Origin of the sequence: Microbispora sp. NPDC046933, assembly GCF_040644635.1 — a bacterium.
Lineage (GTDB): Bacteria > Actinomycetota > Actinomycetes > Streptosporangiales > Streptosporangiaceae > Microbispora.
Genome location: NZ_JBEYWW010000010.1, coordinates 115,344 through 171,761, shown reverse-complemented (window position 1 = coordinate 171,761; position 56,418 = coordinate 115,344). Strand labels below are relative to the sequence as shown.

The 56,418-nt window shown below is 72.0% G+C and carries 52 protein-coding genes and 1 tRNA gene (1 of these 53 cut by a window edge); 28 read left to right on the top strand and 25 right to left on the bottom strand.

Features of this window, described 5'->3' with window-relative positions; all coding sequences use genetic code 11:
- Positions 1–1,413, bottom strand: the 5' portion of a protein-coding gene (locus tag ABZ857_RS15980; RefSeq protein WP_357043447.1) for a phosphodiester glycosidase family protein. The gene continues 2,007 nt to the left of window position 1, outside the view; the window shows 1,413 of its 3,420 coding nt (coding positions 1–1,413); the start codon lies at positions 1,411–1,413; its stop codon lies beyond the left edge, outside the window.
- A 182-nt stretch (positions 1,414–1,595) separates the two neighbouring features.
- Here ABZ857_RS15980 and ABZ857_RS15975 point away from each other — a divergent pair, with 182 nt between their 5' ends.
- Genes ABZ857_RS15975 through ABZ857_RS15965 form a run of 3 tightly spaced genes read left to right on the top strand, consistent with a single transcriptional unit; the run spans position 1,596 to position 3,966 of the window.
- Positions 1,596–2,354, top strand: a complete 759-nt coding sequence (locus tag ABZ857_RS15975) for a dihydrofolate reductase family protein (RefSeq protein WP_357043445.1) — start codon at positions 1,596–1,598, stop codon at positions 2,352–2,354.
- Positions 2,355–2,404: 50 nt separating this feature from the next.
- On the top strand, positions 2,405–2,728 hold the full coding sequence (locus tag ABZ857_RS15970; RefSeq protein WP_182909714.1) for a YciI family protein: 324 nt from the start codon (positions 2,405–2,407) through the stop codon (positions 2,726–2,728).
- Entirely contained in the window at positions 2,725–3,966 is a 1,242-nt protein-coding gene (locus ABZ857_RS15965; RefSeq protein WP_357043443.1) for a DUF6596 domain-containing protein, read from the top strand. Before ABZ857_RS15970 ends, ABZ857_RS15965 begins: the two co-directional genes overlap by 4 nt.
- Before the next feature lie 56 nt (positions 3,967–4,022).
- Here the strand turns inward: ABZ857_RS15965 and ABZ857_RS15960 are convergent, their stop codons facing one another.
- Genes ABZ857_RS15960 through ABZ857_RS15950 form a run of 3 tightly spaced genes read right to left on the bottom strand, consistent with a single transcriptional unit; the run spans position 4,023 to position 6,531 of the window.
- Positions 4,023–4,868: a bifunctional 5,10-methylenetetrahydrofolate dehydrogenase/5,10-methenyltetrahydrofolate cyclohydrolase gene (locus ABZ857_RS15960; RefSeq protein ID WP_357043441.1), complete on the bottom strand. Its 846-nt coding sequence runs from the start codon at positions 4,866–4,868 to the stop codon at positions 4,023–4,025.
- On the bottom strand, positions 4,865–5,563 hold the full coding sequence (locus ABZ857_RS15955; protein WP_357043439.1) for a cyclodeaminase/cyclohydrolase family protein: 699 nt from the start codon (positions 5,561–5,563) through the stop codon (positions 4,865–4,867). The genes ABZ857_RS15960 and ABZ857_RS15955 overlap by 4 nt, the downstream gene beginning before the upstream one ends.
- Positions 5,564–5,586: 23 nt before the next feature.
- On the bottom strand, positions 5,587–6,531 hold the full coding sequence (locus tag ABZ857_RS15950) for an EamA family transporter (protein ID WP_357043437.1): 945 nt from the start codon (positions 6,529–6,531) through the stop codon (positions 5,587–5,589).
- A gap of 104 nt (positions 6,532–6,635) precedes the next feature.
- Between ABZ857_RS15950 and ABZ857_RS15945 the strand changes: the two genes are divergently transcribed.
- Positions 6,636–7,136, top strand: coding sequence for a MarR family transcriptional regulator (locus ABZ857_RS15945; RefSeq protein WP_357043435.1), 501 nt, complete (start codon positions 6,636–6,638; stop codon positions 7,134–7,136).
- A gap of 377 nt (positions 7,137–7,513) precedes the next feature.
- On the opposite strand, the gene ABZ857_RS15940 is transcribed toward ABZ857_RS15945, so the two are convergent.
- From ABZ857_RS15940 to ABZ857_RS15910, 7 genes are all read right to left on the bottom strand, one after another.
- Positions 7,514–8,767, bottom strand: a complete 1,254-nt coding sequence (locus tag ABZ857_RS15940; protein ID WP_357043433.1) for a cytochrome P450 — start codon at positions 8,765–8,767, stop codon at positions 7,514–7,516.
- A 201-nt stretch (positions 8,768–8,968) separates the two neighbouring features.
- Positions 8,969–9,958, bottom strand: a complete 990-nt coding sequence (locus tag ABZ857_RS15935; protein ID WP_357043431.1) for a sulfotransferase domain-containing protein — start codon at positions 9,956–9,958, stop codon at positions 8,969–8,971.
- A complete protein-coding gene (locus tag ABZ857_RS15930; RefSeq protein WP_357043429.1) occupies positions 9,955–11,172 on the bottom strand; it encodes a polysaccharide biosynthesis C-terminal domain-containing protein in 1,218 nt (405 codons plus the stop codon). The genes ABZ857_RS15935 and ABZ857_RS15930 overlap by 4 nt, the downstream gene beginning before the upstream one ends.
- 167 nt (positions 11,173–11,339) lie before the next feature.
- Positions 11,340–12,200: a sulfotransferase gene (locus ABZ857_RS15925; protein WP_357043427.1), complete on the bottom strand. Its 861-nt coding sequence runs from the start codon at positions 12,198–12,200 to the stop codon at positions 11,340–11,342.
- Positions 12,197–13,132: a hypothetical protein gene (locus ABZ857_RS15920; protein WP_357043425.1), complete on the bottom strand. Its 936-nt coding sequence runs from the start codon at positions 13,130–13,132 to the stop codon at positions 12,197–12,199. Before ABZ857_RS15920 ends, ABZ857_RS15925 begins: the two co-directional genes overlap by 4 nt.
- Positions 13,129–14,580 carry a hypothetical protein gene (locus ABZ857_RS15915; RefSeq protein ID WP_357043424.1) on the bottom strand — a complete coding sequence of 484 codons (1,452 nt, stop codon included), beginning with the start codon at positions 14,578–14,580 and terminating at the stop codon, positions 13,129–13,131. Before ABZ857_RS15915 ends, ABZ857_RS15920 begins: the two co-directional genes overlap by 4 nt.
- Entirely contained in the window at positions 14,577–15,827 is a 1,251-nt protein-coding gene (locus ABZ857_RS15910) for a hypothetical protein (protein ID WP_357043422.1), read from the bottom strand. Before ABZ857_RS15910 ends, ABZ857_RS15915 begins: the two co-directional genes overlap by 4 nt.
- Positions 15,828–16,137: 310 nt before the next feature.
- Here ABZ857_RS15910 and ABZ857_RS15905 point away from each other — a divergent pair, with 310 nt between their 5' ends.
- The gene (locus tag ABZ857_RS15905) at positions 16,138–17,169 is read left to right on the top strand and encodes a hypothetical protein (RefSeq protein WP_357043420.1); all 1,032 of its coding nucleotides are present in this window, start codon (positions 16,138–16,140) and stop codon (positions 17,167–17,169) included.
- A gap of 18 nt (positions 17,170–17,187) precedes the next feature.
- Here ABZ857_RS15905 and cysC read toward each other — a convergent pair whose 3' ends face one another.
- The gene (cysC, locus tag ABZ857_RS15900; protein ID WP_357043418.1) at positions 17,188–18,405 is read right to left on the bottom strand and encodes an adenylyl-sulfate kinase; all 1,218 of its coding nucleotides are present in this window, start codon (positions 18,403–18,405) and stop codon (positions 17,188–17,190) included.
- Between the two features lie 199 nt (positions 18,406–18,604).
- Between cysC and ABZ857_RS15895 the strand changes: the two genes are divergently transcribed.
- The gene (locus tag ABZ857_RS15895) at positions 18,605–19,123 is read left to right on the top strand and encodes a SigE family RNA polymerase sigma factor (protein WP_357043416.1); all 519 of its coding nucleotides are present in this window, start codon (positions 18,605–18,607) and stop codon (positions 19,121–19,123) included.
- On the top strand, positions 19,120–20,379 hold the full coding sequence (locus ABZ857_RS15890; RefSeq protein WP_357043414.1) for a hypothetical protein: 1,260 nt from the start codon (positions 19,120–19,122) through the stop codon (positions 20,377–20,379). Before ABZ857_RS15895 ends, ABZ857_RS15890 begins: the two co-directional genes overlap by 4 nt.
- Positions 20,380–20,431: 52 nt before the next feature.
- Here ABZ857_RS15890 and ABZ857_RS15885 read toward each other — a convergent pair whose 3' ends face one another.
- Complete coding sequence (locus ABZ857_RS15885; protein ID WP_357043412.1) at positions 20,432–21,163, bottom strand: methyltransferase domain-containing protein; 732 nt, start codon at positions 21,161–21,163, stop codon at positions 20,432–20,434.
- A 227-nt stretch (positions 21,164–21,390) separates the two neighbouring features.
- Here ABZ857_RS15885 and mfd point away from each other — a divergent pair, with 227 nt between their 5' ends.
- The 9 genes from mfd (at position 21,391) to ABZ857_RS15840 (ending at position 31,865) form a co-directional block, all read left to right on the top strand.
- The gene (gene mfd, locus ABZ857_RS15880; protein ID WP_357043410.1) at positions 21,391–24,888 is read left to right on the top strand and encodes a transcription-repair coupling factor; all 3,498 of its coding nucleotides are present in this window, start codon (positions 21,391–21,393) and stop codon (positions 24,886–24,888) included.
- Between the two features lie 52 nt (positions 24,889–24,940).
- Complete coding sequence (locus tag ABZ857_RS15875) at positions 24,941–25,570, top strand: SurA N-terminal domain-containing protein (protein ID WP_357043408.1); 630 nt, start codon at positions 24,941–24,943, stop codon at positions 25,568–25,570.
- A 156-nt stretch (positions 25,571–25,726) separates the two neighbouring features.
- Positions 25,727–26,725: a MazG family protein gene (locus tag ABZ857_RS15870; RefSeq protein WP_357043406.1), complete on the top strand. Its 999-nt coding sequence runs from the start codon at positions 25,727–25,729 to the stop codon at positions 26,723–26,725.
- A 162-nt stretch (positions 26,726–26,887) separates the two neighbouring features.
- Positions 26,888–28,168, top strand: coding sequence for a phosphopyruvate hydratase (gene eno / locus ABZ857_RS15865; RefSeq protein ID WP_357043404.1), 1,281 nt, complete (start codon positions 26,888–26,890; stop codon positions 28,166–28,168).
- Between the two features lie 146 nt (positions 28,169–28,314).
- Positions 28,315–28,800: a septum formation initiator family protein gene (locus ABZ857_RS15860; RefSeq protein ID WP_357043402.1), complete on the top strand. Its 486-nt coding sequence runs from the start codon at positions 28,315–28,317 to the stop codon at positions 28,798–28,800.
- A 25-nt stretch (positions 28,801–28,825) separates the two neighbouring features.
- Positions 28,826–29,431, top strand: a complete 606-nt coding sequence (locus tag ABZ857_RS15855) for a DUF501 domain-containing protein (protein WP_357043400.1) — start codon at positions 28,826–28,828, stop codon at positions 29,429–29,431.
- Between the two features lie 76 nt (positions 29,432–29,507).
- On the top strand, positions 29,508–30,449 hold the full coding sequence (locus ABZ857_RS15850) for a Ppx/GppA phosphatase family protein (RefSeq protein WP_357043398.1): 942 nt from the start codon (positions 29,508–29,510) through the stop codon (positions 30,447–30,449).
- A gap of 70 nt (positions 30,450–30,519) precedes the next feature.
- Complete coding sequence (locus ABZ857_RS15845) at positions 30,520–30,849, top strand: PadR family transcriptional regulator (protein WP_357043396.1); 330 nt, start codon at positions 30,520–30,522, stop codon at positions 30,847–30,849.
- Positions 30,846–31,865: a hypothetical protein gene (locus ABZ857_RS15840; RefSeq protein ID WP_357043393.1), complete on the top strand. Its 1,020-nt coding sequence runs from the start codon at positions 30,846–30,848 to the stop codon at positions 31,863–31,865. Before ABZ857_RS15845 ends, ABZ857_RS15840 begins: the two co-directional genes overlap by 4 nt.
- Positions 31,866–31,877: 12 nt before the next feature.
- On the opposite strand, the gene ABZ857_RS15835 is transcribed toward ABZ857_RS15840, so the two are convergent.
- The 3 genes from ABZ857_RS15835 to ABZ857_RS15825 form a co-directional block, all read right to left on the bottom strand.
- Positions 31,878–32,306, bottom strand: coding sequence for a MarR family transcriptional regulator (locus tag ABZ857_RS15835; RefSeq protein ID WP_357043391.1), 429 nt, complete (start codon positions 32,304–32,306; stop codon positions 31,878–31,880).
- 3 nt (positions 32,307–32,309) lie between these two features.
- Positions 32,310–32,726 (bottom strand): SRPBCC family protein, encoded by a 417-nt coding sequence (locus ABZ857_RS15830; RefSeq protein ID WP_357043389.1) that lies wholly within the window; start codon positions 32,724–32,726, stop codon positions 32,310–32,312.
- 100 nt (positions 32,727–32,826) lie between these two features.
- On the bottom strand, positions 32,827–34,032 hold the full coding sequence (locus ABZ857_RS15825; RefSeq protein WP_357043387.1) for a cytochrome P450: 1,206 nt from the start codon (positions 34,030–34,032) through the stop codon (positions 32,827–32,829).
- A gap of 172 nt (positions 34,033–34,204) precedes the next feature.
- Between ABZ857_RS15825 and ABZ857_RS15820 the strand changes: the two genes are divergently transcribed.
- The 4 genes from ABZ857_RS15820 (at position 34,205) to ABZ857_RS15805 (ending at position 37,129) form a co-directional block, all read left to right on the top strand.
- Entirely contained in the window at positions 34,205–35,005 is an 801-nt protein-coding gene (locus ABZ857_RS15820; protein ID WP_357043385.1) for a uracil-DNA glycosylase, read from the top strand.
- 179 nt (positions 35,006–35,184) lie between these two features.
- The gene (locus tag ABZ857_RS15815; RefSeq protein WP_357043383.1) at positions 35,185–36,516 is read left to right on the top strand and encodes an NAD(P)/FAD-dependent oxidoreductase; all 1,332 of its coding nucleotides are present in this window, start codon (positions 35,185–35,187) and stop codon (positions 36,514–36,516) included.
- A 253-nt stretch (positions 36,517–36,769) separates the two neighbouring features.
- Positions 36,770–36,842 (top strand) — tRNA-Leu (locus tag ABZ857_RS15810).
- Between the two features lie 155 nt (positions 36,843–36,997).
- Complete coding sequence (locus tag ABZ857_RS15805) at positions 36,998–37,129, top strand: hypothetical protein (RefSeq protein ID WP_357043381.1); 132 nt, start codon at positions 36,998–37,000, stop codon at positions 37,127–37,129.
- 176 nt (positions 37,130–37,305) lie between these two features.
- On the opposite strand, the gene ABZ857_RS15800 is transcribed toward ABZ857_RS15805, so the two are convergent.
- The gene (locus ABZ857_RS15800; RefSeq protein WP_357043379.1) at positions 37,306–37,503 is read right to left on the bottom strand and encodes a hypothetical protein; all 198 of its coding nucleotides are present in this window, start codon (positions 37,501–37,503) and stop codon (positions 37,306–37,308) included.
- A 357-nt stretch (positions 37,504–37,860) separates the two neighbouring features.
- On the opposite strand from ABZ857_RS15800, the gene ABZ857_RS15795 reads away from it, so the two are divergent.
- From ABZ857_RS15795 to ABZ857_RS15785, 3 genes are read left to right on the top strand one after another with little or no spacing between them, the layout of a single operon-like run.
- On the top strand, positions 37,861–38,598 hold the full coding sequence (locus ABZ857_RS15795) for a trypsin-like serine protease (protein WP_357043377.1): 738 nt from the start codon (positions 37,861–37,863) through the stop codon (positions 38,596–38,598).
- A gap of 52 nt (positions 38,599–38,650) precedes the next feature.
- Complete coding sequence (locus ABZ857_RS15790; RefSeq protein ID WP_357043375.1) at positions 38,651–39,541, top strand: Clp protease N-terminal domain-containing protein; 891 nt, start codon at positions 38,651–38,653, stop codon at positions 39,539–39,541.
- Positions 39,538–40,509, top strand: coding sequence for an asparaginase (locus ABZ857_RS15785; protein WP_357043373.1), 972 nt, complete (start codon positions 39,538–39,540; stop codon positions 40,507–40,509). The genes ABZ857_RS15790 and ABZ857_RS15785 overlap by 4 nt, the downstream gene beginning before the upstream one ends.
- Positions 40,510–40,515: 6 nt before the next feature.
- Here ABZ857_RS15785 and ABZ857_RS15780 read toward each other — a convergent pair whose 3' ends face one another.
- Positions 40,516–42,021, bottom strand: a complete 1,506-nt coding sequence (locus ABZ857_RS15780) for an ATP-binding protein (protein ID WP_357043371.1) — start codon at positions 42,019–42,021, stop codon at positions 40,516–40,518.
- Positions 42,022–42,433: 412 nt separating this feature from the next.
- Between ABZ857_RS15780 and ABZ857_RS15775 the strand changes: the two genes are divergently transcribed.
- The 3 genes from ABZ857_RS15775 (at position 42,434) to ABZ857_RS15765 (ending at position 44,212) form a co-directional block, all read left to right on the top strand.
- Positions 42,434–43,219 carry a Bax inhibitor-1/YccA family protein gene (locus ABZ857_RS15775; protein WP_357043369.1) on the top strand — a complete coding sequence of 262 codons (786 nt, stop codon included), beginning with the start codon at positions 42,434–42,436 and terminating at the stop codon, positions 43,217–43,219.
- 187 nt (positions 43,220–43,406) lie between these two features.
- A complete protein-coding gene (locus ABZ857_RS15770; protein WP_193204956.1) occupies positions 43,407–43,625 on the top strand; it encodes a DUF4287 domain-containing protein in 219 nt (72 codons plus the stop codon).
- 176 nt (positions 43,626–43,801) lie between these two features.
- Positions 43,802–44,212, top strand: coding sequence for a PPOX class F420-dependent oxidoreductase (locus tag ABZ857_RS15765; RefSeq protein WP_357043367.1), 411 nt, complete (start codon positions 43,802–43,804; stop codon positions 44,210–44,212).
- 48 nt (positions 44,213–44,260) lie between these two features.
- Here ABZ857_RS15765 and ABZ857_RS15760 read toward each other — a convergent pair whose 3' ends face one another.
- From ABZ857_RS15760 to ABZ857_RS15750, 3 genes are all read right to left on the bottom strand, one after another.
- Positions 44,261–45,478, bottom strand: coding sequence for an acetyl-CoA C-acetyltransferase (locus ABZ857_RS15760; RefSeq protein WP_357043365.1), 1,218 nt, complete (start codon positions 45,476–45,478; stop codon positions 44,261–44,263).
- A gap of 139 nt (positions 45,479–45,617) precedes the next feature.
- The gene (locus ABZ857_RS15755; protein ID WP_357043363.1) at positions 45,618–46,985 is read right to left on the bottom strand and encodes a PQQ-binding-like beta-propeller repeat protein; all 1,368 of its coding nucleotides are present in this window, start codon (positions 46,983–46,985) and stop codon (positions 45,618–45,620) included.
- A 47-nt stretch (positions 46,986–47,032) separates the two neighbouring features.
- On the bottom strand, positions 47,033–48,007 hold the full coding sequence (locus tag ABZ857_RS15750; protein ID WP_357043361.1) for an SGNH/GDSL hydrolase family protein: 975 nt from the start codon (positions 48,005–48,007) through the stop codon (positions 47,033–47,035).
- Positions 48,008–48,128: 121 nt separating this feature from the next.
- Here ABZ857_RS15750 and ABZ857_RS15745 point away from each other — a divergent pair, with 121 nt between their 5' ends.
- Positions 48,129–49,499: a cystathionine beta-synthase gene (locus tag ABZ857_RS15745; RefSeq protein WP_357043359.1), complete on the top strand. Its 1,371-nt coding sequence runs from the start codon at positions 48,129–48,131 to the stop codon at positions 49,497–49,499.
- Positions 49,500–49,556: 57 nt separating this feature from the next.
- Positions 49,557–50,696 (top strand): cystathionine gamma-synthase, encoded by a 1,140-nt coding sequence (locus ABZ857_RS15740; protein ID WP_357043357.1) that lies wholly within the window; start codon positions 49,557–49,559, stop codon positions 50,694–50,696.
- A 79-nt stretch (positions 50,697–50,775) separates the two neighbouring features.
- Here the strand turns inward: ABZ857_RS15740 and ABZ857_RS15735 are convergent, their stop codons facing one another.
- The 4 genes from ABZ857_RS15735 to ABZ857_RS15720 form a co-directional block, all read right to left on the bottom strand.
- Positions 50,776–51,993 (bottom strand): MFS transporter, encoded by a 1,218-nt coding sequence (locus ABZ857_RS15735; RefSeq protein WP_357043355.1) that lies wholly within the window; start codon positions 51,991–51,993, stop codon positions 50,776–50,778.
- A gap of 71 nt (positions 51,994–52,064) precedes the next feature.
- Positions 52,065–52,496, bottom strand: a complete 432-nt coding sequence (locus tag ABZ857_RS15730; RefSeq protein WP_357043353.1) for a hypothetical protein — start codon at positions 52,494–52,496, stop codon at positions 52,065–52,067.
- Positions 52,497–52,977: 481 nt separating this feature from the next.
- Entirely contained in the window at positions 52,978–54,957 is a 1,980-nt protein-coding gene (locus tag ABZ857_RS15725; protein ID WP_357043351.1) for a hypothetical protein, read from the bottom strand.
- 7 nt (positions 54,958–54,964) lie between these two features.
- Positions 54,965–56,374, bottom strand: coding sequence for a sigma 54-interacting transcriptional regulator (locus ABZ857_RS15720; protein WP_357043349.1), 1,410 nt, complete (start codon positions 56,372–56,374; stop codon positions 54,965–54,967).
- Positions 56,375–56,418 lie beyond the last annotated feature (44 nt).

Below are 56,418 nucleotides of genomic sequence, written 5' to 3'. Positions count from 1 at the left end.
CTCGCCCGCCCCGGAACGCTCCGCATGCAGCACGCCGTCGCGCACCGTGCCCAGCTTCCCGGCGTTCCAGCGGACAGGGGTGCCCTTGCTGCCCTTGCCGCCGTCGAGGGCGACCGGGGCGTACGACTCGTCGTAGCCGGCGGCGGAGACGCCGAGGGTGAGCCCGGGGAAGACGCGCGGCGCGCTCGTCCGCACCGCGATGCCCTTGAGGGTTCCCGAGCCCTTCGCGGCGAACAGCCCGACGCCGCTGGGGATGGGCCGTTCGCCGCCGTCGGACGGGGTGTTGACCACGCTCACCGCGGCGTCCCCGGGCGTGCGGGCGACGAGATCGGACGAGCCGCCGCCGTCGAGCATGAACGCCTCGTCGGCGCCGAGCCGTACGAGGAGCTTGGCCGTCTCGTCGAAGCTCAGACCGGCCGAGAAGTTGGCCGAGCCGTCGACGGTCACGAGCAGGAGCCGCCTGCCGCCGTCGCGCCAGCCGATCGCCGTGCGAGGCTTCGGCGCGTCGTTGCCCGTCGAGGGCGGGAAGTCGATCGCCTGGCCGTCCCGTACGAGGACCGATCCGCTGCCCAGAGCGGTGCGCAGCTTGGCGGGGGAGTCGGTGCGCAGGCCGGTGGCGAGCGTCACCGGGTCGCCGGCCTTGGCGGTGGCGAGCCCGGCTGCCGCGCTTCCCACGCCCACGACCACCAGGCCCCCGGCGGGCACCGGTGTCGTCGTGACCGTGTCGTTCACCTCCGTGACGACGCCGCCGGAGACGACCAGCTCGGTGACGGGTGTGGCGTGGCCGATCAGCGTGCGCAGGCCGGGCCCCCACTGGTCGGTGAAGACGGAGACGGCGTTCGCGGGCAGGGACGCCGAGTTGAGCGAGGCGACCGGACGGCCCGTGCCGCCCACCGTCACCGTGCTCTCCAGCAGCGCGCTCGCGAGCCGGGCGATCCTGTCCTCGCCCACCGAGGCGACCGTGGCGGGCTGGCTGGTCGCCTTGCGCACCTGACCATCCCTGACCTCGGGACCGATGACCGCGTTGGTCTGGTTGATGTCGTAGTAGTCGCCGTTGACCGCCGCCACGGCTCCCGCGTCGTCCGCCGACTTCGACAGCGCCCGCGTCTCGGTCAGCGTGCCGCCGACCATGCCCACGTCCACCCGGTCGTCCGCCAGGTCGGCGTTGAGCACGTGCGCGCGGGTCCAGCCCGTACGGCCGAAGGTGTCGAACGACGTCAGCACGATGCCGGGGGCGATCACGCGGTCGGTGCGGGCCGCCTCGACCGACTCGCCGGGGACGGTGGTCTGGTAGCCGGGCGAATCGGCCGGCCTGTCACCGGTCGGCGCCTCGGCCCACGCCGTCCCGCCGACGGCCGCCGGCCCCGCGGCGACGGCGACCGCCACCACGACAATGTGCGCAAATCTGCGCATCTTTGTACCTCCAAGCAATAACGGGCCTGAAGGTAGACAATCTCTGAACCGATCTTCCGTCCACGGCATGACGCCGTCATGACCACCCGATGAACGGCGGATCTTCCCGGAGCGGAGAGCGGGTTTCAGTCAAGGAACCCATGAACAGCCGTTGGCGCTGAGGATGATCTTGCTGTCCGGGGGTGAGCCAGGCGACCGGCGTCCCGAAGAAGTTTTTTGAAGAAATCCGGGAGACGGTGTCGGATCGGGGCGGTGGTGTTCGTAGCAGGGGTGAGGCCGCCCACGAGGGGCGGCGCCAGGGTGAAGGAACCGCGATCATGAAGCTCACGACCGTGACTCAGATCTCCATCGATGGAGTCATGCAGGGAAACGGCGGCGCGTCGGACGAGGACCGCAGGAACGGATTCGAGCGCGGCGGATGGGCCCGGGGCAAGGGCGACAACGAGACCCACGCGTTCATCAACCAGACCTACCAGCGCGCCGAGGCGTTCCTGTTCGGCCGGCGGACCTACGAGCTGTTCGCCGGCTCGTGGGGGACCATGACGGTCCAGGATGCCCCTGGCTGGGAGGGCGTCCTGGAAGCGTTGAACACACGGCCCAAGTACGTGGCATCGACCACGCTCACCGATCCGGCGTGGTCGGATACGACCGTCCTGTCCGGAGACGTCGCGGCCGCTGTCCGAGAACTGAAGGCCACACCGGGGGGTGAGCTGCAGGTGCACGGCAGTGGCATCCTGACCCGGTGGCTGCTGGAGAACAATCTGGTCGACGAGATGACTCTGATCACCGTCCCGGTGGTCGTCGGCCAGGGGGCGCGGCTGTTCCCCGATGCGGGCCCGGATCTTGCGCTCGACCTGGTCGAGTCGCGCGTCGACTCCAAGGGCGTGACGATCCAGGTCTACCGCCCGGCCGGGCGCCCGCAGTATGCGCCAACGGCTTGAAGTCCCTGACCACCGAACCACGTCTTGACACCACAGGAGATGATCTTCAGATGCGGTACCTGGTTTCCGTGATCGATGACAAGAGCAATCCCGGCAGCACGGACAGGCAGCCTGCCATCAGCGCGTTCAACGAACGACTCATCGCCGAGGGCTACTGGGTTTTCGCGGGCGGACTCGCGGACACCGACGCGGCCACCGTCATCGACAACCGGGGCGAGCAGGCGGTGTTCAGCGACGGGCCTTTCGTGGAGTCGAAGGAGTACCTCGCCGGCGTCTGGGTGTGGGAGGCCCCCGATCTGGATGTGGCGCTCAAGCTCGCCACCGAGGCGTCGAAGATCTGCGATCGGAAGATCGAGGTGCGGCCGTTCCTGTGAACGACGTCGGCGTCCGTGAGGCGATCGCCCAGGCCCACCATGAGGAGTGGGCACGGGTGGTCGCCTCCCTGACCAGGCGCTTCGGTGACCTCGACATCGCCGAGGAGGCGGCCGCCGAGGCGTTCGCGACCGCCGTCCAGCGGTGGCCGGCCGACGGCGTGCCCCCCAACCCGGGCGCCTGGCTGACCACCACCGCCAACCGCAAGGCCATCGACCGGATCCGGCGCGAGAACAAGCGCGACGACAAGCACAAGGAGGCTCAGATGGTCTACGACGACGACCCGCCCCAGCCTGTCGGCGCCGTCGACGACGACCGGCTCCGGCTGATCTTCACCTGCTGTCACCCGGCGCTGGCGATGGAGACCCGCGTGGCGCTGACGCTGCGCATGGTCGCCGGCCTGACCATGCCCGAGATCGCCCGCGCCTTCCTGGTGGCCGAGAGCGCCATGGGGCAGCGGATCACCCGCGCGAAGGCCAAGATCAAGGCGGCGCGCATCCCCTATCGGGTGCCGGCCGCGGAGGATCTCCCGGCGCGCGTCTCCGGCGTCCTCGCCGTCCTGTTCCTCGTCTTCAACGAGGGCTACCTGGCCACCGGCCCCGACACCGATCCCGTACGGCACGATCTGACCGCCGAGGCGATCCGGCTCACCCGCCTGATCCGTGCCCTTCTGCCGGACGACGGCGAGGTGGCCGGGCTGCTGGCGCTGATGCTCCTGACCGAGGCCCGCCGTCCCGCCCGGGTCTCGGCCGGCGGCGAACTGGTCGCTCTCGACGAGCAGGACCGTGGGGCCTGGGACGCGGCGCTGATCGCCGAGGGGCACCGGCTGGTGCGCGAGCGCCTCGCCGCTGCCGCCGCCGGGGTGGCTCCGGGTCGCTACCAGATTCTCGCGGCGATCAACGCCGTGCACACCTCCGCCCGCGACATGCGCGACACCGACTGGTCGCAGGTCCTCGCCCTCTACGACCAGCTCGTCCGCCTCGACCCCTCGCCGATCATCGCCCTCAACCGGGCTATCGCGGTTGCCGAGCTCGACGGCCCGGAGGTGGCACTGGCGGCCGTCGACCGTCTCGAGCCCAGGTTGGCCGGCTATCACGCCTACCACGCCACCCGCGCCGACCTGCTGCGCCGGCTGGGCCGCGGCCGGGAGTCGCGCGCGGCCTACGACAAAGCCATCGACCTGGCCGGCAACACCGCCGAGATCGCCTACCTGACCCGCCGCCGCGACCAGCTGCGGTAGCGTCCACGGACGCACCTCGCGCGGCAGATCCGATGGTGGGCGCGGGGTGGTTCGGTTCAGCCGCGGTCGGCGGCCTGCACGGTGTGCCGCAGCAGCAGAGCGGTGGTGACCGGGCCGACCCCGCCGGGCACGGGCGTGAGCGCCCCGGCCTTGTCCGCGACCGCGACCGCGTCGACGTCGCCGACCAGGCCGCCGTCCTCGGTGGGGTTGGTGCCGACGTCCACGACCACCGCCCCGGCCCGCACGTGCTCGGCCGTGATCAGCCCGGCGCGGCCGACCGCGGCCACGACCACGTCGGCCGCGGAGGTGACGGCGGCCAGCTCCCGCGTACGGGAGTGGCAGATCGTCACGGTGGCGTTCCGGTCCAGCAGGAGATGGGCGGCGGGCTTGCCGACCACGGTGGACCGGCCGACCACGGCGACGTGCAGGCCGGCCAGGTCGATGCCGTGGTGGTCCAGGATCGCCACGACGGCCTCGGCGGTCGCCGGAGCGAACGCGGGCAGGCCCGCGGCCAGGCGGCCCAGTGACAGCGGGTTGGCGCCGTCGACGTCCTTCTCGAATGCGATCGCGCCGGCCAGGTCCTCCAGCTTCGCCCTCTGCGGCAGCGGCGTCTGGAGGATGATCCCGTGCACGGTGTCGTCGGCGCTCAGCGACGCCAGCCTGTCGCGGATCAGGCCTGGGGCGGCCTCCGCGCCGAGGTCGACGATGTCGCAGGCGATGCCTGCCTTCTCGGCCGCGCGGGCGATTGAGCGTACGTACCAGGCGCTGGACTCGTCGGCAGTGGCGACGACGACCGCGAGCTTCGGCGGCGTGCCGGCCGCGGCGAGCGCGGCGGCCCGCTCGGCGGCCTCGGCGCGGACGGACGCCGCGAGCTCCTTGCCGGACAGCACCCGGGCGCTCACTTGGCGATCTCCTCGCGGACGGCGGCGGTGACGCGCTCGGCACGCGCGGCGACGTCGTCCACCCCGGCCGCCTCTGCGGCCAGTTCGGCGCGGGCCCGCTCGTCCTTGATCCCCCCGAGGTTGATCTCGATGTTCACCCGGGCGGTGGTCGCCGCGGCCCGCGCGGCCTCGGTGGCGGCGGCGATGTCGGAGACGACGTTGCGGTTGCCGATGGGCAGCAGCTCCTCGGCGATGCCGACGGCCTTCCTCGCGACGGCGACGACCTCGGCCGGGACCCTGCCCGCCCCGACCAGCGCCTCGGCGATGGCCGCCGATCGGGCCGCCTTCGCCTCGTCGGTGTCCTTGGGCAGCTTGTACGCCTCGGTGACCGCCGTGAACGCCGCCGCGTCGTCCTCGGCGAGGCGCAGGGCGATCGCCCGAAGTTCGTCGGTCTCGCCGGTGATCCGTTCGATCACGGACGCGTGCTCGGCGTACTTCTCGCCGGTGCTGTAGCGCGCGACCATGCCCAGCAGCGCGGCGGCCTGGGCGGCCTGCAGGGCGGCGGCGGCGCCTCCGCCCGGCGCGGGCACCCGGTCGGCGAGGCGGGACAGGAAATCACTGATCTTCTCGTCGCGCATCGCGCTCGTCCTCCGGTCGTCCTGGTTCTCGGCCGGCAGGGCACGGCCGTGAAAATCCTCCCACGTCCCGCTCGTCACTCCGCGTATGGGGCTCGTCCGTGTCAGCGGGACGGGCAGGCCGTCCGGGCCTCGGGCCGTACGGGCTCGGACGGGGGCGCGACGCGCCTGGAGGGTCCGGCCGGGGCCTGGCCGAGCAGGGTGCCGCCGAGGGCGAGGACCATGCCGAGCAGCTGAACCGGGCTGAGGGCCTGACCGAGCGCCGCCCAGCCGATGACGGCCGCCGAAACCGGACTCAGCAGCGCGAGGAAGGCGACGGACGTCGCGGGGAGCCGGGAGATTCCGCGGAACCAGATCCAGTAGCCGAGGGCGGTGCCGACGATGCCCAGATAGACGTAGCCGAGCACGTTCTCGCCGCTGAGCGCGGGCGGCGCGCCCTCGACGAGCAGGGCGACCGGGACGAGCAGCAGCCCCCCGGCGGTGAGCTGCCATCCGGTGAGGGCGAGGGCCCCGACCCCCTCGGGACGGCCCCAGCGCTTGGTCAGCACGGTCCCGGCCGACATGGACGCGGCCCCGGCCAGCCCGGCGAGCACGCCGACCATGTCCAGCCGTGCCTCGGCGCGCAGGACGACCAACCCGACCCCGAGCAGTCCGAGGAGTCCGGCGAGCACCTTGCGTACGGTCGGACGCTCGGCGAGCAACAGGGCGGCGAAGACGAGCGCGAACAGCGGTCCCACCGCGCCCAGCACGGCCGCGACGCCGCCGGGCAGCCGGTACGCCGCCAGGAACAGCAACGGGAAGAACGCCCCGATGTTCAGCACGCCGAGCGCCGCGGCCCGCCAGATCCAGACGCCGCGCGGCAGGACGCGGCCGATGACCAGCAACACGAGCCCGGCGGGCAGCGCTCTCATCACCGCGGTGAACATCGGGCGGTCGGGCGGCAGGAACTCCGTGGTCACGGCGTACGTCGAGCCCCAGGCGAGCGGCGTCAGCGCGGTGAGGGCCAGCGTTCCGGCAGAACCGGACCAGGGCTTGGCGAACGTGCTCATGAAGTTTGCTCCTCGTTGATAATCTCAACATTGAAATAACAGCACGGGGCTTGCATCGGCGTCAAACTGATGAACGTTGAGATACTTAGGGTTTAGGGGTCGCCATGGGTGATGCCGTCGATCAGCTGATCGCGCAGTGGGCGCGGGAGCGGCCTGACCTGGACGTGTGGCCGATGGGAATCATGGGCCGGATCAGCCGGCTGTCGCGGCTGCTCGACCGGGAGCTGAAGGAGTTCTTCGCCGCGTACGGCCTGGAGCGCTGGGAGTTCGACGTGCTCGCGACGCTGCGCCGGTCCGGCCCGCCGTACGAGCTGACGGCGGGGGCGCTGAACAGGGCGGCGATGGTGACCTCCGGCGCGATCACCAACCGCATCGACCGCATGGCGGCCAGGGGACTGGTGGAAAGGATCCCGGACGAGGATGATCGGCGGTCGGTCCGGGTCAGACTGACCGACCAAGGCCTCGCGCTCGTGGACGAGGTGCTGGAGCCGCACGTCGCGAACGAGGCACGCCTGCTGGAGTCGCTGGACCCCCGGGAGCGGGAGCACCTTGCCAAGGCCCTGCGCACCCTCCTCGCCTCCCTCGGCGACACCACCCTCGGCTAGCTCGATGCCGCTTGCTCACGATCAGTGGTTTCCTGCGGACAGGGAGGGTACGATCAAACGCGAGGCCGCCGCTTCGCGAAGCGGTTGGAAGTGAGCCCGGGAAGGTCCCTCCGGACGGTGGGGTCCCGGGCTTGCGTCTTTCTGGACATCCTTCAGAGCCGATGCATCTCCACGCGATCACCATGAGTACTCAACGGCGTGCGGCGGCGATGGCGACGACCGTGGACGATGGCCAGTCGCATCGACCGCTACTTCACGGCGTCGCCGGCGGCGATCGCCGAGGCCGCCGGCTGTCAAGTGCCGACGCCCGCACTGCGGCGACACGATCCTTGGGTAGCGGCCTGCGCTCCCCTGCGCGCGGGCCGTATGCGGATGGGTCAGCGAGCGGGCTTGAGGACGATCGGAAGCTCGGCGTGGCCGTTGGCGATGAACGACGGCAGCGGGCGCAACTCCTCGGCGGGCACGGCGAGGGCGAGGTCGGGGAAGCGGCCGAAGAGCGCGGGGAGCGCGATGCCCGCTTCGAGCCGGGCGAGGGGCGCGCCGAGGCAGTAGTGGGCGCCGTGGCCGAACGCGAGGTGGTCACGGCGGCCGGGGCGGGTGATGTCGAACCGGTCGGCGTCCGGACCGTGCTGGGCGGGGTCGCGCCCGGCGGCGGCGTACGAGGCGAGGATGGGCTCGCCCTTGCGGATCGTGACGTCGCCGACGGTGATGTCCTCGACGGCGTAGCGCAGGGGGACGTGGGCGACCGGTGACTGCCAGCGCAGGGTCTCCTCGATCACGTCGTCCCACGAGACGCCGCCCCGCAGGGTGAGGGCGTGCTGCTCGGGGTGCGTGAGCAGGGAGGTGACGGCGTTGTCGATGAGGTTGACCGTGGTCTCGTGCCCCGCGGAGACCATCAGGAGCAGCGTGTCGACCAGTTCGGCCTCCGACAGGCGCGAGCCGTCCTCGTCGCGCGCCGCGATCAGATCGCTGGTCATGTCGTCGCCGGGATCGTCGCGCTTGGCGGCGACCAGGGCGGTCAGGATGGCATGGGCGTCGCGCTGCGTGGCGAGGACCTCGTCGGTGTCGGCCGTCGTGTTGAAGACGCTGTCCACCACGCGGCGCAGGTCGTCGCGGTGGTCGTCCGGCAGGCCGAACAGGTGGCCGATCACCCGCATAGGCAGTTGGTAGGCGAACTCCTCCCGCAGGTCGACCGGTTGGCCGGGGGCGGTGCCGGCCAGCCGGTCGAGCAGCTCGCGGGTGATCTGCTCGACGCGCGGGCGCATGGCCTGAGTACGCCGGGTGGTGAACGCCGGGGAGATCAGCCTGCGCAGCCGCTGGTGCTCGGGGCCGTGCGCGGTGAACATGTTGGTGACCGCCACCCACAGGTACAGCGGCCATTCCGGGGTGATCCGCCCCTCGATGAAGGCGGGCCAGTGCCGGCGGGGGTCCTTGGAGACGCTCGAGCCGGCCAGCACGTCACGGAGGGCGGCGTGGTGGGTGACCGCCCAGGCGACGACTCCGCCGGGAAGCTCCACCGGTGTCACCGGCCCGGCCCGGCGGAGGCGGGCGCCCTCGGCGTGGATGTCGGAGCCGGTGGGGTCGAGGCGGACGGGGCAGCCGGGCCCGAGGAGCGTGCGGGAAGTGTCCATGCGGTTCCTTCCACTCGGCACAGGAGGTCTGGGGTGGTGCCGGGTCGTGTCGCGGGGTGAACGGTGCCGGGTGCGGCGGCAGGGGTGTGTCGGCGTCGGTCGCCAGGGTGCCCCGCGAGAGGTCTCCGGCAAACCGGTCGTCAGACAGCAGTAACCGGTCGTCACGGAGCAGTAGCCCGAGGGTGGCACCGGCGAGGCCGGTCACGGGAGCGCCCTTGCACCGCTGTCCGGTACGTGGGCCTGGCAGCCCGTCAGGGCCCGTACGCGGGCGGCGTCCTCGTGGGGGAGGGAGGGCGGCGTGAGCGCCAGCCGGGAGTCCATCGGGCGGTAGGCCGTGCGGGACAGGCCGGTCCAGGCGAAGGCGGGGCGCGCTCCAGAGCGGGGGGACGTGCAGGCGGCGGTGACCCGGCGGGCGGCGCGGCCGGTCCAGGGCAGGCCGCACCAGCCGTACAGGTCGCGGAAGTTGTCGAGGGGCGCGGCGCACAGGTCCTCGTACCGTACGACCCTGATGCCGTCGGCGCGCCCGGTCACCGTGTCGGTGACCCGCCGCGCGACCTTCCACAACAGTGCCGCTCCGGCGACCACGTCCCGGTCGCCGGCGAGAGGCCGGAGCTCCGCGACGTACGGGTGGTCGCGCAGCAGGAGGGGCTGGTCGAGCAGCTCGCGCACGTCCACCCTCCAGCCGAGCCGCCGCCAGCTTCCGGCGAACGACACCGGGTCGCGAACCACGACGACCACCCGGCATCCGAGGCGGCGGGCGAACCACTCGGCGGACAGGAGGGCGAACGGGTCGTCGAGCAGCGCCCGCCTGGCCAGCAGTCGGCCGGCGGTGAAGGCCGAGCCATACTTGGCCATCCGCGCGAGGTCGCCGGGCCCGTGGTTGCGGCGGATCTCGGCCGACCAGTTGTAGCGCAGCCCGACCGTACGGGAGAACGCCGCCAGCCAGGGGGCCTCGTTGTCGGGGCAGATGTACTGGAAGCGGTGCGTCACCGACGCGTCGAGCACGCCGGGGGAGCGGCCCGGCGGGCGCTGCGGGTTCAGCGGCTCGTTGACGTAGACCAGCCGCCCGCTCGCCGTGAGCATCCGGCCCACCCAGCTCGTGCCGCTGCGGGGCAGGCCGGTGACCAGCACGGGCGGACCCGACGCCGTCACCCGGTCCCGCGCGCGGAGCCTGTCGGACGCCGGTGTCATGACGCCGCCCTCACACCCTCGGCCGCTTTCGCACCCTCAACCGAGCGGCCGAGGCCGAAGGGGCGCAGGCCGTAGCGGCGGTGGACCTGGACGGCGGGCAGCAGGTTCTTCACGAGCACGCCGCCCGACCAGCCCAGCGCCGCCCCCAGCGCGCCGTGCGCGGGGACGAGCAGCACGTCGAGGACGACCGTCACGGCGACGGCCGTGGTCACGTTGGCGAGGCTGGCGGCCGTACGCCCGCCCGCGACGAGCACGACGTCGACCATGCCGCAGGCGGTCGCGACCATCATCGTGGCGGAAAGAACGAGCGCGATCGCGCCGCCGCCGGCGTAGGCGGACCCGAACAGCGGCAGCAGCCACGGCGCGAGCGCCGCGTATCCCAGCCAGAGCGGCCAGGTGAGCACGACCAGCCACCTGGTGGTGGTCCGATATACCACGCGGGCGCCGTCCAGGTCGCCCTCGGCCAGGGCCCTCACCAGCCGCGCCTGCGCGGCCTGGGCGAGCCCCTGACCGGCGAGCTGCCCCAGCACCTTGAACCGGGTCGCCGCCGTGTAGACGGCCGCCGCGGCAGGACCCGCGAGCAGCGCGACGATCACCACGTCGAGCCGCTGGAACACCGACTGCACGGCCGCCGCCGCCGACCGCGGCGCGGTGTGCCGCCAGAAGGCGCCGACCTCTCCCACGTCGTACGGCCCGAGCCCGCGCAGCCGTACGGCGGCCAGCACCGCGCCGACCACGGAGGGAAGCGCCCAGGCGGCGGCCAGCACCGGCGGCGGGGCCCCGGCGAGCACGGCCGCGGTGACGAGGGCGAGCTGCCCGAGCGGCTGGACGGCCCCGGCGAGCAGCAGGGTCGGCCGCATGGTGCCGAGCCCGCGGGTGGCGCAGATCAGCACGTCCGACAGGGCGACGAACGGCAGGGCGGCGGCCAGCACGACCCAGACCCCACCGGGCACGCCGGTGAGCCCGGCCAGCGGCCCGGCCGCCACGGCGACCCCGGCCCCCGCCAGGGACGCGAGCGCGGCCACCGGCGCGAGGACTCCCCGGACCAGCCTCCGGCCCCCGTTCCGGCTGGCGGACCGGTTGCGGGCCAGGGCGTGGACCAGGCCATTGCCGGTGTCGAGGCGGACCACGCCCGCGAGCATCAGGCACAGCGCGGTGGCCGTGAAGAACGCCCCGGCGGCCGCCGGTTCGAGCGACCGCGTCACCACCAGCACGAGCGCGAACTGCCCGCCCGCGGCAGCGGCCGCCGTAGCCAGACCGGCGACTCCGTGCCGGAAAAGACCACCGCGCCGGAAAAAACCACCGCGCCGGAAAAGACCCTCCTGTCTGACCAGGCTCCAGCGTGTGAACAGGCCCCGGCCGGGCCCTGTGGGCGGTCCGGTCAGCGCCGCCACGAGGGCACCGCTCCCAGCCACGGGACGAGCAGCGCGTCCCACGGCTCGAAGTGCTCGCGAAGCCGCCGGTGGACCGACGCGGGCATGGCCTCCCGCGGCCGCGGCCGGGCGTTGTGCCGTTCGAACTCCACGCCGCCGAGCCGGGGCAGTCCCAGGAATCCCAGCACCCGGTCGTACGCGGCGCCGGGATCGCGGAACAGCAGTCCGCTGTCGAGGACCAGGATCCGGTCACGCCCCACGAGCGGCTCCAGCCGGGCCAGCTGCTCGGCGTACCGTCCCCGGGCCAGGTACGCCTGGTGCCGGTGCGCGTGACTCACGTATCCCGGGACCGTGCGCAGCCGTTCGGCCTCGCCGGCGAGGCGCTCCGGCTCCAGCGCGAGGGCGCGCTCGAAGCACGGCTCGGTCTCGAACCCCCGCGCCAGCTCGTGCGCGTGCGCCGAGCAGGCCCGCTCGACCGGGTCCCGGACCAGGACGATCAGCTTGACCCCGGGAAGGTCCCGGGCGATGCGGGCCCCCGCCAGGGGATGGAACAGGTAGTAAGGGGCCGACTCGAACGCCTGGGGGGCATGGCCCCACCGGAACCTGAGCGCCCGCGCCCTGGGCGTCAGCGGGAAGTGGGCGCGATACCAGGGCAGGCCCCGCTCGTACGCCATGTCGAAGTAGTGGACGCCCTTGCGCAGCACCGGCTTCATGACCAGCGGATGCCGGGACAGGGCACGGTAGAGCGAGGTCGTGCCGCACCGCTGGGCCCCGATGATCAGGAACGACGGCAGCACCCTGCCTCCGCTGGTCGCTCTCCCGGCCGCGAACGAGACGGCATGCGCCGAGTGCTTCAGTGTGGACCTCACAGCAGAGACTCCAAGGGATCGACGAGAGGGTTCAGCCAGACGGCGGGCGGCCCGAGCGGCTCGTGTCCGTCGCGGTGGTGCCGCTCGGCGAGGGCGACCAGGTAGTGGGCCGCCGTACGGCGTGCCCGGGCCACGTCGACGCCGAACGGTTCCAGGAGCCCGCCCGCCTGGGCGAGACAGGACCGGGCGGCCACCGCAGGCGGCATCCGGCGCAGCGCCCGATGGAAGAAGTGGTGCAGGGCGTCGAAGCCGAGCGGCACGCCCACGGCGAACCGTTCCCAGTCCCACACGAGCAGCCGCCCGTCCGCCGCCGCCGCGACGTTCCACGGGGTGAAGTCGCCGTGCCAGGCCGCCTCCTCCTCGGAGCCCGCCTCGTCGTACGGGCGGATGGCGGCGATCTCCCGTGCGGCCGAGACGAGCAGGCGGGAGGGGACGCGGCGGGAGGTCACGGGCAGCGGCGACAGCATCAGCACCTCAAGGCCCCGCCACTCGCCGTGATACAGCACGTCGGGCGGCACGACGACCTTCAACGGCCGACCGGCGAGCATGCGCAGCACCTCGCTCTCGTACCGCACCAGCCGCCTGGCCCGCGCCGAGTCGCCGATTTTCACGAAACCCGCGAGCCCCGACTCGTCGTACGCCTCCAGGATCGGTTTGCGGTTGGCCCGGCGAGCGGGCCTGACGTGGACGACCACCCGCATCCGGCGGCCGAGGACGTCGCTCAGGTGCGTCTCGATCGTGTCGGTCCCGCGGCCGACGGGCAGGCGGCGGCCCAGCGCGGCGTGCCACCACGCACGCGGGACGACCCGCCGGGGGACGAGGCGGTGCGGCAGCACGGTGCGCACGCCAGGCCGGACGCCGGGCCCGGCAGGGGGGAACAGCAGGTCCATGACCTCGTCCAGGTAGCCGAGACGATCGGCCGCGTCCTTCATCGCGCATCCTCCCGGTCCGGTGTCACGGCGGCGTTGCGCCAGAGCAGGGCGAAGGAGATCAGATACAGGGTCAGGGCGCTGATCAGCCCGTCGTAGACGACCATGTAGAGCAACACGAGGATCATCACGAGCGTCCCCGCCTTGCCGATCGGCGTGCGGTCCGCCCAGTAACGCCGCACCGCCCCGGCGAAGAAGGCGACGTACAGCAGGGCCCCCGCGAAGCCCTGGCTGATCAGCAGCAGCCACAGTTGCCCGTCGCTGCCGAGCGGCGGATGGCCGCACTCCACGCACCACGCGCTGCGGCCCGTCGTGACCGTGCGGTGGCTGCCGTACGCGTTGCGCGTGTTGCCGTAGCCGATGACCGGCGACGAGGCCGCGACCCGGACCGTGGTCGCGACCGTGAACGCGCGAATGCCGTTGCTGTGCGGGTTGTCCAGCCGTTGCGCGACGATCGTGCTCAGCGGCGACAGCAGGAACGCCGCCGCCGCGACGGCCGCGACCGCTCCGGCCAGGAGGGGGCGTCCGCCCCGGATCACCAGGTATGCCGCCGAGACCCCGAGCCCGATCCACAGGCCCCGGTTGAGCGAGTAGACGACAGGGACGGCGGCGACCGCGAGCAGCAGCACGGCCGCCGCGCGCCGATGTGGCCCGCCGTAGGCCCACCAGCCCACCACGAACCAGATCACCAGCACCGACACGTCGCTGCCCCAGGCGTTGGCCCACTCGAAGGGCGCCTCCGGGCGCGGCGAGGCGTGCCCGAGCACGTGCTGCACCTGCGCCGCCGTCGGGTGGATCAGGTTGGCGACGAACGGGTTGCCGCCGATCCACGACGGCAGCGCCATCTCCAGCGGCGAGGTGAACGCGAAGCCGGGCGCGAGCACACCCAGCAGCCCGCCCGCGACGGCCGTCAGGAACAGTACGCCGAGCCACCTGACCAAGGTGCGCTGCGGCAGCTCGTCGTGAGTGAGGTTGCCCAGGTAGAGCACCATGATCAGGAGCGAGACGTAGACGGCCAGCCGCATCAGGTAGCCGATGACCCGGCCGGCGGCGAGCTCGCCGTACGTGCCGTCCGGCGTCTCGGCCAGCGCGAGCGCGCTGACCAGGTAGCCCGCCAGCAGCAGTGCCCACAGGCCGAAGCCCTTCGGCGCGCGGATCGGCCGCCTGTGCCACAGCACTACCGCCATCGGCGCGGCCAGCACCACCACCGACAGCCCGCCCAGGCCGAGCGCCCACCAGACCGGGTAGCCGAGCAGGAGCGCCGCGATCGGCCACGCCGCCTTGGCGACGCCTGCCGCCGAGCCGGCCTGTTCCGGTTCGCCCGCCCCGAGGTGCCGGTTGCCGGCCCAGGATTGCGCCGCCCGTGCGGGATGGCCGAGTCGTACCGGGGCGTCCGCTGCGCGCCGTCCGCGCTCGTGCGCCGGGGCGGTGCTGGGGCCGGGGGCCCTCATGCGCCCCACTCCGCGGTCTCGGGGACAGGTGCGACGAACCCCGGCGGTACGGCGACGGCGCCGAGCACGCGGGCGCCCTGCCGGGCGAGTTGCCGTACGGCCCGGGCGACCTCAGGGGAGGTCGTCCGCCGCAGGCCGACCAGCAGCAGGGCGGCGTCGGGATGGGCGGACCGGCCGGTCACGACCGTCACCGGCACCAGATGCGCCAGCGCGGTGCCGAGGCCTTTGGCGAGCGGCCTGACCGTGCTTCCAGCTCCGACGCCTTCGAGGAGCAGCCGGTGGGGCCCGCCGCCCAGGGACGTGGCGACGGCGGCGGCCATCTCGTCGAGCAACGCCGGATCCGGCCTGGCCGGAAGCTCGGCGAGCAGCGGCAGGCCGCACAGCCGTTCGATATCCGCGCAGGTGCGGATGCGGGTGTCCAGCCGGTCGCGGCCGAACGCGGCCCCCGCCCCGGCGAGCACGCCGAGGAACAGGCCGCTGCCGAGGAAGAGCGGAGGGCTCGGATGGGCCGGCCGCGTGGGCGGTCTGGCGGGGCTGATCACCGTGCCCGGCGTCACCGCGACGGTCTTGAGCGCGTCGTAGCGCAGCGTGAGGTCCGCCACCTGCCGGGCGAGCACGGCCTGCCGCCGCGCCGTCCCCAGCCCCGCCACGCCCCCGGCCGCCGCGGTCTGTGTGGTGGTGGCCTGTGTGGTCGTGGTCCGGGTGGTCGCCGCCTGGGTCGTGGCCTCGTCGAGATCGTCCTCGACCTGACGCAACCGCGCGGAGATCAGCTTGAGCTGTGCGCCGATCGCGTCCTCGGCGGTGCGGGCGCGGTTGCGCAGATACGCCTCCGCGTACGCCTGGGCCCCCGCCGCCGCGGCCCGGGGATCCGACGCCGAGTAAGAAATGGAGAGAATGGCGGAATTGGGAGGAACGTCCACTGTCACGTGCTCCCGTAATTCCTCCGGATCCGGATTTTTCAGAATTCCGGCGGCCAGGGCGGAGACGACCGCCGACCGGGCGACCTGTGATTCGGTGTCGAGGTTGAGCGTTTCCCGCTGCCGGGAGCTCGGCACGTTGAACTGTTCCTGCGCGCCGGTCGGCAGCACCTGCACCTGGGCGACCGCGGTGTAGCGCTCGGGGGTCACCGCGAGCGCCGCGGCCCCGCCGCCCACTCCCGCGATCAGGAAGACGGCGGCGACCAGGCGCCTGCGCCCGAGCACAGAGCCGTATTCGGAAAGGTCGCGGCTGTGCGGCGGCAGGCTCATGGAACTCCCCGTGCCCTCGATCGTCACGCGGCCGCGGCCTCCGGTGGCCCCGGGACGAGGGAGGGGCGGCCGGGCGCGTTCGTGGTCCCGGCGGCGGTCCGGCGGGATCCGGTCTCGAACTATAAGCCGCCGCGGAGTTTCGTCCCCTGCTATTGCCGAATTCGCGCCAGGCAATGGCCGCTCAATTAGCCGATGAAAACGGATATTTCCGTACATGTGAGATGGGAAAACGGCCCCCAAAACCACGGGGATTGATGGGATGGTGTTTGCCCATCCGTTCATTGCGAGGTCTGCCGAGGAAGGGGGCGCGATGAGACGCATCGCCGGCGTGGCCGTACTGGTGGCGGGGGCGTGCGCGACGGCCTGCACGGGCACCGCCACGAGCGGGCCGGTGCCGGGCGGCGGTGCCGGGACGACGCCGGTCGCCTGCGCGGTCACGGACAAGCTCATCCCGACGTGCGGGGCGTGGTGGGGGATCGCGCCCGACGTCTTCTCCGGGCGCGGCCCGATCCGCGCGGTGGACTTGGCCGAACGGCGCATGGGCCGCCGGGCCGACATCGTGCACGTCTACCACCGGGGCGGAGAGCTCTTCCCGACCGCCGAGGAGCGGGAGATCGCCAAGGGGCCCCGCCTGCTGCTGGTGAACTGGAAACCGGCGCTCGACCACACCTGGGCCGAGGTCGCGCGGGGCGAGGTGGACGCGCGCGTCGACCGGCTCGCCGAGCACATCCGGCGCACCTTCCCCGGCCGGTTCTTCCTCACGATCCACCACGAGCCGGAGAACGACGTGCGCGAGGGTGGGGGATACTCGGCCGCCGACTACGTCGCGATGTACCGCCACGTGGTGACCCGCCTGCGGCAGCAGGGAGTGCGCAACGCGGTGACCGTGATGACCTACATGGGCGCGCCCAACTGGGCGGTCAAGCCGTGGTTCGGCCGGCTCTACCCGGGCGACGACGTGGTCGACTGGGTGGCCTTCGACCCGTACGCGGACGACCGGGTGAGCGACTTCGCCGGGCTGGTCGACAAGACCCGGCCCGACGCGCCGAGTTGGCCCGGGTTCTACCGGTGGATGCAGGCCAGGTTCCCGGCCAAGCCGATCATGGTCGCCGAGTGGGGCGCCTTCGAGCGGCTCGGGGCGCCCGCGTTCAAGCGCGACTTCTTCGACTCGGTCCGGCGCCAGATCGGGGAATACCCCCAGATCAAGGCGCTGGTCTACTTCGACTCGCCGCTGGCGCCCCGGGGAGACACCAGATTCGACACCACACCGGGCGCCACCCGGGCGTTCGCGCAGCTCGGGCGGCTGCCCCGCTTCACGTCCACGCCGGTGCCGCCCTCCTGAGCGCCTTCGGCGGACGCCTCAGCGGACCCAGCCGCCCGAGGTGACGAGGTTCAGCACGGCGCCGACCGCGCGTTCGATCGTCATGTCCGTGGTGTCGAGGACGAGGTCGGCGTCCTCCGGCTCCTCGTACGGGTCGGAGATCCCGGTGAACTCCGGGATCAGCCCGGCCCGCGCCTTGGCGTACAGGCCCTTGCGGTCGCGGCGCTCGCACTCCTCCAGCGGCGTGGCCACGTGGACGAGCAGGAAGTCGCCGCCGACCTCCTCGACCATCGCCCGCACCTCGTCCCGGGTCGCGGCGTACGGAGCGATGGGCGCGCAGATGGCCAGGCCGCCGTGGCGGGCCACCTCGGCGGCCACGAAGCCGATCCTGCGGATGTTGCGGTCGCGGTCCTCGCGCGAGAACGTGAGCCCGGCCGACAACATCCGCCGCACGACGTCGCCGTCCAGATAGGTGACCGTGCGGCCGCCCCGTTCGAGCAGCGCGTCGCGCAGGCCCCGGGCGATCGTCGACTTGCCCGAGCCGGACAGGCCGGTGAAGAACACCACGAGCCCCCGCTTGTGCGGCGGCCCCGGAATGGTGACCGGCGCGGGGCCCGCGTAGTGCTCGGTGGCGCCGTAGTTGCGGGCCACGTGCTCGCGGAGTTCGAGGTCGATCTCGGTGTCCTCACGCGGCGCGAGCGGCACCGCGACCACCGTCGCCCCCGGGAGCCGCTCGGCGGCCTTGAGCGCCGCGCGCACCACGGCCGGGCCGCCCTCGCCGAAGACGAGGGGCATGAGGAGCACGGCCGCGTCCAGTTCCTCGGCGGTCGCCACCACATCGTCGAGCGCGGCGGAGTCGAGCGGCCCGCGCATGGTCACCGCGAGGATCTCGCCGTCCGGCAGGTCCTTGCGGACCTCCTCCGGCGTACGGCGCAGCCGGGCGAACGGGCCGTACACAGAGGCGTCGAGCGCCTCGACCGGACCGGCGGCGTGGTGGCCGTCCCGCTCCACGACGGTCAGCACCGCGACCGCCGCACCCTCGGGGTCCCTGAGTGTCACCCGGTCGCCGGGCCCGAACTCGTCAGGAAGCGCGATCGTGATGGGGTCGGGCCAGGGCGCCCCGCCGGGCAGCCGACCACGCTCGACCACGCTCTCCACCTCGGCCGAGGTGAGGAAGCCGGTCAGCGGCGCGTACGCCCCGGACAGCAGCAGCTCCAGGTCGGCCAGCTCACGTGCGTCGGGCGTCCACTCGGTCATGGGCTTCCGTTTCCGCTCGATAGGTCCAGCTCGATAGTCCCAGCTCGGTTGAGGTCCCAGCTCGGTCTGGGTCCAGCTCGGTCTGGGGCGCTGCTCGGTTGGGTCGGATGGGTCGGATACGCACCCTACTGGCAACCGCACGCATAGCGCGCCGGTGCTCAGGGCGTCTACAGGCAGACATTAACCCGTGGAGGTGATCGTGGACGCCGCGGAAGAGCGACGTTTTCGCGCGTTCGTGTCGGCCCGCGCGCCGGCGCTGATGCGGCTGGCCTATCTGCTGACCGGAGGGGACCAGCATTCCGCAGAGGACCTGCTGCAGACGGCCCTGGCCAAGGTCGTCACGCGATGGGGGCGGCTCGACGAGCCCGAGGCGTACGTGCGGCAGGTCATGTACCGCCAGCAGATCAGCTGGTGGCGGCTCGCCTGGCGGCAGCGCGAGACCAGCGTGGCCGACGTGCCGGAGCACCCGGCCGGGCGCGCGGGCACCGACGAGGCCGAGCTGCGGATGATCCTGCGCCGGGCGCTCGCCCGGCTGACGCCCCGCCAGCGCGCCGTGCTCGTGCTGCGCTATCTCGAAGACCTGCCCGAGGACGAGGTGGCCCGGATCCTCGGCTGCTCCGTCGGGACCGTGCGCAGCACCGCGCACCGGTCCCTCGCCCGGCTGCGGACGGCCGCGCCGGAACTCGCCGACCTGCGCCTGAGTGAGGTGATCTCATGACGCCCCGGATGCTGAAGCGAACGCTGGAGGAGTGGTCGCGGGAGGTTCGAGTGCCCGCCGATCTGGCCGATCGCGCGCTGCGCCGCCGGTCGCGGCTGCGCCTGACGAGATTCGCGGGGGCGGTCTCGTGCGCGGCCGTCGTGGCGGCCGTGGCCCTGCTGGTGCCGCTGGTCGTGATCCCCCTCTTCACCGATGAGCCGATCTCGCAGGTCGGCGGCCCGCCGGTGGTGGTGCCCGTCGAGCCGTACCGGCAGACGACCCCCGCGGACGACGTGCTGGCCGACACCGAGAACTCCCCGCCGACGACCATGATCGCGGCCGGGCGGGTGGCGGTCTCGGCGTACTGGACCGGGCGATGGCGCACCCTCGCCGGGCGCAAACTGTTCGACCGGACCTGGTATCTCCTCAACCCCGTGACGAGCCGGTACGAGAAGACGGAGTGGGGCTGGGCCGAGGTCGCGCCCGGCCTGCGCTGGGCGGCGGTGCTGGAGAAGGACCTGCCCGCACGCAGGATCGGCATCCTCGACATGGAGACCCGGCAGGTGCGGGCGTGGGTGCCGGTGGACCACCCCGTGGGCGGCGTGTCATGGTCGCCGGACGGCACACAGCTCCTCGCCACCGCCTACGACGACTACCCGGACCTGGACATGATGTCTGTCGACGAGCGGCGGTGCCCGGCGCGGGTCGCGGCGACGCCTGAGGACCCCCGGCAGCCGCCGTTCCAGACGATCTCCACCAGCCGCACCGGCTTCTACCTCGTCGACGTGGCGAGCGCGACGGCGGGCGACTTCCACGCCGTCGATCCCTGCCTGACCGACAACAGCAACGTCAGGCGCGACTTCGAGTGGAGCGGCGACGGCACCCTGATCCGCGAGCGCAGCAACTCCGACTGGCCCGACGCGTTCCTGGACCTGGAGGGCAGACCGCACGACGCACCTCCCGGCTACGTCGCGACGGAGTCGAAGGCGGGCGTGTCGCCCGACGGCGCGCTGCTCGCCGGCCCCGACGGTATGCCCACCAAGGTCACCGAGGTCGTGACGGGCAAGGTCGTGGGCCGCCAGCAGGTGCTCCAGCTTCTCGCCTGGGCCGACGACCGCCGCCTGGTCGCGCTCGGCTGCGCGGGCACGTGCGGGAACGAGTTCCACAACGGCCTTGTCCTGGTGAACGTGGACGGCGAGGACATGATCCAGCTCGCGGCGTACCGGAAGAACAGCCAGGAGGCCGGGGCGTGGCGGCCGGTCCTGACGCTCAGGTAGCAGCGCGGATCAGGTAGCAGCGCGGATCAGGTAACGGAGATCAGGGAGCGGCTCAGATGAGGCGGGCGAAGTGGTTCTGCGGACGGCGGATCACCATGGTGATCTCGTCCTCGGTCCCGTTGAGCCCGCCTCGCGAGAGCGCGGCCACGGCACGGCAGACCACGGCGACCAGACCGCCGTGCGGACCCCGCCGGGCCGGGCCGCTCACCGCCGAGTAGTCCTCGGCGATCATGAGCCCGCGCATCAGGCAGTACGCCTGGATGCCCTCGCGGGAGGCCAGCGGCTCGTAGACCGCGGGAAGCGGCCCCACGGACCCGGCCGGGGCGAGGGAGCGCCACAGCGCCCGCCGTAGCCACCGGGGGGTGACCCGGTCGCAGAAGCCGTACGCGGACTTGCGGTCGCGCATCTTCAGCAGCAGCAGCCCGCCGGGGCGCAGCCCGGCCACGAGCCGGTCGAGCACGAGCTCGGAGTGCCGGATGCGTTCGAGGAGGAACGACACGTAGACGACGTCGAAGGAGCGGGGCGGGATCGGCACGAGACGCAGGTCGCCCAGGTAGGACGCCTCCAGGTCGCCGCGGTTGGCGGTGTGGGCCCGCAGGGGCGGCAGATCCTCGTCCACCCCCGTTATCCTCGGCTCGTAGCGCCCCACGTCGAGGGCGCCGCCCCGGCCGCATCCGGCGATGAGGATGTCGAGCCGCCGCCCGAGCTGGTCGGTCCACTGCTCGCGAATCCGCTGGCTGAACACGTCGTCCTGGTCGGCGGACGACAACCGAACCTCTGTCATACCACTGAGAGTAATCATTTGACGACGAAGAGTTGCGCATTTGCCGTCACCTATCATGTCCGGACCGAGGAGCGAGCGGAGCGAGGCGAATGAACAGGGCGTAGCCTTGGTAGCCGCGGCCCGGTTGGGAGCGTCTCGCGGATCTCCTCCGTAAGGGGGATCGGCCGGATGAACGGGGTCGCGTCCGCACGCCGGCTGTCTTTGTCACGGGGCTTTTGAAGGCATCGATGTCTCTTTCCGGACTGCTCGACCTCGTATCCGCCGAACCCAGGCTGGCCGCCGCGCTCGACGCCGCCGGGCAGGCCGCCCATCCGGGCGCCGAGCTGGTGGCGCCGCCCGCGCTGCGGCCGTTCGCCGTGGCCGCGCTGTCCCGCGTACGGCCGGTGCTCGCCGTCACGGCGACCGGGCGCGAGGCGGAGGATCTCGCCGCCGCGCTCACGAGCCTGGTCGACGAGACCTCCGTGGCCGTCTTCCCCGCCTGGGAGACCCTGCCGCACGAGCGCCTGTCGCCGCGCAGCGACACGGTCGGCCAGCGCCTGGCCGTGCTGCGGCGGCTGGCGCACCCGATCGAGGGCGACCCGGCGGCCGGCCCGCTGCGGGTCGTGGTGGCCCCGATCCGCTCGCTGCTCCAGCCCATCGTGGCCGGCCTCGGCGACCTGGCCCCCGTACGGCTGCGCGCCGGTGACGAGGCCGATCTGGACGACGTGGTGGCCCGGCTGGTCGAGAACGGCTACCACCGGGTGGACATGGTGGAGAAGCGCGGCGAGGTGGCCGTGCGCGGCGGCCTGCTCGACGTGTTCCCGCCCACCGAGGAGCACCCGCTGCGGCTGGAGTTCTGGGGCGACACGATCGAGGAGATCCGCTGGTTCAAGGTGGCCGACCAGCGCTCGCTGGAGGTCGCCCAGGACGGGCTTTTCGCCGCGCCCTGCCGCGAGCTGCTGCTCACCGAGGATGTACGGCGGCGCGCCCGCGAGCTGGGGGAGGAGCACCCGGCGCTTAAGGACGTGCTCGACCAGCTCGCCGAGGGCGTGCCGGTGGAGGGCATGGAGGCGTTCGCGCCCGTGCTCGCCGGGGCCATGGACCTGCTGCTCGACCACCTGCCGATCCGGTCGGCGGTGTTCGTCTGCGACCCCGAGCGGATCCGCGGCCGGGCCGTCGAGCTGGTCCACACCAGCCAGGAGTTCATGGAGGCGTCCTGGATCGCCGCGGCGGCGGGCGGAGAGGCGCCGATCGACCTGGAGGCGGCCGCCTTCCGCACGCTCGAGGAGGTGCGCGACCACGCCCGCGAGCTGGGCCAGCCGTGGTGGAGCATCGCCCCCTTCGGCGAGGGCGTGGAGCTGGACGCGCAGGACGTCGAGGCCTATCGGGGCGACACCCAGCGGGCGCTCGCCGACATCAAGGGCTGGATGGGCGCGGGCAAGGCCGTCGTGCTGCTGAGCGAGGGGCACGGCCCGGCCGAGCGCATGGTCGAGCTGCTCAAGGGCGTGGACGTGGCGGCGCGGCTGGTGCCGTCCCTCGACGGTCCGCCGCCGAAGGACGTCGTGCAGGTCACGACCGGCCGCATCGACCACGGCTTCGTCACGCCGGACGTCGCCGTGGTGACCCACCTCGACCTCGTCGGCCAGAAGGCGTCCACCAAGGACATGCGGCGGCTGCCGTCGCGCCGCCGCAACATGGTCGACCCGCTCCAGCTCAAGGTCGGCGACCACGTGGTGCACGAGCAGCACGGCGTGGGCCGCTACGTCGAGATGGTGCAGCGCACGATCCAGGGCGCGACCCGCGAATACCTCGTGATCGAGTACGCCAGGGGCGACCGGCTCTACGTGCCGACCGACCAGCTCGACGAGGTCACGCGCTACGTCGGCGGCGAGGCGCCCACGCTCAACCGCATGGGCGGGGCCGACTGGGCCAAGGCCAAGACCAGGGCGAAGAAGGCGGTCAGGGAGATCGCGGGCGAGCTGATCCGGCTCTACTCGGCCCGGATGGCCTCGCCCGGTCACGCGTTCGCCCCCGACAGCCCCTGGCAGCGGGAGATGGAGGACGCCTTCCCGTACGCCGAGACGGGCGACCAGCTCGAAGCGATCGATGAGGTCAAGCGCGACATGGAGCGGCCCGTCCCGATGGACCGCCTGATCTGCGGCGACGTCGGTTACGGCAAGACCGAGATCGCGGTGCGGGCGGCGTTCAAGGCGGTGCAGGACGGCAAGCAGGTCGCCGTGCTCGTGCCGACGACGCTGCTGGTGCAGCAGCACCTGTCGACGTTCGGCGAGCGGTTCGCCAGCTTCCCCGTCACCGTGAAGCCGATCTCCCGGTTCCAGACCGACTCGGAGGTGCGGGAGACCCTCGACGGCCTGCGTACGGGCGCGGTCGACGTGGTGATCGGCACCCACCGGCTGCTGTCGCCCGAGGTGAAGTTCAAGGAGCTCGGCCTGATCATCGTGGACGAGGAGCAGCGGTTCGGCGTCGAGCACAAAGAGGCCATGAAGCACATGCGCACGCAGGTGGACGTGCTCGCCATGTCGGCGACGCCGATCCCGCGGACGCTGGAGATGGGCCTCACCGGCATCCGCGAGATGTCGACCATCCTCACCCCGCCGGAGGAGCGGCACCCGATCCTCACGTTCGTGGGGCCGTACGACGAGAAGCAGATCGCGGCGGCGATCCGGCGCGAGCTGATGCGCGACGGGCAGGTGTTCTTCGTCCACAACCGGGTCCGTACGATCGACAAGGTGGCCGCGCGGCTGCACGAGCTGGTGCCGGAGGCGCGGATCGCGGTCGCGCACGGCCAGATGAACGAGAGCCAGCTCGAAAAGATCATGGTGGACTTCTGGGAGCGCAACTTCGACGTGCTCGTCTCCACCACGATCGTCGAATCCGGCCTGGACGTGCCCAACGCCAACACGCTCATCGTGGACCGCGCGGACAACTACGGCCTGTCGCAGCTCCACCAGCTGCGCGGCCGGGTCGGCCGGGGCCGCGAGCGCGGCTACGCCTACTTCCTCTACCCGCCCGAGTCGCCGTTGACCGAGACCGCGCACGAGCGGCTCGCCACGATCGCCCAGCACACCGAGATGGGCGCGGGCATGTACGTCGCGATGAAGGACCTGGAGATCCGCGGCGCGGGCAACATCCTCGGGGCCGAGCAGTCCGGCCACATCGCCGGCGTCGGCTTCGACCTGTACGTCCGCATGATGGCCGAGGCCGTCCAGGAGCAGAAGTCCAAGCTCGCGGGCGAGGCGAAGGTCGAGGAGCGGCCCGAGGTCAAGGTCGAGCTGCCGATCAACGCCCACGTGCCGCACGACTACGTCACCTCCGAGCGGCTGCGCCTGGAGGCGTACAAGCGGATCGCGGCCATCGGCTCGGAGGACGACATCACGGCCGTCCGCGACGAGCTCACCGACCGGTACGGCAGGCCGCCCCAGGAGGTGGACAACCTGCTGGAGGTGGCGCGCTTCCGGATCAAGGCCCGCAAGGCGGGGCTGACCGACGTGACGCTGCAGGGCCAGCAGATCAGGTTCGCGCCCGTGGAGCTGAGGGACTCCCAGCAGGTGCGGCTGCAGCGGCTCTATCCCCGCTCCATCTGGAAGCAGGCGACGGGCATCCTGCTCGTGCCGGTGCCCAAGACCAAGCCGATCGGCGGTCAGCCACTACGCGACCTCGACCTGCTGAAATGGTGTGGGGACCTGGTCGAGGCCCTGTTCCTGGAGCCGATGCGGGTACAGTGACCCGCGAAATTGTCATCAAACGCGTGGCCGGTGTCGTTCGGGAGGATCGTCCGTGAAGTCGTATCGAGTGCGCGTCGCCGTGGCGCTTGCGGCGGCGGGGATCGCCGTGACCGCGTGCGGCGGCCCCGTGCAGGCGGGTTCCGCGGCCATCGTGGGCAAGGATCGCATCAGCTCCAGCGAGCTGAACGACGAGGTCCGCGCGCTGCGCGCCGACCTGGCCGCCAACAAGATCCCCGAGGAGCAGCTCCAGCTGGCGTTCTCGCTGCCGCAGACGGTCCTGCTCAACATGACCACGAGCAGGCAGTTCCAGGAGCTCGGCCGGCGCAAGGGCGTCACGGCCACCGACCGGGAGGTCGACGACGTCGCCACGGCGCAGGGCGGCTGGGACCAGTTCAACAAGGTGCTGCTGGCCAACGGCGTCCCGCTGGACGAGGGCCGCGGCTTCATCCGCGCCGTCATCGTCCGCAACAAGCTGGCGCAGCGGTCCGGCGCCGGTCAGGACCAGGCGAGCCAGGAGGCCGCCCTGAAGAAGGTCATCGAGGAGGCCGACTCGACCGTGCCGGTGCAGTACAGCCCGCGCTACGGCAAGTTCGACCTCCAGCAGGGCTTCGTCGCCGACGACCGCTTCGGCTCGTCGAGCGCGGCCACGGCGGGCGGGGCCGCCGCGGGCGCGGCCGGCTGAGCCCGGGCCCGCCGAGCCGCGACCTCCCGAACCACCGGCGTCCGAGCCGCCCGGACCACACAGCCGGGCGGTCGGCCTGCTGTGCCCTCTGACGCGCCTGTGCGGTATGGTCGGCGGCCCGGCGACACCGGAGTCGGCGGCCTCTAGGCTGAGGCCATGGCGTTGATCGTGGTGACCACCTCGCCCCGGGTCGCTCCGGGCCTGCTCGCGCCCGCGGCGTGGAAGGCCCTCACCGGAGGGCGGGTGCTCACCGGCACCCCGGACCACCCCTACCTGCCCTATCTCGACGAGGCCGGCGTCCGGGTCGAGGTGGTGACCCCCGATCCCGGCGCGATCGCCCGCGAGAGCCGTACGGGGACGGTGGTGTGGCTGGCCGCGCAGGACGGCGACGAGGACTTCATGCGCGCGGTCGGCCACGCCGCGATCTCCCTGGACGAGCCGCCGGAGATCGAGGTCGTCCCCGGCTCCTACGACCTGCCCGGCGCCCGGCTGCTCGATCTCGTCCAGGTCATGGACCGGCTGCGCCGCGAGTGCCCGTGGGACCGCAAGCAGACCCACGAGTCGCTGGTGCCCTACCTGGTCGAAGAGGCCTACGAGGTGCTGGAGACCATCCACGAGGGCGACTACGGCCCGCCGCTTCGCGAGGAGCTCGGCGACCTGCTGCTCCAGGTGATGTTCCATGCTCGGCTGGCGCAGGAACGGATGGGCCCGGAGGGGACGGCCGGGGACGGCTTCGACATCGACGACGTCGCCGCCGGGATCGTGGAGAAGCTGGTCCGCCGCCATCCGCACGTCTTCGCGGAGGTCGAGGTCTCCGGCGCCGGTGAGGTCAGCGACAACTGGGAGACGATCAAGGCGGCCGAGCGGGCGGCCAAGGGGGAGACCCCCACGGTGCTCAGCGGCGTGCCCATGGGCCAGCCGGCGATCTCCCTGGCCGCCCAGCTCCTGCGCCGGGCCGGCCGGGCCGGGGCGCCCGCCTCTCTCGCCGGCGACCTCACCCCGCCCGCCGGCGCCCGCCTGTTCGCGCTCGTACGGGAGACCCAGGACGCGGGGCTCGACCCCGAGGCCGAGCTGAGGGCGGCGGCCAGGGAGTATCGGCGGCGCGTGGAGGAGTGGGAGAGCACGGCCGGCCCCGCCACTCCTGGCCTCGGCTGATCCGGCCGCGCCTGCCACTCCGGCCGCGCCCCGGCGGTGCCCGGCCGTGCCTGGCTCGCGGTCCATCGAACACGCCGTGAACGGGTGGCCCTGCGCCGTACCGAGTAGTAGGGACCGATAGGCTCGGGTGGCAAACCGCCCGCCATTTTGCTAGGAGCGTTCGTGGCTGCCATCGAGGCCATCACCGCCCGCGAGATCCTCGACTCCCGTGGGAACCCCACGGTCGAGGTCGAGGTACTCCTGGACGACTACAGCACCGGCCGCGCCGCCGTTCCGAGTGGCGCCTCCACCGGTCAGTTCGAGGCCGTCGAGCTGCGCGACGGGGACAAGAAGCGCTATCTCGGCAAGGGTGTCGAGAAGGCCGTCCTCGGCGTGACCGACGAGATCGCCGACGAGCTCATCGGGTTCGACGCCGAGGAGCAGCGTCTCATCGACCAGACGATGATCGACCTGGACGGCACGCCCAACAAGGCTCGCCTCGGGGCCAACGCCATCCTCGGCATCTCGCTGGCCGTCGCCAAGGCCGCCGCCGACAGCGCCGACCTGCCCCTGTTCCGCTACGTCGGCGGGCCGAACGCGCACATCCTGCCCGTGCCGATGATGAACATCCTCAACGGTGGCGCGCACGCCGACACCAACGTGGACATCCAGGAGTTCATGATCGCGCCGATCGGGGCCGAGACGTTCTCCGAGGCGGTGCGCATGGGCGCCGAGACCTACCACACGCTCAAGAGCGTGCTGAAGGAGAAGGGCTACGCCACCGGCCTGGGCGACGAGGGCGGCTTCGCTCCCAGCCTGCCGTCCAACCGCGACGCGCTCGACCTGATCATGGTCGCGATCGAGAAGGCCGGATACACGCCGGGCCAGGACATCGCGCTCGCGCTCGACGTCGCGGCCAGCGAGTTCCACAACGACGGCGTCTACACGATCGACGGCAAGGGCCTGTCGGCCGCCGAGCTGATCTCCTTCTACGAGGACCTGGTCCGCTCCTACCCGCTGGTCTCCATCGAGGACCCGCTGAACGAGGAGGACTGGGAGGGCTGGAAGGCCATCACCACGTCGCTCGGCGCCAAGGTCCAGCTCGTGGGCGACGACCTGTTCGTCACCAACCCCGAGCGGCTCGGCCGCGGCATCGCCGATGGCGCCGCCAACGCCCTGCTGGTGAAGGTGAACCAGATCGGCACGCTGTCGGAGACCCTCGACGCGGTCGACCTGGCCCACCGCAGCGGCTACCGCTGCATGATGAGCCACCGCTCCGGCGAGACCGAGGACACCACGATCGCCGACCTCGCCGTGGCCACCAACTGCGGCCAGATCAAGACCGGCGCTCCGGCCCGCTCGGACCGGGTGGCCAAGTACAACCAGCTCCTGCGCATCGAGGAGCTGCTCGACGACGCGGCGCGGTACGCCGGTCGCTCCGCCTTCCCGCGCTTCCGGGGATAGCGGGCGGCACGCGGGGGAAGCCCGGCTGGACACGTTCCGGACACCGGCGCGGCGACGTCGTGCCCGTCCGGGCGTGTACGGCCGGGACGGCGGTTAGTGTGGCCGTTGACCGGGCCATGCGCTGACCGACCGGGAGGGGTGGTTTCGTGGCGGCGAAGCGGCCGCAGCTCACCGGGCGCGCGGCGATCCTCGCGGTCGTCGTGTGCGCCATCGCCATGAGCCTGGCCTACCCCGTGCGGGAGTACGTCGCCCAGCGCCGGCAGATCGCCCAGCTGGAGGAGCAGCAGGCGAACGCGCTGCGCAAGCTCCAGAACCTGGAGGAGCGGCGCCGGCGGCTGGAGGATCCGGAGTACATCAAGCGCCTGGCCAAGGAGCGGCTGTTCTACTGCGAGCCGGGCGCGGACTGCTACCAGGTGCTCGACGAGGAGACGGCCGGGACCGCCGCCGCCAAGGCGGGGACCAGGCAGCCGGAGCGGCCCGCCTGGTACCTCACTCTCTGGCGGTCATTCGAGGCGGCGGACAAGGGGCGGCCCGGCGCACCCGCGGCGCGGCAGAGCCCCGCACCGGCGGCGTCCCCGTCCCGGTCCCCGTCTGCGTCTGCGTCGGCGTCGGCGTCGGCGTCGGCGGGATGAGGATCGCGGACGCCCTGGGAACGGCATGGCGGAAAGCGTGAAGGGCGAGGAGATCGACGTGGCGAACGACCGGGCGGACCACGTGGGCCAGGCAGGCCGGGTGGACCCCGCGGACCTGGCGGCGGCGCGGGCGCAGCTCGGGCGGCAGCCGCGCGGGGTGCGGGCCGTCGCCCACCGGTGCCCCTGCGGGCTGCCCGACGTGCTGGAGACCGCGCCCCGGCTGCCCGACGGTGCGCCGTTCCCCACGCTGTTCTACCTGACCTGCCCGAAGGCCGCCTCGGCGATCGGCACGCTGGAGTCGTCCGGCCTGATGAGGAGCATGCAGGCCCGGCTTTCCGAGGACCCCGAGCTGGCCGAGGCCTACCGGGCGGCCCACGAGGACTACGTCGCCCGCCGCGACCGGGCGGCCGACGAGGAGGGCCTGGAGCCGCTGCCGCGCGACATGCAGAGCGCCGGCGGCATGCCGGGCCGGGTCAAGTGCCTGCACGCGCTGGTCGCCCACGAGCTGGCCGCGCCGGGGGCCAACCCGTTCGGCCGGGAGGCCCTCGACGCGCTGCCCGACTGGTGGGCCGGCGGCCCCTGCGTCGTCGTGGAGAAGGTCGTCGTGGAGAAATCCGAAGAGCAGTCATGAGCCCGGCCGGGCGCGGGACCGAGACGGAAGCGCCGTCATGGCGCGGGGAGCCGGCCGGAGGCCGGAGGGGATGAGCGTGAAGACGAATCGGGTCGCGGCCATCGATTGCGGGACCAATTCGGTCCGCCTTCTCATCGCGGACATCTCTGGCGACGACCTCACCGACGTCGAACGGCGGATGGAGATCGTCAGGCTCGGCCAGGACGTCGACCGTACGGGACGGCTCGCGCCGGAGGCCCTGGAGCGGACGTTCACGGCGATGCGCGGATACGCCAAGCTGATCAGGGAGCACTCCCCGGACGGGCCCGTGCCGGTCCGCGTGGTCGCCACCTCGGCGACCCGCGACGCCGCCAACCGGGCCGACTTCGTCTCCGGCGTACGGGACATCTTCGGCGTGGAGCCCGAGGTGGTGACCGGTGACGAGGAGGCGCGGCTGTCCTTCACCGGCGCGACCCGGGGCCTGGCCCACTACGGTGCCGAGGCCGAGACCCCCTATCTGGTGGTGGACATCGGGGGTGGCTCGACCGAGTTCGTCGTCGGTTCGCGGTCCGTCGAGGGCGCGCTCTCGGTGGACATCGGCTGCGTACGGCTGACCGAGCGTCACCTGCGCGACGACCCGCCGAGCGCCGGGACGGTGGAGGCGGCCGTCGCCGACATCGAGGCGGCCATGGATCGGGTCGAGGAGAGCGTCCCCGTGCGCACGGCGCGGACGCTGGTCGGCCTGGCGGGTTCGGTCACCACGGTCGCCGGGATCGCGCTCGATCTGCCCGCCTACGACCCGGCGCGCATCCACCACTCGCGCATTCCCGCCGAGCGGGTCCACGAGGTGTCCGCGCGGCTGCTGCGCATGACGCACGACGAGCGGGCGGCCATCCCGGTCATGCACCCGGGCCGGGTGGACGTCATCGGCGCGGGCGCGCTCATCCTCGACCGCATCGTCCGCCGCTATGGCTTCTCCGAGGTCGTGGTCAGCGAGCACGACATCCTCGACGGCATCGCCTGGTCCCTCACCACCTGACCCCCTTCGGTCCGGCCCCTCGCGGGCCCGATCTTGCCGCTACTGTGCATTGCGTAGTACTGTGCGGTGCGTGGACAGTAGCCAGCTCCTCAAAGGAGTCCTCGACATGGCGGTCCTCGCGGTGCTCGCCGAGCGCGACAGCTACGGATACGACGTCGTACGCCGCCTGCGTGAGGTGGGGCTGGAGGACGTCGGCGACGCCTCGGTGTACGGGACGCTGCGGCGGCTCTTCAAGGCCGGAGCGCTCACCTCCTACGTGGTCGCCTCCGACGAGGGGCCGCACCGCAAGTACTACGGCCTGAACGACGTGGGCCGCTCGCTCCTCCAGACCTCGGCGAAGACCTGGACGTCCTTCGCCTCCACCATGAACGACCTGCTCAAGGAGGTCGATCCGGGATGAATCCCCCACTGACGCCCCAGGACTACGCCGCCGCCGTACGCGAGGCGCTCGCCGATCTCCCCGCCCGCGACAGGGACGCGCTGCTGGAGGACCTGGACGAGCATCTCGCCGAGGTCGCCGCCGAGCCGGGCATGTCGCTGGAGGAACGCCTCGGCAGCCCCGAGGCGTACGCGGCCGAGCTGCGGGCCGCCTACGGCGGGCGGCCGTCGGGCGGCCGGTCCTCGCTGGGCGGGCGGCTGCGCGAGCGGGTGAGCGGAGCCGTCCGGCGCGTTCACACGCGGCTGCTCGTGCTCCCGCCCTACCGTCAGGCCGCCGTCTTCGCCCCGGAGCTGCGCCCCGCGTGGTGGGTGCTGCGGGGTTACGCGCTCGCGCTGGCCGTGCTCGCGCCGATCAGCGCCCCTGGGCTGATCCCCGGCGACATCCCCGCCTGGGTGTTCACGCTCGCGGTGATCTGGGGGTCGGTGTGGCTGGGCCGGCGGGGCCGTACGCGGCGGTCGCGCTGGGGCCGCGTGCTGCTGCTCGGGGCCAATCTGCTGGCCGCGGTCCTCGTGATCACGGCGATGGCCGACGTCCCGAGCACGTCGTCGCGCAGCGTGGCCTTCGACTACGGCCCCGAGCCGGATGCGTACGCGCCGGGGATGCGGGTGGAGAGGGTGTCCTCGCTGGGTGAGGGGGACGTCTACAACATCTTCCCGTACGCGGAGGACGGGACGCCGTTGCACAACGTCCGGCTCTACGATCAGGACGGCAACCCGATCATGCTGGAGCAGGGCTTCGACCAGGAGCTCGTCATCCCCTGCGACGGGGAGCCGCCCATCCGCAACGCCTATCCGCTGCCGCTGAAGCCCGTGGAGCAGCGCGTCGATCCCACCCAACCGGAGGCGACCTGCGTGCCCGTCACGCCGACGCCCGCGGACGCCACGGCCTCCCCGGCACCCGCCGCGGAACCGTCCGCCTCACCGTCGCCTTCCGCCGAGCCGTCCCCCTCGGCGGAGCCGACCCACCGACGGCGATAGGGAAACACAGAGTCAGCCGGACCCGAGCGCGCGCAGCATGGTCAGGAGCGTCGTGCGGTCGGAGACGGGCCGGAAGAAGGCCCGGTCCACCCCCTCGACCACGGCGACGGCCTCCCGCGCGAGGGCGGCGCCGCGCTCGGTCACCCGCAGCCTCCTGGCCCGGGTGTCGGCGGGGTCGACCTCGCGCAGGACCAGGCCCTTGGCCTCCAGCTTGCGGATGACCTGAGAGGTCATCTTCACGTCCGTGCCGGCCTGCCGGGCCAGCGTGAGCTGGTTGGGATCGTCGCCGTGGGAGTTCAGCCACCACGTGCTGGCCAGCAGGACGAACTGCACGTGGGTGAGATCCAGCGGCGCGAGGGCCGCGGCGATGTCGCGCTGCCAGCGGAGCGTGGCGTGCCACAGCAGGAACCCCGGGCTCTCCTCGGGGTCCAGCGGCGGCATGGTCTAGCCCTCCTCTGCCAGCCGCACCAGCGCGGCCAGCACGTCGGGGAAGTCGGCGGTGATGGCCGGGCCGAGCTGCGGACCGACCTCGTCCGCGGCCGGGCCGGTGATCTCCGTCCGGTAGACGATCCTGGTGCCGCCGTCCGCGGGTTCGAGCCGGTGCACGGTCCGTACGACGAAGTCTCCGGCGTCCATCTCGTCGGTGAACCACTTGCCCGGCTCGATCTCGACCAGGCGCATCCGGATCGGCTCGTCCCCCGGCGGGGTCATGGTGAACGTCGTGCCGACGGCGAACGGCCCGTTGATCTCGATGCTCTCGATCCCGTCGTTCCAGCGCGGCCACGCCGCCATGTCCGACCAGAGCCGCCAGACCACGCCGGCGCTCGCGACGGTCTCCACGCTGTGCTCGTACTCCCACATGCCGGGCTCCTTCACTCAATGGGGTACGCAGAGATTATCTGCGCGTAGACTATTTGTCCACACCGCCGGCTCCGTAGGCGGACGGAGCCGGGGCGGGACGTCAGCCGTGCAACCGGACCGGGAGCGAGAACAGGCCGCGCATGATGGCGCTGGGCCACCACCTCAGCTCGGCGGGGTCGGCGGCGAGGGCCAGATCGGGGAACCGTTCCAGGACCCGGCCGATCGCGGCCTCTCCCTCCACCCTGGCCAGGGCCGCGCCGACGCAGTAGTGCGGCCCCCGGCCGAAGGCGAGGTGCGGTTCGCCGATCCGGCCGGGGGAGAACGCGTCGGGGTCGGCGAACGCCGCCGGGTCCCGGTTGGCCGCCAGCAGCGAGACGAGGATGGGCTCCCCGGGCAGCATCTCCTGGCCGCCGATGACCACGGGCTCGGTGGGAAACCGCCAGGTGGCGTTCCGTACGGGACCGTCGTAGCGCAGCATCTCGTCGATGAAGTCGGGCAGCCGGGAGAGGTCGGCGCGCAGAGCCGCCGCCTGGCCGGGATGCCGCAGCAGCGCGAGCAGGCCGTTGCCGATCAGCGCCACGGTCGTCTCGTGGCCGGCGATGAGCAGCAGGAAGGCGGTCGAGGTCAGCTCGTCCTTGTCGATCTCGCCCTGGTTGGACCTCCGGACGAGGTCGGTGAGCAGGTCGTTGCCCGGCCGTGAGCGCTTGAGCTCGACCAGGTCGGCCAGGAAGCTCTCCAGGGCGTCCGTGGCGCGGGTGATCTCCTCCACCTCGGACATCGCCGCCGAGTCGATGACGGAGGCGTGGTGGTGGAAGGTGGCGCGGTCCTCCTCCGGCACGCCGAGCAGATCGCAGGTGATCGTGATCGGCAGGGGATAGGCGAGGCCGGCGATGAGGTCCGCCTCCGGGCCGTCGAGGCGGTCGAGCAGCGCGTCGGTCACCTCCAGCGCCCGCGTCCGCAGCCCCGCCATCCGCCGGGGCGTGAAGGCCGCGCTCACGAGTCGCCGCAGGCGCGCGTGGTCGGCTCCGTCGGCGTTGATCATGTGGCGGGCGAGCCCGGGCCGGTGGTCCAGGGGCAGGCCGAGAGAGGCGGCCCGCCACTCGGGCGAGCCGGCCGCCGGGTCCTTGGCGAGGGCGGGATGGGTCAGCGCGGTCACGGCGTCCTCGTACCGCGTGACCAGCCACGCCTCGCAGCCGGGCAGCGGCACGCGGGTCACCGGCGCGTTCCTGCGCAGCCAGTCGTAGGCGGGGTAGGGGTCGGCGTCGAACGCCGGGCCGAACAGCGGGGGGAATGAGTCGGTGGACACGGGCCGTACGTACCCACCTCCGGCAGGACGGAAAAGATTGGAATCTTCCTCGGTGTGACCTCCTCATTACACGCGCCGGTGCCGCGAACCGGCGCCGCCTCGCGCTCGCGCCGCTCGTCGTGGCGGCCCCGGCGGTCCGGTGCATCCCCCTTCACCTGGCACGATCGGTGTCATGAGCTCCGTTCCTCCCGGTTCCGGCTGGCCGGGTGACCCTGCCTGCCCGGACACCCCCGTCGCCCACGACGCCCACGAGGTCGCCAAACTGGCCGCCGAGAGCCGTACGCTGACCGACCTGACCGCGAGGCAGTCGGTGTGCCGCGCCTGCCCGCGTCTCGTCGAGTGGCGGGAGGAGGTCGCCGACGTCAAACGGCGGGCGTTCGCGGACGAGACCTACTGGGGCCGGCCGATCGCGGGGTGGGGCGACGAGGCGCCGCACACGCTCATCGTGGGGCTGGCCCCCGCCGCGCACGGCGGCAACCGGACCGGCCGGATCTTCACCGGGGACCGCAGCGGCGACTGGCTGTTCGCGTCGCTGCACCGCACCGGGCTCGCCGCGCAGGAGACCAGCGTCCACGCGGGCGACGGGCAGCGGCTGATCGGCGCCCGGATGATGGCGGCGGTGCGGTGCGCGCCGCCCGCCAACAAGCCCACTCCGGAGGAGCGCGACACCTGCTTCCCCTGGCTCGCCAGGGAGCTCGCGCTGGTGGCCGGCACGACCCGGGTGATCGTGGCGCTCGGCGGTTTCGCCTGGCAGGCGGTGTGGCCGGCGCTGCGCGAGGCGGGGTTCACGCTGCCGTCCCGCAGGCCGCCGTTCGGGCACGCCGTGGAGGTGCCCGTCTCCTACGGTGCGGCTCCGGTCACGCTCATCGGCTGCTACCACCCGAGCCAGCAGAACACCTTCACCGGCCGGGTCACCGCCGACATGCTCGACGCGGTCTTCGCCCGCGCCGCCGCCCTGGGAAGCACCTTGTGAAGCATTTCACAAGTGTGAAGTCGATCACTGACGGAAGATTGCGGGATTTTTCCTGAGAAATGTCGTCAAGAGATGACGAAGTGGGGAAAATCACTGGACTTTGGCCCTGGCGGGTTGGTGCGGTTGCCGACTCGTGACGTAGGCTTGTGAATGCTTTCACAAGCGTTGGGAGGGCAGTCGTGGCAGACCGCAACTGGAAGCACGTCGTCATCGTCGGCGGTGGGTACGTGGGCCTTTACACGGCTCTTCGTCTCCAGCGCACGCTCCGCCGTGAGCTGCGCGACGGCAGCGTGCGGATCACGCTCATCGACCCGCAGTCGTACATGACCTACCAGCCGTTCCTTCCCGAGGCGGCGGCCGGCAACATCTCGCCGCGCCACGTCGTGGCCCCGCTGCGCCGGGTGCTGCCCAAGGTGCGCATCCTCAACGGCAAGGTCTCCAAGGTGCACCACGAGGCCCGTACGCTGACCTTCGAGCCCGCCGCCGGTCAGTCCCGGGAGATCGAGTACGACGTCGTCGTCATGGCGGCCGGCTCGATCTCGCGTACGCTGCCGATCCCCGGCCTGGAGGACGCGGCCATCGGCTTCAAGACCGTCGGCGAGGCCATCGCGCTGCGCAACCGGGTCCTGGCCCTCCTCGACCGGGCCGAGTCGAGCGACGACGAGGACGTGCGCCGCCGCGCGCTGACCTTCGTCGTGGTCGGCGGCGGCTTCGCGGGCATCGAGGCCCTCGCCGAGCTGGAGGACATGACCGAGGACGCGATCAAGTACTACCCGAGCATCGACAAGAAGGACCTGCGCTGGGTCCTGATCGAGGCGTCCAACCGCATCCTGCCCGAGGTCGGCCCCGAGATGGGCGAGTGGACCGCCGAGCAGCTGCGCGAGCGCGGCATCGAGCTCAAGATGGAGACGTTCCTCCAGTCGTGCGAGGGCGGCCTGGTCAAGACCTCCGACGGCGACGAGTTCGAGTCGGCCACGATCGTCTGGACCGCCGGCGTCAAGGCGAGCCCGATCGTCAACTCCACCGACCTGCCGCTCGACGAGCGCGGCCGGATCAAGACCACGACGCGCCTGACCGTCGCGGGCGTCAAGGGCGCCTTCGCCGCCGGTGACATCGCGGGCGTGCCCGACGTGACCAACCCCGGCCAGTACTGCGCGCCCAACGCCCAGCACGCCGTACGGCAGTCGAAGGTCCTCGGCGACAACATCACGGCGTACCTGCGCGGGGAGAAGCTGCAGGACTACCGGCACAAGTACGCCGGGTCGGTCGCCGGGCTCGGCCTCTACCGGGGCGTCGCGAACGTCTACGGCGTGAAGCTGCGCGGCTTCCCGGCCTGGTTCATGCACCGCACCTACCACCTGTCGCGGGTCCCCACGGTCAACCGGAAGGTCCGCGTGGTGATGGACTGGACGCTGTCGCTGTTCTTCAAGCGAGAGACGATCTCCCTCGGCGAGATCGAGCACCCGCGCGACGAGTTCAAGGCGGCCGCGAAGAGCGGCCCCAAGCGCTGACCCGCTCGGCGCGGACGGATCGACGGCACGACCCAGGACACGCACACGGCCCGGCGGCGCACCCCGCCGGGCCGATGCGTGTTCCTGCGCTCTGCCATGCTGGTGTGGTGGACGGGGGAGAAGGTGCGGACGGTCTCCCGGACCTTGACCGGGTGGCGGAAAGGGGCCCCGTTCACGCGCTGTGGAAAGGGGGACAAGCCGCGTAAGACGTAACTTGCTTACAGAGGAGTGATCCGTGACATATGATCGCGGCGCCCCCGTAGCCCAATGGCAGAGGCAAGCCCCTTAAAAGGGCTGTGGTGTGGGTTCGAGTCCCACCGGGGGCACTGTGCGCCGCCTCGACCAATCAGCCCGTGACCTGGGGGAGCGTGGTCACGGGCCCATCGTGGCCATCCGGTTGTTCACGGCTGGAGGCGAGCGTCCACGGGAAGCTGTGCCCGTGCATGTGCCCGTTGTGTGCCGTGCGGCGTGTGCCGTGCGTGTGCCTGCAACTTCGCTCCTCGCCCAGCACGTCGGCGATGCGCTGCCGGAACGCTCGACGGCTGAGCTCATCGGCCGCTTCACCACGGCGCACCAGGAGCACGAGCACTACGAGGATGGCTCGGCCGGCTGAGTGTCTTTGGAGTTGCGGGGGCAACTCGAGATGCCAATTTGACGACTGGTGCACCTATGACCGCATAGACGGGGAATGGTCTCGTGTGTCCGATTCGAGATGCTTCCGGATGCTGGCGTGGGCGCTGTAGGGGCTCGGCCGGAAGGAATCACATGTACGGGAAACGATGCGGCATTTTAGGTGCGGCCCTTCTCGGCGCGCTCGTGCTGTGGCCGGCTCAGGGCGCCCTGGCTTCGCCCTCGGCGGTCTCCGGTCTCGCGGCTGCGGCGGTGGCGGCCTCGCCGCAGGACGACGGGCACGGCCCGCATCACCACGGTCGTGATCACTGCGGCTGCGATCACCCTGGTCCCCATCGCCATGGCTGGGATCGCCATGGTCGGGATCACCGGGGTTGGGACCACCACGGTCCGGACCACTGCGGTTGGGATCACCACGGCCGGATGCCGGGGTAGGCGACCCGGGCCGCATCACCATGGCCGCTCCTCCTTGGGCTGGAGGGGCGGTCGCCGCTTGTACGGCGAGTCTGTGGCGAGCGCCTCCCGCGGTGTGTCCGGGTGCCGGCGGGCCGGCCGAGCGGTCACCGGCCGGCTCATCCGCCGATGACGGACATTGATGCGGGAAGTTCGGCGGCCGGTCGGTAGATCTTTTCGTCTGGTTTGTCATACGGAACCCATGCTCGGATACATTCGTGCATGCGTTTCGTCCCTTTTGTCATGATTCTTGCGGGTTTGATGGCAGGTATCGCCTCGCCCGCGTCGGCCATCACCCACGGCTCGGTCGATAAGACCGGTCACCCGGAGGTTGGCGCCCTCATCGGCGACACGCCGGAAAGCGACGGCACGTGGGCGTACTGCACCGGCACCCTCATCTCCCCGACCGTCTTCCTCACGGCAGCCCACTGCGGGCATGAGGAGCAGAAGACCGCACGGGTCTCCTTCGCCGGCCGCTATCAGCCCGGGGCAAAGCTCTACACCGGTCGCTATGTGCCCGATCCGAGATACACGGGCGAGAGCGATGTCCACGACATGGCGGTCGTCGTCTTCTCCGAGCCCGTCACCGGCATCGCGCCGGCCAAGCTGCCTCCGCTGGGCCTGCTCGATCAGCTCAAGGCCGACGGCAGCCTGCAGACCGCGCGGTTCACCCCGGTCGGTTACGGCTCCGTGGACCCCACGAAGAAGCGGCACGGATGGCGGTACCACTACACCGACACGCGCAGCCAGACGTCCATCTCCTTCAAGCACCTCAGCGGCAAGTGGCTCGAACTGTCGCCGAACTCCTCCCGCGGCGAGGGCGGAACCTGCTACGGCGACTCGGGCGGCCCCAACTACCTCGGAGGCCCCGACTCGAACCTGCTCGTGGCGACGACGATCAGCGGAAAGGACGACGCCTGTCAGTCGACCAACGTCGACTACCGCCTGGACACCGCCTCCGTCCGGGAGTTCCTCGGCGACTACGTCACGCTTCCCTGACGCCGCGAGATTGGGGGTAGACGCGTAACCCCATTGGGGGTACTAATGGGGCATGCCCAAGATCAACGTGTATCTGCCGGACGATCTCGCCGAGGCGGTCAAGGAGGCGGCCCTCCCGGTGTCCGCGATCTGCCAGCGGGCGCTGGAGCAGGCGGTCCGCCGGGTGGCCGCCATCCGCGAGAGCATCCTCGGCGACTTCGAGATCGACGATCCCCGGCTGTCGCACTTCACGCCCAGGACCCGCGCCGTCTTCCGGCTGGCGCTGGAACGGGCCCGGGCTGAGGACGCCTCCGGCATCGGCACCGAGCACCTGCTCGCCGCGATGCTGGCCGAGGGGCAGAACCTCGCCCTGCACGTCCTGCGAGCCATGGAGATCGAGCCCGCCCTGCTCGAACGCGACCTCGCGAGCCGCCGTCCGTCCGTACCCGCCGACGCGGAACGGACCGCCGACGCGGAACGGACCGGGGACGCGGAACGGATCGGGGACGCGGAACGGACCGGGGACGAGGGAGCGCGGAAGGACGGTCCGAGCCGGTTCCACGCGGCCGCGGCCAACGCCCTCGAACTGGCGGTCACCGAGGCCCATTCGCTGGGGCACAACTACATCGGGTGCGAACACCTGCTGCTCGGCCTGGTCGCGGAGCCCGACGGGATCGCCGGGCAGGTGCTGCGGGCGCGGGGCGCCGAGCCCCGCCTCACACGGCGAGCGGTCTCCGCGGCGCTCGCCGGCTACGTCCACCTCCGGGCCCAGGGGCAGGACGCCACCACCTCCCAGGCGGCCTCCCAGACGGCCTCCCAGGCCGCCCCTCAGGCCGCCTCCCAGAGCGCCGTGCAGGCCGTGGCGGCGGTCGTCCGTCAGGAGATCGCTCCGCTCCTGCGGCGGATCGAGCGGCTGGAGCGGCACGCCGGAGTCGCCGAACTCGCCGAGGACGACGCGTCGTGACCGGACGCGTCCTGCTCGTCGCGACGGGCGACGTCATGGCGTACGCCCGTCACACCGGCCGCCCGGGGCTCGCGACGGCCGCCGACCTGCTGGCGGCCATACCGGACGACCTCGGCGTGGAGGTGGTGACCGAGGACGTCCAGGCCGAGCCGAGCTGGGACACCTCGCCCTCCACCATGCTGCGGCTGGCCCGGCGTGCCCGTACGGCCCTGCTCGACGAGGGGTTCGACGGCGTTGTCGTCACCCACGGCCTGGACACGATCGAGGAGACGGCCTTTCTCACCGACCTGCTCTCCGGGCCCGCCGCATCACGCGGCGGAATCGTCCTGACCGGCGCCGTGCGCGGGCTGGACGAGTTGTCGAGCGACGGCCCGCGCAACCTTGCGTCGTCCCTGGTCGCCGCGGCCGACCCGGCTCTTCGCGGCGCCGGGGCGGTGGTCTGCGTGAACGACGAACTGCACGCGGCCCGCTGGGCCACGATGGCCGACGCGACGGGCGTGGCGGCCGTCTCCTCCGCTCCGGCGCCGATCCTCGGCCGGGTGGTGGACGGCCGGGCGGAGATGACGGCGCCGCCGCCGCCGCGCCCTCCGGCCGCTCCGGGAGAGCCGGAGACGCACGTCGCGCTGATCAAGACGTACCCGGAGATCGACCCCGTGCTCCTCACGGCCGTCGTGGACGCCGGGGCCAGGGGCGTCGTGCTGGAGGGCACCGGCGCAGGGAACATCCCGATCACCCTGTACGCGACCATCAGCGAGCTGGCGGAGTGGGACATCCCCGTGGTGGTCGCCTCGCGGTGCCGCACCCGGCCGGTCGCGCTGGAGGACCTGCCGCTCGGCCCGGCGCTGGCCGCGAAGGTCGGCGCCATCGGGGCGCGCGGGCTGACTCCGGTGAAGGCCAGGTACGCCCTGATGGTGGCGCTCGGCGGGGGCGGGCGGCGGGCCGTCCGGGACTGGTTCGCCCGTCTCTGACCGCCGTCAGGTGCGCCCCTCGTTCGTCGGCGCCGGGACGTTCTCCGTCTGCGACGGCTCGGCGTACGGGTCGGCGGCGCGGCGGACCGCGGCCTGCGAGGTCCCGGCGTCGGTGTTCGGCGGGCAGCCGGAGACCGGCAGGCACAGCACGAACACGGCGCCGCCGTACGGCGACTCGCCCGCCATCAGCGTGCCGCAGTGGGCGCGGGCGATGTCGCGGGCGATGGCCAGGCCGAGCCCGGTGCCGCCGCGGCCCCGGCTGCGCGCCGTGTCCGACCTGGCGAACCGCTCGAAGATCCGCTCCCGTTCGCACAGCGGGACGCCGGGGCCGTCGTCGCCGACCCACAGCTCGACGAAGCCGCCGTCGCGCCGGAGCCCGATCTCGACCACGCTCCGGGCGTGCCGCTGCGCGTTGTCGAGCAGGTTGGTCAGCAGCCGGGCGAGGTGGCGGGGCGCGGCGTGCATCCTGACCCCGTTCTCCAGCCGCAGGCGCACGGGTATCCGGTCGGTCCGGCGGGTGACCTCATCCCTGACCAGCGCCGACACGTCCACGGGCTTGCGGTCCGGCGCCGTCGCCCCCACCCTCGCCAGCAGGAGCAGGTCGTCGATGATCGCCTCCAGCCGCTCCACGTCGAGCAGCGCGTCCCTGAGCAGAGACCGCAGATCTGTCTCGTCGGGGTGAAGCTGCGCCTCCTCCAGCTGCGTGCGCAGGCCGGCGAGGGGAGTGCGCAGCTCGTGGGAGGCGTCCGCGGCGAACTCGCGCTGCCGCCGCAGCGCCCGCTCGGTGGTGAGCTTCGCCTGCTCGATGCGGGCGAGCGTGCTGTTCACGGTGCGGGCGAGCCGCGCGATCTCGTCGTCCCCGGCCGGTACGGGCACCCGCGTGTCCAGGTCGTTCACATTGACGGCGGCCAGGTCGCTGCGAATGGCCTCGACGGGGCGCAGGGTGCGTCCGGCCACCTTCCAGGTGGCCCAGGCGGTGAGCAGCACGAGCACGGCGACCTCCGCGGTGAAGAGCAGGTCGAACATCGCGACGGGCGTGAAGCCGTCGATGGGGCGTCCTGCGTACACGACGGGGGAGTCGCGCCCCGGCATCACCCGCAGCGCCGCCAGGCGCAGGCAGCCGATCCCGTCGTGCGTACATGCCTGCAGGTCCTGCATCGGATCCTGCTGTGACGGCCAGAAGGAGCTCAGCGGGGGCATCCCCCGGGCGGCGGGTGACGCGGCGAGCACCCGCCGATCCGGAGCCACCACCTGAACCAGGTCGATCCCGGCCACCTGCGGGGTGATGACGCGCCGGAAGTGGCCCGTGCGCCACGCGGCTGCCGTCAGCGCGGCCTCCTGCCGCGCGTCGAGCCAGACCGCGGTGGAGAACGCCTGCCGGGCCAGGATGCTGCCCAGGATCCCGGTGGGGATCAGCAGCAGGGTGGCGAGCGCCGTGACGAGGACGGTGATGCGTCCTCGGATGGAGTCAGGCCGGAGCCCTCGCAGTAACGGTGGGCCGCTGACGTTCATCGCCGTCCTCCTCGCGATGACATTCCCCTGCGGCACTGGCGGCGGGCGGCCCGCCCTCTGGCTGTGACGGCCGTCCAAACGGCTTGCCGTGCCTGTCTGATTTCGGGATGAGGCTCGCAACGGCAGGCGGAGTGGTCGTTGATGCGTTCTGCCTGGTCAGGCCGCTACTTCTCGGCTGCGTACCACGTTAGCACTAGACTTGAAGAACTCAAGTAAAGGAATTGTTCAAGTTGGTCCTGCTGTCGGCGTCGGCCGTTGTTTTCCGTGGGCGACGGCGGGAACTCACCCGGAAACCTGATCGTTGCCACTGTGGTGGAGTGGCGCTCCCCCTTGTAGGGGCACCACTCCTCGGGCACCATCCCCACTAGGCCGCGCAGCGGCTGATCAGTGAGTCGCGTCCTGGAGGAAGCGAATGGAGAGTAAGAACCCCATATTCAGTCGGCGCGGGGCGACTGGTCAGCAGGCGTGGGCCGGTCCGACGCCCAGCGTGCAGCAGCTGGACCAGATGTACGCCGCACCCTCGTACGCTCCCCCGGGAGCGCGGACCATGACGATCGACGACGTCGTGGTGCGCGGCTTCATGACCCTCGGCACGCTCGTCGTGTCGGCGGCCCTGGCCTGGTACCTCGACCTCGGCTGGGGGCTGGCGGCGCCGGCGATGATCGTGGGCCTGATCCTCGGGCTCATCGTGTCGTTCAAGCAGAGCACGAACCCCGCGCTGATCCTCGGCTACTCCGTGAGTTACGGCGTCGCCATCGGCGTGCTGAGCCACATGTACAACGAAGCCACTGACGGCATCGTCCTGCAAGCCGTGCTCGGCACGATGGTGGCCTTCGGCGGCACGCTGGCGGTGTACGCGCTGAGGATCTTCCGTCCGACGCCGAAGTTCGCCAAGTTCGTGGTGGCCGCGTCGCTCGGCGCGGTCGGCCTGATGCTGGTCAACTGGATCGGGGGCCTCTTCCTTCCGGGTGGTTTCGGCCTGCGCACCGACAGCCCCATCGGCTGGATCTTCAGCATCGGCATGATCCTGCTCGGCTGCTTCTTCCTGCTGCTCGACTTCAGCGAGATCGAGCAGGGGGTGCGGGCCGGCGTGCCGGAGCGCTACTCGTGGCTGATGGCGTTCGGCCTGACCCTGAGCCTCGTCTGGCTCTACCTGGAGATCCTCCGCTTCATCAGCTACTTCACGAACAACGACTAGCCGTACGAGTCGAAGGGGCGCCGTTCCTCCGGGAGCGGCGCCCCTTTGTCGCGCTATATCAGGATCCGGCGATCGGCACCGTAACTTTCGATCAACATCTTGTAACAAATCAATGCCACTGAGGGCTTGTCAAGCGCGGACCGGTGATGCACTGTGACACAAAGCAGCCTTTTCCGTGGAGGTGCCCATGTCGTTGAACCACTCACCGGAGACCCAGAACAAGCTGATCGCCCGTGTCCCGTCCATAACCGGGCGCGAACTCCCAGAGTGGTTCGAAGCCATCGACAACGGCCCGTCGTTCCTACGCTGTGAAGAGCGGGCCAACTGGCTCGCCGACGAGCACGGGCTGAGCCACGGCTACGCCGCCGCGATCGTCCTCGAGCACGAACGGCGCCGTCGCTTCTAGACCGGAGCGCGGGAGGGAGCAGTGACGTCCCGCGCACACAGCAGGCACAACACAGCAGGCACAACCAGCACGCACGAGCAGCGACTCACGAGCAACACGTTGCCGCGGTCCTGAGTGGCGTCCTGAAGCAGAACCGACGCGCCCGCACCGGTCCGGTGCGGGCGCATCATTGTTCTATGGATCTCGACAAGGCGCGTGAGTTCGTCAGGAACAACCACCGAGCGGTCATGCTGACCCGCTATCCGGACGGGCGGCCGCAGACCTCCCCGGTGACCGTCGGCTGCGACAAGGACGGCTACATCGTGATCAGCAGCCGCGAGACGGCCGTCAAGACCCGCAACCTCCGGGAGAGCCCCCAGGTCGTCCTCACCGTGATGACCGACGCCTTCTACGGCGAGTGGATGCAGATCGAGGGCGTCGCCCACGTGATCTCGCTGCCGGACGCGATGGAGCACCTGGTGCAGTACTACCGCGACATCAGCGGCGAGCATCCGGACTGGGACGACTACCGCGCCGCCATGATCCGGGACAAGCGAGTGATCATCCGGGTAGAGCCGACGCGCGCGGGCCCCGACTACCACGGCTGAGCCCCCGCCGGTCCCGGCGCTGGCCGGGACCGGCGTGAATCCCATCGCTCAGGACAGCCGCTCCAGTACCATCGCCATGCCCTGGCCGCCGCCGACGCACATCGTCTCCAGCCCGATCGACTTGTCGTGGAACCGGAGGCTGTTGACCAGGGTGGAGGTGATGCGGGCGCCGGTCATGCCGAACGGGTGGCCCACCGCGATCGCGCCACCGTTCACGTTGAGCCGCTCGATGTCGATGCCCAGCTCCTGGTAGGAGGGGATCACCTGGGCCGCGAACGCCTCGTTGATCTCGACCAGGTCGACGTCGCCGATCGACATGCCCGCGCGGGCGAGGGCCTGCCGCGACGCCTCGATCGGGCCCAGCCCCATGATCTCGGGGGACAGGCCGGTGACGCCGGTCGACACGATCCGGGCGAGCGGCGTGATGCCCAGCTCGGCGGCCTTGGTGTCGCTCATGACGATCACCGCGGCGGCGCCGTCGTTCAGCGGGCAGCAGTTGCCCGCGGTCACCGTGCCGTCCGGCCGGAAGACCGGCTTGAGCTGCGAGACCGCCTCGTACGTCGTGCCGGCCCTGGGGCCGTCGTCCTTGCTCACCACGCTGCCGTCGGGGAGCGTCACCGGGGTGATGTCGCTCTCCCAGAAGCCGTTGGCCATGGCCTTCTCGGCGAGGTTCTGCGAGCGCACGCCGAACTCGTCCTGCTCGCGCCGCGAGACGCCCTTCAGGGCCGCGACGTTCTCGGCCGTCTGGCCCATGGCGATGTAGACGTCCGGCAGCGCGCCGTCCTCGCGCGGGTCGTGCCACACCGGCGCACCGCCCTTCGCGGCCTCCTCCGTCCGCGACTTCGCCTCGTCGAACAGCGGGTTCTGCGCCTGGGGCATGTCGGAGCTGCCGTTGGCGAAGCGGGAGACGGTCTCGACACCCGCCGAGATGAACACGTCGCCCTCGCCGGCCTTGATGGCGTGGAACGCCATCCGGGTCGTCTGCAGGGAGGAGGAGCAGTAGCGGGTCACGGTGGTGCCCGGCACGTTGTCGAGCCCGAGCATCACCGCGACCACACGTCCCAGGTTGTGGCCCTGCTCGCCGCCGGGGAGCCCGCAGCCCAGCATGAGGTCGTCAACGTCGTTCGGGTCGAGCTGCGGCACCTTCGCCAGCGCGGCGCGGACCATCTGCACGGTCAGGTCGTCCGGGCGGATGTCCTTGAGTGACCCCTTGAAGGCGCGGCCGATCGGCGACCGCGTGGTCGCCACGATGACTGCCTCGGGCATGTGACTCTCCTGCCTGATCTCGTGCCCCTCCACCCAGGGTTCGGGGGGCCTCCTCCCCGGAGGTTACCCCTCGGTACGCCGCCCGCCACGCCCCGGGCCCCACTCACCAGAATTTTGTACTACTGCACAAGTCGGTCAATCAGCCGTACATGCCGGGGGTGGTGGCGGTGCCGTCGTTGACGGCGTGGAGGCCGCCCTTCTCGTCGCGCCACAGGCGCCAGCCGTTCTGGCTGCCGGTGAACCAGGAGGGCGGCGCCGAGGAGGAGTCCTTGCGCTTGCCGGTGGCCAGGTCGAACTCGCACAGCGCCGCGATCGAGTAGAAGCCCGGGATCATGCCGCGCAGCGGCAGCGGCTTGGGGTCGGTCACGCAGAACGACCAGCCGGTCGCGCCGCTCACCGGGGTCGGCTCGCCGGTGCTGAGATCGAAGACCGAGCCCGCCGCGTCGCGCTTCAGGAAGCCGAGCTTGTTCATCTCGGGCGGGAAGGCCAGCCACCAGCCCGACCCGGGGACCTGGGTGGGCGTGATCTGCCCCAGGACCCGTCCGGTCTCGGCGTCGAGCCGGGCGAACCCGCCGTACTGGCCCTGCTCGTCGACCGGCCGGACCACCGGCGCGTACGCGGGGTTGCCGCTGGGGTAGACGCGGACGACGGACGGCCGCATCCAGTCGACGGCGCCGTCGGCGAGGCGCGCGGAGAACAGGCCGAACGTCGAGGTCTCCTTGGTCTCCGGGTTGGTGTACGGCGCGACGTACCCGATGATCTTGTCGCCCGTCGCGCCGAAGGCCCAGCCCCCGCTGAGGTCCACGTCGGGGCCGAGGGCCTGCTCGATCGGCAGCTGCCAGACGGTCTTGCCGTCCTTGATCGCGCGGGCCTCCAGCACCGGGTGGGAGGCGAGCCTGAGCAGGACGACCTTGGACGAGTCGGACCACTCGACCTCCGCGATGCCGGCCAGGCGCCACTTCACCGCGCCGTCGCGGGGGTCGAGGACCACGACGCGGGCGGACGAGAGCGCGGTGTCCTCGGAGACGCAGACGTACGGCCCGCAGCGCTGCGGCCCGAAGGTGGACCGCACGGGCCTGGCCCACTTCTGCTGCCCGGTGCGGGCGTCCCTGGCCACCAGCGTGGCGCCCTTGCGGCCGCCGGCGGCGGGGTCGAGTGCGATCACCACGGCCTGACCGCCGCCGGTCTCCACGGTCGCCGGAGCCTGCACCCCCATGCCGGGGAGCCGCCCCACCATCGTCGCGGGGTGCGCCCACAGGCGGCGGCCGGTGGCGAGGTCGAGAGCGACGGTCTCCAGGGAGCCGTCGGGCCGCATGGAGGTGGTGGCCGCGACGCCGCCTCCCGTGGTGGCCCGGCTGACCGCGTTCACCTGCGTGTTCTGCCAGGCCGGGTAGTCCTTGGCGGCCTCGTCGCCGCCGGAGCAGCCGGTGAGGGCGCCTCCGGTCAGCAGGGCGGTCGCGGCGAGCGCCAGAGCGGGTTTCACGTGGTTCAGCTGGGGCCGGATCATTTCGCTCCTACAGGGGGTGATGGCCCGGCCGCAGGAGGTAACCGGCTCTAGGCGTTCGGAAGCGGCCCGGGTCTCCGGCGGAGCAGCGCCGCCCACCGTCCGTGGGGGCCGAATGCCCGGCCGGCGACTCGGGTCGCGGTGACCTCGGTGCCGGGTTCCTCCACGGCCATTGCGGCCAAGAGGTATTGCGATCCTTCGACGCGCACGGGTTCCGGCTCGGGCCACAACCCCAACGCGGCGCATACAGACGGTAGCACTGCGTACGCGGCTTGTAGGTAACCTCGGGCAGATGGATGAAAACGATCAGGTCCGAACATCTCGGCCGGGTTCGCGTCGAACTCCGGTCCGAGCAGGTCGGCGAACGCCACCGTCCGGCCGCCCGCCTCGACCACGGCGACCGTCTGGGCCGCGGCGAGCTGCCGCGACCAGCGCCGGGTGACCCACCGGAGCGGCTGCGCGATCGGGCGCACGGTGCCCAGGTCGGGACAGGTCCCCACGACCACCTCCGCACCGGCCTCGCGCAACCGGCGCACCGCCTTCTGCAGGTGCCGTACGGCCCGGGCGGGCAGGGTGGCCGTGGTCACGTCGTTCGCTCCCACGAAGACGACCGCGATCTCCGGGCGGGCCTCCAGCGCGCGGTCCACCTGGACGCCGAGGTCCACCGACGCCGCGCCCGACTGGCCGACCACGGTGAGACGCACCGGGCGCTCCGCCACCGCCGCGAGCCCGTACGCGATGCGGACGGCCGGGGTGTCCTCGGGGCGGGTCATGCCGAGGCCGACGGAGGTCGAGTCGCCGAGGACGGCCATCCGGATGGGCTCCCCGGGGTAGGCGCCGTACACGCCGTCGGATTCCGGGCCGTCGAGGCCGTGCGGCTGCCCCACGATCCGGCGCGCCACCATGGCCTCGGCCATCAGCAGGCCGTACGTGACCGCTCCCAGGGCCGTGAGCCCGCCTCCGCCCAGGGCGGCGGCGGTGGCGATGCGCCGCGCGGCGCGCACCGCGCCGGACGTCCAGATCACCCGCCCTCCTCACGCTCACGGTACGGTTTGAAGTAAGAAACTAGCCGAGTTCCGGCCACCCCTATCGGAATCCCGGCTGACGGCAGGCTGACAAGCTTCGGCAAACAAGGTGGTCATCGCGGTGCGCGTACACGACTCGCTGGTGGAGCTGATGGGCAACACCCCGCTCGTCCGGCTGCGCAAGGTCACGGCGGGCGCGCCCGCCCAGGTCCTGGCCAAGGTGGAGTACTTCAACCCCGGCGGCTCGGTGAAGGACCGCATCGCGGTGCGGATGATCGAGGCGGCCGAGCGGAGCGGCGAGCTCAAGCCCGGCGGCACGATCGTCGAGCCGACCTCCGGCAACACCGGCGTGGGCCTGGCCATCGTGGCGCAGGAGAAGGGCTACCGCTGCCTGTTCGTCTGCCCGGACAAGGTCGCGCAGGACAAGATCAACGTGCTCAGGGCGTACGGCGCGGAGGTCGTCGTCTGCCCGACCGCCGTCTCGCCCGACCACCCCGACTCGTACTACTCGGTGTCGGACCGGCTGGCCCGCGAGATCCCGAACGCCTGGAAGCCCGACCAGTACTCCAATCCCGAGAACCCGGAGAGCCACTACCACTCCACCGGGCCGGAGATCTGGGAGCAGACCGAGGGCAGGATCACGCACTTCGTCGCCGGTATCGGCACCGGCGGGACGATCAGCGGGACCGGGAAGTACCTCAAGGAGGTCTCCGGCGGCCGGGTGAAGGTGATCGGCGCCGACCCCGTGGGCTCGGTCTACTCCGGCGGCACCGGCCGTCCGTACCTGGTCGAGGGCGTGGGCGAGGACATCTGGCCCGCGACGTACGACACCACGATCTGCGACGAGATCATCGCGGTCTCCGACAAGGACTCCTTCGGCATGACCCGCAGGCTCGCCCGCGAGGAGGCGCTGCTCGTCGGCGGCTCCTGCGGCATGGCGGTGGTGGCGGCCGTACGGGTGGCCCAGACGGCCGGGCCGGACGACGTCGTGGTCGTGCTGCTGCCGGACGGCGGCCGCGGCTACCTGTCGAAGATCTTCAATGACGAGTGGATGGCCGACTACGGCTTCCTCACCACATCGAGCGAGGAGGGCCTGGTCGGCGACGTGCTGGGGCGCAAGACGCCGGGGCTGCCCGAGTTCGTCCACGTCCACCCGCACGAGTCGGTCGGCACCGCGATCTCGATCATGCGGGAGTACAACGTCTCGCAGCTTCCGGTCATGAAGGAGGAGCCGCCGGTCATGGCGGCCGAGGTCATCGGCTCGATCGTGGAGCGCGACCTGCTGGAGGGCCTCTACCGCGGCCGGGTGCGGTCCGAGGACGAGATCGGCGGTCACATGTCCGCGCCGCTGCCCATGATCGGCTCCGGTGAGCCGGTGGCCCGGGCCGTCGAGGCGCTCGAGAAGGCCGACGCCGCAGTGGTCCTCGACGACGGCAAGCCGGTGGGCATGGTCACCCGCCAGGACCTGCTGGCCTTCCTCGCCAACCACTAGGTCGGCGGCCGACGCGCCCGCCGGGAACAGGCGGGCCGGGCGGCTACGCTCGACCCCATGAACCAAGGTTTCGAGACGCTGGCCATCCACGCGGGCCAGGAGGCGGACCCGCACACGGGCGCCGTCGTTCCTCCCATATACGCCGTTTCCACCTACAAGCAGGACGGCGTGGGCGGTCTGCGGGCGGGATACGAATACAGCCGGTCGGCCAACCCGACCAGGACCGCCCTTGAGGAGGCGCTGGCCGCCGTCGAGGGGGGCGTGCGCGGGCTGGCCTTCGCGTCGGGCCTGGCCGCCGAGGACACGCTGCTGCGCACCGTCTGCAAGCCAGGCGACCACGTGGTGATCCCCGACGACGCGTACGGCGGGACCTACCGGCTGTTCTCCCGGGTGCTCGAGCCGTGGGGGGTCTCCTTCGACCCCGTGCCGCTCGGCGACCTGGACGCGGTGCGCGCCGCCGTACGGCCGGAAACGCGGGCGATCTGGGTGGAGACGCCCACGAACCCCCTGCTGAACGTGGCGGACATCGCCGCGCTGGCGGACGTCGCCCACGACGGGGGCGCGGTGCTCGTGGTGGACAACACCTTCGCCTCGCCATACCTGCAGCAGCCGCTCAGCCTGGGCGCGGACGTCGTGGTCCACTCGACGACCAAGTACGTCGGCGGCCACTCCGACGTGGTCGGCGGGGCGCTGGTGACGCGGTCGGCGGACCTCGGCGAGCGGCTGGCCTACCACCAGAACGCGATGGGCGCGGTGGCCGGGCCGTTCGACTCCTGGCTCACGCTGCGCGGCCTCAAGACGCTGGGCGTGCGCATGGACCGGCACTGCGACAACGCCGAGCGCGTGGTCGACCTGCTGCTGTCGCACCCGAAGGTCGTCCAGGTCCTCTACCCGGGCCTGCCCGAGCACCCCGGTCACGAGGTCGCGGCCAAGCAGATGCGGCGCTTCGGCGGGATGGTGTCGTTCCGCGTCGAGGGCGGCGAGGAGGCGGCCGTCGAGATCTGCAACCGGGCCAGGCTGTTCACGCTCGGGGAGTCGCTCGGCGGCGTCGAGTCGCTCATCGAGCACCCCGGCCGGATGACCCACGCGTCGGCCGCCGGGTCGCCGCTGGAGGTCCCCGCCGACCTGGTCCGTCTGTCGGTCGGCATCGAGACCGTCGACGACCTGCTCGCCGACCTCTCCGAGGCCCTCGGCTGACGACTCTCCGGCGGCCGCTTCGGGCTGCTCTCTAGCGGGCGCTCCGCGCTGCTCTCTAGCCGGCGCTCCGCGCTGCTCTCTAACGGGCGCTCCGCGCCGGGGCCGTACGCTCCGGCGCGGAGGCGCGGGCGGGAGCCAGCCACCGTTCGCACAGCAGGACGGCGAGCGCCGCGGCGGTCAGGGCGGCGCCCGCCGCGGTCACGCTTCTGACGCCCGAGTGGTCGATGAGCGCACCGCCGAGCAGCGACCCGCCCGCGATGCCGATATTGAAGGCCGAGCCGCTGCCGGCCGAGGCGATGTCGGTACTGCCCGGGGCCACCTGTATCGCGCGGCTCGCGATGGCCGCCGCCAGCGCGCTGAACGACATGCCCGTCACGCAGAGGGCCACCACCGCCACCGGGTGCACGGCGCCGAAGGCGTACAGGGTGAGCAGCGCGCAGGTGATGAGGGCCAAGGGCCCGACGAGGGCCGTCCTGGGCCGGCTGTCGAGCAGCCGGCCGACCACGATCGTCCCCGCGACCCCGGAGATCCCCGACGCGAGGAGCAGCGGGCTGAGCGCGGCCGGGGAGAAGCCGCCGAACTGCAGCAGGAACGGCGTGATGTAGGTGTAGGCGGTCAGGTAGCCGCCCACGCCGATGACGGTGGCCACGATGAGCAGCGCGTAGCGGCGGGCGTCCGGGGTCGCGCCGCGGCCGGGCTCGTGGCCGTCGGAGCCGGCCGCCGCTCGCCGGCCGCCGGGCATCAGCGCCGCCACGGTGACGCATGTGACGAGGCCGACGGCGGCGGTCAGGGCGAACGCGGCCCGCCAGCCGACCTGCTGGCCGAGCCAGGTGCCCGCCGGGACGCCGAGGAGGGGCCCGAGGGAACTGCCGATCGACATCCGGGCAATCGCCCGTCCCCGGATCTCCGGTGGGAACATCGCCGCGGCGGCCGGGGTCGCGACCGACCAGAACAGCGCCTGGGTGGCCCCGACCAGCAGCCGCCCGCCCAGCAGCACCGGATAGTTCGGCGCCACGGCGGTCAGCAGCATCCCCGCGACGAACACGCCGAGCGTGGCGGTGAGCAGCCTGCGCCGCGGCACCCGGTGGGTCAGCCGGGTGAGCGGCAGCGACGCGAGCACCACGACCGCGGCGTAGCCCGTGACCAGCAGGCCCGTCTCGGACGGCGTCCGGTCCAGGTCGGCCGCCATGACCGTGAGCAGCCCGATGGGCAGGACCTCGGCGGTGACGTAGGTGAACGCGCCGACGGCGAGGGCGACCAGCGCCCACGCCGCCCTGCGTTGCGTCGTAAGGTGCACCCGCTCCTCTTTCCCCCGTTTTAGGCCAAAGACGTTCTACCGGACATTCGGGGAAAAGCGGGAATCTTTTCTCAGGGGTTGAAGAAGACCATCAGGAAGAGGATGACGAGCCAGATCAGGGCGCTGATGCCGGCCAGCGCCGCGATCCGCCCGGTCTGCACCTTGGCGTCGTCCTCCGTGGACTCGGTGGACAGCGCCGCGATGGCCGTGCGCTGGTCACGCTCGACGATCACCAGCAGGACAGCCGCCACGACGAACAGCGTCATCGACACAGACAGGTACGGCGCGCCGAGCACGCTGCGGCCCAGCAGCAGGCCGAACAGGAAGACCCCGATCGTGAGCAGGCCGAACAGCCGGGTCGCGCGGTGCAGATACCGCAGCACCGCGACATCTCGCGCCCGGATGTAGCGCGGAGTGACGCTCGTGACCGCCGTGAGCGGACCGAGCGCGAAGATCGCGAACCCTATGTGCAGCCACAGCAGGAAATGGTCGAGAGGCGACATGGGCAGAGGCTATCGCCTGGGCTGATCGGCCCGCAGTCGCCCGGACGCGCTCTTCGCGGGCGCGTCGGACGCCGGGGCGTCGAGCGACTACTTCCGGCGACGGGGGCGGTTGTGGACCGCCATCTCGTACAGCACTCCGGTGAGGATCATGAGGACGATGAGGCCGACTGCTGCGAACATGGGAGCGCTCCTTCCACGGGCATGTGGAACGACCAGCGCGAACAGGGGATGCCTGTCTATCGTCCGCCGATTGCAACCCGGTCGGCAATCGATTATCGATCTGCCGGGCCATGACCGCCGCCGTCTCCCCGCTCGCGGCCCGCCGCCCGCTGCTCTTCGGTCTCCGTCCGTCCTGCGGCTTCGGAACGCGCCCCCGATCGCGTCGATGTGCCTAGCCTGCCCGCATTTCAGGCGGCGAATCGCCCCGCGGCGTCCGTCTACCGGTCCGCCCGCTGCTCGGGATCGGGGGCCCCTCGACCACTCAGCGGGTGCGGCGGGCGCGCAGGAAGTCGCTGACGACGTACTCGCCGAGGCGGTCGGCGCTGGCCGAGAAGACACGGCCGCCGTTGCGCCGGGCGACCTCGTCCACGAACTCGCGCAGCCGGTCGTCGGCGGCCAGCATGAAGACATTGATCGTCGCGCGCCGCCGGGTCATCTTGTCGACCTCGGCGAGCGTCAACGTCAGCGTCTCCTGCGACGGCGGCCACTCGAACCGCGGCACGCCGTTGCGCATCAGGTGCGCCGTCGGCTCGCCGTCGGTCACGACCAGGACCACCGGCTCGAAGTCCGGGTGCCGGTCGAGGTGACGGCCCGCGATCAGCAGGGCGTGGTGCAGGTTGGTGCCCTGGACCATGTCCCATTCGAGCCCGGCCAGTTCGTCGGGCCGCAACACCCGCGCGTAGTTCGAGAACCCGATGATCTGCACCGCGTCCTGCGGGAACTTCGACGCCACCAGCGCCTGGAGGGCCAGCGCGGTCTGCTTGGCCGCCGCCCAGGTGCCGCGCAGGGCCATGGAGTAGGACAGGTCGACCAGCAGGCAGACGGCCGCCGCCGAGCGCCGCTCGGTCTCCACGACCTCGAAGTCGTCCACCGACAGGGCCACCGGCGCGCCGCCGCCCCGCCGTACGCCGTTGACGACCGTACGCACGACGTCGATGGGCTGCTCGTCGCCGAAGCGCCACGGACGGGTCGATCCGGTCGGCTCCCCGGCCGTGCCCGCGTCGCGCTGGTCGTGGTCGCCGCGGCGGCCCGAGTCGAGCGAGGCGAAGACCCGGCGCAGGGCGGTCTCCCCGAGCCTGCGTACGGCCTTGGGCGTGAGCTCCAGCTTGCCGCGGTTGCGCCGCAGGTAGCCCTGGGCCTCCAGCTCGCGCTCGACCTGCCGAAGGGCCTCCAGGTCGTCCACGGCGGAGCGGCCCAGAGCGCGCCGGATGGCGGCCTCGTCGATGTCGTCGAGCCGGGCGCCGGGATAGTCCTGGCGCAGCGCGGTCTCCAGGTCGCCGAGGTCGGCCAGCTCCTGCAGGGCCGTCACGGCGTCGCCCATGCCCAGCGGCTGCTCGCCGGACACCCGTTCCGGGGCGCCCCAGGCGAGGTCGGGACGGCGGGCGTGGAGGGCGTCGCCGAGCCGCCGCATCTGGTCGGCCAGGCCCGCCTGCTCCAGCGTGTGGTTGATCAGCCCGGCCAGCTCCTCGCGCTGCTCCGGAGTGAGCGAGGCGAGCAGCCGCTGCGCGGCGGCGGCGCGGCGCGCGAGCTGGTCCACCAGCTCGTCCAGGTTCCGCGGGTTCTCGGGGAACATGTCCCCGTATTCCTGCATGAACCGGTCGAAGTCATCCTGGGTGTGCTCGCCCCGGGCGTCCCGGTCCAGCATGTCGTTGAGGTCCGACATCATCTGCCGGACCCGCTCCATGGCGGCCGGGTCGGGGTTGGCCAGCGCGTCGCGCATGCCGCGGAACTGGCTGTCGAGGACCTCCCGGCGCAGCAGGTCGCGCAGTTCCTCGAACGTCTGCCGCGCGGCGGCCGACCGCCAGTCGTAGTCGGCCAGCTCCTGGACGGCTCGGGCGGTGTCGGAGGGCAGCGCGTCGAGCATCGCCTCCCGGAACCGGGCGTCGTCGGACGGATCAGGACTGTGTTCTCCCGGGGGGCGACCCCCGGACCCCCGCTGGAGTTCGGCCCGCTCCTGGCCGATCGCCTTGTCGAGCAGCGCGCGCGCGCGTTCCAGCGTGCCGTCGAGCCGGGTGTTGTCCCGCAGCTCGCGGCGGCGCCGCCGCACCTGGCGGAGCAGGTCGTCAAGGCCGCGGCGGTCCGGGGCGCCGGGAAGCCCCCGCCTCAGCAGGTCGCGCAGCGCGTCTAGTGGTGTCGAGCCGGACAGGATGGCGTCGCCCATCTCGTCCAGCGCCGAACGTACGTCGTAGGGCGGAGCCAGCGGATCCGGCCCGTCGTGGTACTCCCGGTAGAAGTAGCTCATGGCCGGGTCACGTCCGGTACACCGTCGCGCCGTCGGTCTCGTCCTTGGACAGCCTGCGCATCAGGTACAGCCCCTCCAGCGTGAACTCCAGCGCAGCGGCGGCGTGGCCTGGCGACTCGTCGCCCTCGCCCATGCCGAGCCGCGTCATGATCTTCGCCAGGCCCTCGACGCGGCCGATCCTGCGCAGCAGCTCGTGGGCCGGCACCAGCTCGCCCGACTCGACCTGCGCGCCCTCGCCGAACCTGTCGAGCAGCGGCGCGAGGTCGGCCCCGCCCAGCGAGGCGCGGAAGGTCTCGGCCGTCGCGCGGCGCAGCAGGTGGGCGAGCACGTCGATCTCCCGCCCCTCCTCGCTGACCTCGAACTCGACCTTGCCGCGCAGCGTGTGGACCACACCGGGCAGGTCGCACACCCGCGTGACGGGCCGTTCCTCCCCGGTCAGCGCGGCCCGCCGTACGGCGGAGGCGGCGGCGGTCTCGGCGGCGGCGATCGAGAAGCGCGCCGACACGCCCGAGCGGGAGTCGACGGCGGTGGACTCGCGGACCAGGCGGGTGAACCGGGCGATCACCTCCACCAGGTGGTCGGGCAGGTCCGCGCCGAGGGCGCCGAGGTCGGCCTCCTGGCGGATCAGGACCAGCTCGTCCTCGACCGTACGCGGGTAGTGCGTGCGGATCTCCGCGCCGAAGCGGTCCTTCAGCGGAGTGATGATCCGGCCGCGGTTGGTGTAGTCCTCGGGGTTGGCGCTGGCGATCAGCAGGATGTCGAGGGGGAGCCGCAGGTTGTAGCCGCGGACCTGGATGTCGCGCTCCTCCAGCACGTTGAGCAGCGCCACCTGGATGCGCTCGGCCAGGTCGGGCAGCTCGTTGACGGAGAAGACGCCCCGGTTTGTCCGGGGGACCAGGCCGTAGTGGACCGTCTCGGGGTCGCCGAGCGTGCGGCCCTCGGCGATCTTGATGGGGTCGACGTCGCCGATCAGGTCGCCGACCGAGGTGTCGGGGGTGGCCAGCTTCTCGCCGTACCGGTCCTCGCGGTGTTTCCACGTGACCGGCAGGTCGTCGCCGTGCGCGGCGGCCAGCCGCCGGCAGCGGACGCAGACCGGCGCGTACGGGTGGTCGTTGATCTCACAGCCCTTGACCACGGGCGACCACTCGTCGAGCAGGCCGGTGATGGTGCGGATCAGGCGGGTCTTGCCCTGGCCGCGCTCGCCGAGGAGCACGAGGTCGTGACCGGCGATCAGCGCCCTCTCCAGATGGGGCAGGACGGTGTCGTCGAAGCCGACGATGCCGGGAAACCGGGTCTCGCCGGCCCGCAGCCGGGCCAGGAGGTTCTCCCTGATCTCGGCCTTGACCGTACGGTATCGGTGTCCACTCTCGCGCAGTTCACGCAGAGTGCTGGGGGCAGGCGTGGGCGATTTGTGCACGGAGTCGAGCCTACGTCCCCATCAGGTGATCCGGCAGGCGGGTT

Excerpts from the sequence above, each read along its gene's own strand:
- ABZ857_RS15730 (WP_357043353.1), bottom strand. The coding sequence starts at position 52,496 with ATGTCGCCTCTCGACCATTTCCTGCTGTGGCTGCACATAGGGTTCGCG.
- ABZ857_RS15765 (WP_357043367.1), top strand. The coding sequence starts at position 43,802 with ATGGATCTCGACAAGGCGCGTGAGTTCGTCAGGAACAACCACCGAGCG.
- mfd (WP_357043410.1), top strand. The coding sequence starts at position 21,391 with ATGTCTCTTTCCGGACTGCTCGACCTCGTATCCGCCGAACCCAGGCTG.
- ABZ857_RS15870 (WP_357043406.1), top strand. The coding sequence starts at position 25,727 with ATGGCGTTGATCGTGGTGACCACCTCGCCCCGGGTCGCTCCGGGCCTG.
- ABZ857_RS15780 (WP_357043371.1), bottom strand. The coding sequence starts at position 42,021 with ATGAACGTCAGCGGCCCACCGTTACTGCGAGGGCTCCGGCCTGACTCC.
- ABZ857_RS15835 (WP_357043391.1), bottom strand. The coding sequence starts at position 32,306 with ATGCCGCCGCTGGACCCCGAGGAGAGCCCGGGGTTCCTGCTGTGGCAC.
- ABZ857_RS15795 (WP_357043377.1), top strand. The coding sequence starts at position 37,861 with ATGGCAGGTATCGCCTCGCCCGCGTCGGCCATCACCCACGGCTCGGTC.
- ABZ857_RS15725 (WP_357043351.1), bottom strand. The coding sequence starts at position 54,957 with ATGAGCTACTTCTACCGGGAGTACCACGACGGGCCGGATCCGCTGGCT.
- ABZ857_RS15760 (WP_357043365.1), bottom strand. The coding sequence starts at position 45,478 with ATGCCCGAGGCAGTCATCGTGGCGACCACGCGGTCGCCGATCGGCCGC.
- ABZ857_RS15840 (WP_357043393.1), top strand. The coding sequence starts at position 30,846 with ATGAATCCCCCACTGACGCCCCAGGACTACGCCGCCGCCGTACGCGAG.
- ABZ857_RS15800 (WP_357043379.1), bottom strand. The coding sequence starts at position 37,503 with ATGGCGATCCCAGCCATGGCGATGGGGACCAGGGTGATCGCAGCCGCA.
- ABZ857_RS15855 (WP_357043400.1), top strand. The coding sequence starts at position 28,826 with ATGGCGGAAAGCGTGAAGGGCGAGGAGATCGACGTGGCGAACGACCGG.
- ABZ857_RS15910 (WP_357043422.1), bottom strand. The coding sequence starts at position 15,827 with ATGAGCCTGCCGCCGCACAGCCGCGACCTTTCCGAATACGGCTCTGTG.
- ABZ857_RS15935 (WP_357043431.1), bottom strand. The coding sequence starts at position 9,958 with ATGACACCGGCGTCCGACAGGCTCCGCGCGCGGGACCGGGTGACGGCG.
- ABZ857_RS15770 (WP_193204956.1), top strand. The coding sequence starts at position 43,407 with ATGTCGTTGAACCACTCACCGGAGACCCAGAACAAGCTGATCGCCCGT.
- ABZ857_RS15890 (WP_357043414.1), top strand. The coding sequence starts at position 19,120 with ATGACGCCCCGGATGCTGAAGCGAACGCTGGAGGAGTGGTCGCGGGAG.
- ABZ857_RS15775 (WP_357043369.1), top strand. The coding sequence starts at position 42,434 with ATGGAGAGTAAGAACCCCATATTCAGTCGGCGCGGGGCGACTGGTCAG.
- ABZ857_RS15915 (WP_357043424.1), bottom strand. The coding sequence starts at position 14,580 with ATGAGGGCCCCCGGCCCCAGCACCGCCCCGGCGCACGAGCGCGGACGG.
- ABZ857_RS15970 (WP_182909714.1), top strand. The coding sequence starts at position 2,405 with ATGCGGTACCTGGTTTCCGTGATCGATGACAAGAGCAATCCCGGCAGC.
- ABZ857_RS15885 (WP_357043412.1), bottom strand. The coding sequence starts at position 21,163 with ATGACAGAGGTTCGGTTGTCGTCCGCCGACCAGGACGACGTGTTCAGC.
- ABZ857_RS15790 (WP_357043375.1), top strand. The coding sequence starts at position 38,651 with ATGCCCAAGATCAACGTGTATCTGCCGGACGATCTCGCCGAGGCGGTC.
- ABZ857_RS15755 (WP_357043363.1), bottom strand. The coding sequence starts at position 46,985 with ATGATCCGGCCCCAGCTGAACCACGTGAAACCCGCTCTGGCGCTCGCC.
- ABZ857_RS15920 (WP_357043425.1), bottom strand. The coding sequence starts at position 13,132 with ATGAAGGACGCGGCCGATCGTCTCGGCTACCTGGACGAGGTCATGGAC.
- cysC (WP_357043418.1), bottom strand. The coding sequence starts at position 18,405 with ATGACCGAGTGGACGCCCGACGCACGTGAGCTGGCCGACCTGGAGCTG.
- ABZ857_RS15940 (WP_357043433.1), bottom strand. The coding sequence starts at position 8,767 with ATGGACACTTCCCGCACGCTCCTCGGGCCCGGCTGCCCCGTCCGCCTC.
- ABZ857_RS15820 (WP_357043385.1), top strand. The coding sequence starts at position 34,205 with ATGAGCTCCGTTCCTCCCGGTTCCGGCTGGCCGGGTGACCCTGCCTGC.
- ABZ857_RS15740 (WP_357043357.1), top strand. The coding sequence starts at position 49,557 with ATGAACCAAGGTTTCGAGACGCTGGCCATCCACGCGGGCCAGGAGGCG.
- ABZ857_RS15830 (WP_357043389.1), bottom strand. The coding sequence starts at position 32,726 with ATGTGGGAGTACGAGCACAGCGTGGAGACCGTCGCGAGCGCCGGCGTG.
- ABZ857_RS15905 (WP_357043420.1), top strand. The coding sequence starts at position 16,138 with ATGAGACGCATCGCCGGCGTGGCCGTACTGGTGGCGGGGGCGTGCGCG.
- ABZ857_RS15945 (WP_357043435.1), top strand. The coding sequence starts at position 6,636 with ATGGGTGATGCCGTCGATCAGCTGATCGCGCAGTGGGCGCGGGAGCGG.
- ABZ857_RS15950 (WP_357043437.1), bottom strand. The coding sequence starts at position 6,531 with ATGAGCACGTTCGCCAAGCCCTGGTCCGGTTCTGCCGGAACGCTGGCC.